Raw genomic sequence first — 57,671 nt, forward strand, 5'->3', positions numbered from 1 at the left:
CTCCCCGATCGAAAATGGTTTAGCAAAAGGCCCTCTTTTATGCTAGACACATAGTCATTTCCATCCGCGAATGGACTTTCCGGCCGATCCCGGCTTCAATCTTTTCATCCCCTTGTGCTGCACCTGGGCGGCGTCTCCGCGCAAACGCCCGGTTTCATCGACGCGGCGAAAACCGGGACCAGCCGTGAAGGGGGCGAAGAAACCGGGAATCGCCGCAAACCTTACCTGGTTTCCATCCGGAAACGAGGATTTTTCTTCACACCCTTCGGGTGCTCAGTCCCACCGCTTCGCGGCGGGTCCCGGTTTGGCCAATATCAAGGAAATCAAGCGTTTGCGCGGATGCGACCTGCAGGTCGCCCCACAAGCAAACGTGCAGATTGACGCCGAGATTGGCCAAAAAGACCCTTTCCGGATTGCAACTACCTATTGCAGGGGCAGAGCTCAGGAGAAAAACAATGGCTTCCGAAACAACCAACCTCGCATCCTTTTTCCACCCCCGCAACGTCGCCGTCATCGGCGCGTCGGCCGACCCGGCCAATCTCGGGCGGAACATCATCAAGAACCTGCTCAATTTCGGGTACCAGGGCGAGATCCTGCCGGTCAACATCCAGAAAGGAGTCCTTTTCGGCCAGCGCATCTACGGCTCGGTCGAGGAGGTGGACCACCCGGTCGACCTGGCGGTGATCCTCACACCGGCAAAGACCATCCCCGGCATCATGGAGGCCTGCGGGCGCAAGGGGGTCCGCCGGATCGTCATCGAATCGGGGGGATTCTCCGAGATGGGGGAGGAAGGACTGCCCCTGGAAGAGGCATGCCTCTCCGTCGCCCGCCGCTACGGCATCCGTTTCGTCGGCCCGAACGGGATCGGCGTCACCAATCTCCAGAACGGGCTGGTGCTCCCCTTCTGGCCGATGCGCGAGGATCTGAAGCTCGGCAAGGTCTCCATCCTGGCCCAGAGCGGCGGCGTCGGGTTGAGCTACCTCGGCTTCCTGGCGGAGGAAAACATCGGGCTGAACAAATTCGTCTCCATGGGAAACAAGCTGAATGTCGACGAGAACGACCTGCTCGAGGTCCTGATCGAGGACGAAGGGACCGAGATCATCCTGCTCTACCTGGAAGGGTTCAAAGACGGGCGCCGCTTCCTGGAGATCGCCTCCCGCTCCCCGAAGCCCATCCTCGTCCACAAATCCAACCGCTTTCAGGAAAGCGCCCGCATTGCCCACTCGCACACCGCCGCCCTCTTCGCGGATGACCTCCTGGTGGATCAGGCCCTGGAACAGGTCGGCTGCGTCCGAGTGAACACCATGGTGGACGCCGTCGATTACGTCAAGAGCCTGACCCTTCCGCCCCTCAGGGGAAACCGGCTGGCGGTCGTTTCCCGCTCCGGCGGGCACGCCGTCATCGCCGCCGATGCCTGCGCCCACTACGGCTTCGACCTGCCGCCTTTTCCGCGCGACTTCCTCGCCCGGATCGAAACGAGCTTCCGCGCCAAGGTCATCCGCCTCCAGAACCCGCTCGATCTGGGCGACCTGTTCGATCTGGCCGTCTATGAAAACATTGTCGAGGAGATGCTCAAACGGGGCGACGTGGACGGCCTCCTTCTCGTGCACGGCTACCGGCGCGGGCTGGACCACGAAGACAGCCGGAAGCTGGTCCGCCGGGTGGAGGAACTGATCGATACGTATCGGAAGCCCGTCGCAGTCGCCATCTTCACCGAGGCGGTGGAGGTGGATTTTCTGCGGCGGCACACCGGCGTCCCCATCTTCACCGCCCCCGAAAACGCCATGCGCGCCTTTTATCTTTCCCACCAGTGGGGCGTCCGCAAAAAGGCCGCCAAGGCGATCAGCCCCCTTGCGGAAATCCGCTCCAAGACGCCGCCTGCCTCCCTCCCCCCGACGTCAGGGCGCGCACACCTGCTCCTGAGCGAAGCCACAGCCTTTGTCAAGGCCTACGGCTTTCCGGTTCCGGAATACAGGCTGGCACGGTCCGCCGGCGAGGCCGCAACGGCCTGGCGGAGCATCGGCGGCCCGGTCGCCCTGAAGGTCAACCGCCCGCACATCTCGCACAAGACCGATGCGGGCGCGGTGATCCTGGGCATCGATTCGAGCGATGCCGCGGCAGAGGCCTTCGAGGACCTGGCCCGGAGGCTGGCCCCGGAGCCGCTGGAGGCCCTGATCCAGGCCATGGCGCCAGGCGGCCGCGAAGTGATTCTCGGAGGCAAGCAAGACGAGGTGTTCGGGCCTGTGGTCCTCTTCGGGCTGGGAGGCATCTTCGTCGAAGCGCTCGAGGACGTGGCCTGGCGCGCCGCACCCCTCGAACGAGCCGATGCCCGTGCCATGATGCAGCAAATCCGCGGCCGGAGGATCCTCGAGGGCATCCGCGGGGAGGAGCCGTGCGATTTCGAGGCGCTGGAAGACCTGCTCGTCCGGCTCTCGCGGATGCTCGTGGACCACCCCGGCATCTTCGAAATCGACATCAACCCCGTGCGGGTGGGGCGGAAGGGGCGCGGGGCGGCGGCACTCGATGCGCGGATTCTGCTTCGATCCGGCGGAGACCCCCGGGCGGACTGAGCCGAACCTGGGTCTCAGGGTTCGAAACGCTCCAGGACGATCGACGCGTTCTGTCCGCCGAAACCGAAGCTGTTGTTGAGGCATCGGGTGACGGCGCCTTGGACCGCCACAAGCGGCGTGTAGTTCAGATCGCACTCCGGATCCGGATGATCCAGGTTGATGGTGGGATGAATCCACCCCCGCTCGATCGTCAGCGCAATCGCGATGGCTTCAACCCCCCCGGCGGCGCCGATCATGTGGCCCGTGATCGATTTGGTGGAATTGATGGGGATTCGGTAGGCATGTTTTCCGAGGGCCTCTTTGATCGCGCGGGTCTCTGCGGGATCGTTCAGGGGCGTGGACGTCCCGTGGGCGTTGATGTAATCGATCTCCTCCGGCCTGCGTCCAGCCCTTTTCAATGCATCTTCCATCGCCTTGGCCTGCATGCGGGCGGTCGGTTCCGGCGCCGCGATGTGATAGGCATCCGAGGTCGCCCCGTACCCCGACATCTCGCAGTAGATGCGGGCGCCGCGCTCGAGCGCATGGCTTCGCTCCTCCAGGATGACGATCCCGGCCCCCTCTCCCATGACAAACCCGTCGCGATCCCTGTCAAAAGGTCTGGAGGCCTTCTCGGGTTCGTCGTTTCGGCGGCTCATGGCGTTCATGGCTGCAAACCCTCCGAAAACGAACGGCGTGATGCAGGCATCCACCCCTCCCGTCACCATCACGGTCTCCTCCCCAAGCAGGATCTGTTTGTAGGAGGCGATCATGGCGTGGTTCGAAGAGGCGCAGGCCGTCGAGACCGTCGAGGCGATGCCGTGGATCCCATACTTCATCGTAACCGTCACCGGCACGGAGCAGATCTGCACATGGGGTAGGCCGAAAGGGGAAATCCTTTTGGGGCCGTGGTATTTCAGAAAGCTCTTGTGCCACCGCTCGCACAGGTCCATGTTCTGCGCCCCGACTCCGAGGATGGCGCCGACCCGATGCGCTTCGACGCCTTTCAGCGTAAAATCGAACTCGCCCTTATCCCCCTCCCTGGGCAGGAGGGTGAAACCCGCGTCCTCGAGCGCCAGCCGCGCCCCGGCCAGGGCGAATTCGGAGGTGCGCCCCAGATAGCGGAAGCTCTTGGTACGTGGGATAAAATCCCCCAGATCGAAGGACGGGACGGGGCAGGCGATCTGTGAGTTGTACTGGTCCATCTCGCAGTCTTCGAAGACGATCCGGCGCGCCCCCGACTTTCCGGAGACCAACGCCTTCCAGAAGGCCTCCTTGCCGATGCCGACCGGCGTGATCGGCCCAAGGCCAGTGATGACGACTCGCTTGAAACCCATGTGTTTTCCTCGGAAAGAAACAAGGCAACCCGGCGCTACGCCCCGTCGGCCTGGCTCACCCGTTGGAAGGAAGAGCCGCCCGGGGTTCTCGCGGCAGGGAATCATTTCCCCGGGCAAGCCATGTTCCAGATCGATGCACGTTCCTCAGGTCTTTTTTCCCGCCAGACCGACGATCAAATCCACGGCTGCATCCATGGACACCCGACCCGTGTTGATGGTCAGGTCATACGAGAGCGGATCATCGTGCCGTTCCGGCTCCGCGTAGAAATTGAGGAAGCGGCTTCTGATATCGTCAGCCCTGCGCATGGCCTTTTCGGCATCTTCCTGCTTGAGACCATACTGGGTGACCAGAAAGTGGATGCGTGAAGGCACGTCCCCGACCAGGAGAATATGCACCGCTCCTGCGTGCTTCTCCAGAATGAACTGGCCGCCTCTTCCGACCAGCACCACGTCACCCTTCTCATAAAAATCGAGGATGGTCTCTTTGACCGCGTCGACATAACTCTTCTCGTCGACATAACCGTAGTTATCGGCGCAGAGTCTTTCAACATAGCTGGTCGAAACGATCTTGTCCAAAAACTTCATCAGTTTGTCAGTGCCACGCTTCTCGAAGGACTTGATCTGGTCGTGGGACACCTGCGCCTTGATCGCAATCTCCTTGATCATATCTTCGTGAACATACCGATATCCCAACTCCTTGGCCACCCGCTCCGCCAGGGTTCTTCCCCCTGCTCCGAACTGCCGCGAAATCGTCACAACCGCCATAGCCTCTCCCTCCTCATAAGTTTCCGTCCGGAAATGGTCTTTTCGGCCAATTTCGGCGTCAATCTGCACGTTTGCTTGTGCGGCGACCTGCAGGTCGCCTCCGCACAAACCCTTGCTTTTCTTATTACTGGCCAAACCGGGACCCGCTTCGAAGCGGTGGGATTGAGCATCCGAAGGGTGTGAGGAAAAATCCTCATTTCCGGCCTGGGAACTGTTTCGTTTTCAACGCGTAATTTCCGGATTGGAAACCCGGTTGTACCCAGGAAATCATTTCCGGATTGAAACCATCGGGTTTCAGGAGTGTAAACTGACCATCCAGCTTAGATCGTCTCCGAACAGACACCGCTCCAGCCAACGCCCCGACGGGCCGGCAAGCCGGATCTCAAGACATGCCAAACCTATTATCACATCCAAATGCCTTTTGTCAGATGAAAAAAGAAGCCGGGCAGACCCGCGGCCGCCTTTTGAAAGGGCGCCGGCATCAAGGCCCTTCATCGGCCGGGAAGATGTTTCCGGGCGCGAGGATCCCCTTCGGGTCGAAGCTGCGCTTGAGCGCCTTCATGGCGGTGATGACGGCAGGAGGATATTGGAGCGCGAGGTGCTCCCGTTTCATCTTTCCGACCCCATGCTCCCCGGTGATGGTCCCGCCCAGCGCGACCGCCCTGCGCGCCATCAGCAGGTCCACCTCCTCGGCCGTTCGCTTCTCCTCCGGATCGCGGGCGATGAAATTGAAGTGCGGATGGCCCTCGCCGATGTGTGCAAAGCGCACCACCGGCATCGATCCGAGGCGGGCCCGGACCTCTTCGAAACAGGCGAACAGCTCCGGGAGACGCCGATACGGAACGGCCCAATCCGTCGAAATCTTGCAGCCGCCTGTGCGGACCGCCTGGATGCTGAGCGCATTCATGCTCTCCGGCACGAAATGGCGCAATTTCATGACGTGGTCCTTCTGCGCATCCGTCAAGGCGATCCGGGTGTCGCCGGCCAGCGGCGTGTGCTGTTCGATCAGACGGGACCAGGCCTCCAGCCGGGCCTCGTAGCCCTCCTCCGCTCCGTATTCCTGTTCGAAGTAGACGATTGCACGGGCGGATGGCGGGATGCTGAGGCCCTCGGCCCTGCCCCGGATGATCTCCAGGCAGCCTTCGTCCAGGAACTCCAGGCTCCGTGGATCGCAGGCCGGATCCTCCCGTGCGCTGATGACGAAGTCGAGCGCGCGGCTCATGTCGGGGAAAAAGACCAGTACGAGCATGAAGGCCTCGGGCAGTTCGGTCAGGGCGACCTCGATCCGGGTCACGACCCCGAGCGTACCCTCCGATCCGACAAAGAGGCGCGCCGGATCGTAAAACGCGCCGTAACCGGCGCAGATCTTGCCGCCCTCGGCGGTGCGCGCCGTGATCACACGCCCCGATCCGTCCACAACCTGCAGCGCCCTGACCCATTCGATCGTGGCCCCGTATTTGAGGGAACGGGAGCCCGATGCGTTGGTGGCCACGTTTCCGCCCAGAGTGCACTCGGCCGCGCTGGTCGGATCCGGTGGATAGAAAAGACCTTCCGCGGCGGCCGCCGCCTTGAACTCGGCCAGGACCACCCCCGGTTCGACCAGGGCGCGCCGCCGGACTCGATCGATATCCAGGATCCGGTTGAACCGCTCGAGCGACAGGGCGACGCCCCCCGGCGCCATCGAGGCCCCGGTGAGCGAGGAGCGCAGACCCTGGCAGGTGACGGACCCTCCCCTGTCCGAGATCATCCGCAGGCATTCCTGGATGTCGGCGGTGTCTTCCGGCCTGAAAAGCGCCTCGAAACCGCCCTGCATCCCCAGGGCATCGTGGCGGTAACCCTCGACGATGTCGGGGTCGGTCACCCACTTGCCTGACTGTACGAAGGATTCCAACCGGAAGGACCGCCGCTCAGGAGAGATACGGCGCCCACTGGCGGGCCGTATCGGCGACATAACCGGGGGGGACCTTTTTCATGATCTGGTTGTGCCCGGGCAGCAGCACATCGACCTCGAGTTCCGCCAGCCGCAGCAGCGACTCCCTGAGCTGCGGCCCGCTCGCGCCGTGAAGATCGAAGCGGCCGATGGCATAATCGGCGTACACGACGTCTCCGGAGATCAGGATCCTGCCGGAGCGGTTGTAGAGTCCGATGGAGCCGGCCGAATGCCCCGGGATGTGCAGGATCTCCCAATCCATCCCCCCGAGTTCGACCACCTCCCCGTCCTCGAGTTTGCGGTCCACTGTGAAGGTGAGGGCCTTCGGCGTCAGACCGTATTGCATCTCGCACATGTTCCGGAACATATCCATCCCGTAGACGGTCCTGGGGTCCCCCTGCTCCAGGGGTTCGGCCTCCGCCCGGTGGATCCACAATTCGACCTCCCCCAGGGCGTCGAGCAGCTCGCGCAGACAACCGATGTGATCGAGATGGGTATGGGTCAGAATGATCCGCTTCACCTTGGCCGGATCCAAACCCAGCCGCCGGATCGCATCCAGCTTGTAGGCCCCTTTTCCGACCAGGCCGGCATCGACCAGCGTCAGGTCTTCGGCGTCCGGCCCGCCGATGACGTACATATGAGCGTCCGGGATCATCTCGTCCCGCCCCGGTATGAAATAGACTCCCTCGCACACTGCTTTCATCCTCTTCTCCTTGTCGTGGATTTCAACCCACCATACCCTATTGCCGGGCGCGGTTCAAGCAGGAGAACCTGCGGCGCCCCTCACCCCTCGATCGGCCGAATCATCAAATAGGCGTTCTGCCCCTCGGGGTAAAAGCTTTCCTTCAGCCCCAGCGGCACGAGGCCGAAGGATTTGAACAGCTTCAAGGCCGGCAAATTTCCTTCGGCGGTGTGCAGCACCACGCTCCGGGCGCCCCCTGTCCGCGCCTTCTTCAAGGCCTCGGACAAAAGCCTGCGTCCGACCCCCATGCCCTGGAACCGGGGCTCCACCGCGATCGCCAGGATCTCCACGGTGCAATGGAACCGGCCGTTCCCATCGACCGGACCCATCATGACAAAACCGGCCCGGGAGCGGCCCAGCACAGCCACGAGCGTCATGCCGAACCGATGTCTGAACCACTCTGAGAGGATCTCTCCGTAGGTCCCCCCATACCGCGTGAATACGCGGCGGCTCAAGGCCTCGATGAAGGAGGCGTCCGACTCCAGGGAGGAACGGACGAAGGGCGCGGCGGACTTCCGCCCGGCCCCGGGGCCCCGGCCCGGCGCAGACGGAAAAGCCCTTCCGCCGGCCCCGGCCATCCGCCTGGTCAGACGGCTGCGCCGCAGCCGCTCCAAGCGTTTCGTCTCGCCGTATTTTCCGAAGCGTCCCCTGCGACTCACCGCCCGCAACGCCCCTTCACCGCCCCCCGGTATCCTTCAGGCGGTCCGTTTCCAATCCGGAAATGGTCCTTTTGGCCAATCTCGGCGTCAATCTGCACGTTTGCTTGTGCGGCGACCTGCAGGTCGCCTCCGCGCAAACGCTTGATCTCCTTGATATTGGCCAAAAATCCTCATTTCCGGATTGGAAACCGGTTCTACCGGGAAATCATTTCCGGATGGGAACCAGCTCGATTTTCTGAATCTTTCACGAATCCGCTTTCATCCGGCGAAGGTCTTTCGCCGGCCGGCTGCGCCGCTCAGCCCCCTTCATGGCGGATCCGCCGCCCGGTCCCGACGTCAATCTGCACGTTTGCTTGTGCGGCGACCTGCAGGTCGCCACGGCGCGAGGGTGCCATTCCCCTGAAATCAGCAAAAAAATCATCCTGTCCGGATTGGAAACTTGCGCGCCATGCGCAAGCGTTATAGAATCAAACCATCCGACACACGATCAAGGCCGGGAGACCGTCTCATTCAGGCTGGAAGGCGGGTCTCCGCCGCCCCGTCAGCAGCAGGTAAGACTCCATTGGAAAACGAAATCGTCAATCTCACCGAACTCGGACGAAGGCTGGGCCACCGGTTCAAGAGGAAAGAACTCCTGTTCCAGGCCCTTTGCCACGCCTCTTACATCAACGAGCAGGCCTCTTCGGATCTGGCGGACAACGAGCGCCTCGAGTTCCTGGGCGACGCCGTTCTCGACCTCGCCATCAGCGACCTCCTGATGCAGCGTTTTCAGGAGGCGACAGAAGGGGACCTGTCCAAATACCGGGCCATGATCGTCGACGAGTCAGGGCTGTTTGAAATCGCTCAACGGCTCGGACTCGGCGACTATATCCTCCTCGGCAAAGGGGAGGCCCAGAGCGACGGGCGCGCCAAACCTTCCATCCTCGCCAACACCGTCGAGGCGATCGTGGGCGCCGTTTTTCTCGACGCGGGCTTCCAAAAGGCCAGAAAGGTGATCGACACTCTCTTCGCGCCCCTGATCGAAAAGGTTCAAAGCCGGGACCGGGTCCACGATTACAAAAGCCTTCTGCAGGAATACACCCAGAAGGCCTTCCGCTCGCTTCCCCAGTACAGTCTCATCGAGGAGACCGGCCCCCCGCACGACAAGACCTTCAAAATCGCTTTATGGCTGAGCGGCACCATGTTAGCCGAGGGGTGCGGCAAAAGCAAGAAAGAGGCGGAGCAGCAAGCCGCCAGGGAGGCCTTCCGGTGTCTCGATCCGGTCTGACGCCATTTATCGTCCCCGTTTTTCTGCCGCATCAAGGCTGTCCGCACCGCTGCATCTTCTGCGACCAGCACCGCATCACCGGCCATGACGAACACCCCCTGCGGGGCGCGGAGATCGGCCGGATCCTGGAACAGGCGCTTGGCTCGCGGCTCCCCGCCGGGGCGGAGGTCGCCTTTTACGGCGGGACTTTTACGCGGCTGCCGATCGAGCGTATGGAGGAACTCCTGTCGGCGGTCCAACCTTTCAGGGAAAAAGGCGCCGTCGTCCGCATCCGCGTCTCGACCCGCCCCGACGCCCTGGATCCCGTGCGGCTGGAAACACTGCGCCGCTTCGGGGTCACGACCGTCGAACTCGGCGCCCAGTCGATGGAGCCGGAGGTCCTCCGTCTCGCCGGCAGAGGACACGGCCCGGAAGCCACCCGCGACGCGGTCGCCGCTCTGCGCGGCATGGGGTTCAAGGTGGGGATCCAGCTGATGCCGGGCCTCCCCGGGGACACCGCAGATGCCTTCCAATCCACCGTCCAGGCCGTCATCGAGCTTCATCCCGACATGGCCCGGCTCTACCCTGCGATCGTGATCGAAGGCACCGCCATGGCGGAATGGTACAAGGCGGGGCGCTACCGCCCCCTGTCCGTGGAAGAGGCCGCAACCCGGTGCGCCGAGGCCTGCCGGCGCCTCGAAGAAAGCGGCATTCCCGTCATCCGGATCGGTCTGCTGCCCTCGCCGGCTCTCCGCGAATCGGGGCGTATCCTGGCCGGCCCCTGGCACCCTTCCTTCGGCTCCCTGGTGAGGGCCGCGGTCTATCGCGCAACCCTTCGAAACCAGCTCCCCCAGGTCCCTCGGGGCCGCACCATCCAGCTCATGGCCCCGCAAAAGGACATCCCGCTCCTTCGCGGACACCGGAATCAGGGCCTTGCCTGGTTCGAGGCGACGACCGGCAGCCGGGTCGCGGCCGTCCTCCCGGACGAAAGCCTTCCGCCAGGGCGCATCCGGGTGGTCGAGGCATGAGCTTCCTCTCGGGATTCGTCGCCATCGCCGGCCCGCCGAACGTCGGGAAGTCCACCCTCCTGAACCGCATCCTCGGCCGGAAGGTTTCCATCGTCTCCCCCAAACCCCAGACCACCCGGAACCGGATCACAGCCGTCTTGAACGGCGAGGATTTTCAGGTCGTTTTCATCGACACGCCCGGCATCCACAAAACGAAGACCGCCCTGCACCGCAGCATGGTGGAATCGTCCATGGCGGCCCTTCAGGAGGTCGACCTGGTGCTCCTCTTGATCGACGCGGGCCGGCCCAACGACCCCGAGATCCCGCCGATCATCCGCCGGCTGCATGCCTCCCGCAAACCGGCGATCCTCGTCATCAACAAGATGGACCTGGGGCCTCCGGAGCGCACCCTTCCCGTCATCGAACAGTTCCGTTCGGCCTACCCTTTCGAGGCCTTTCTCCCGGTCTCGGCCCTGCGGGGGGACGGGGTGGAAGCGCTCCTCGGGCAGATCAAGACCCATTTGGAGCCGGGGCCCCAGTTCTTTCCTCCGGACATCTCGACCGACCAGACCGAGGCCTTTTTCATCGCCGAGATCATCAGGGAAAAGATCTTTCTGCGCACGCGCGGAGACATCCCTTACGCCTGCGCGGTGACCGTCGACCGGATCGAGGAGAGGGCGAGCGGGGATCTTCTGGAGATCGACGCCCGGATTCATGTCGAAACCGAAAACCAGAAGGGCATCCTGATCGGCAGGCAGGGAAAAATGATTCAGTCGATCGGGCGCGCAGCGAGGCTGGAACTGGAGAAGCGCTTCGGGATCCGGGTCTTCCTCTCCCTCAGCGTACGGGTGGAGAAGAACTGGAACAAGGACACTCGGGCCCTCCGGCGGCTGGGGTACTGAGGATGCCCGCGTCCTCGAGGAGCTTGACGACGCTCAAGGCCGCCTCCTCCGAAGTCTGCCGGTCCGAACGAACCACCAGTTCGGGGGCCTCCGGCGCTTCGTAGGGCGACGAGATCCCGGTGAAATTCCGTATCTTCCCTTCCCTGGCCTTGACGTAGATCCCTTTCGGGTCGCGCGCGGCGCAGACCTCCAGCGGACAGTCGACGAAGACCTCGAAAAACCGGCCCGGCTCGACCAGCGCCCGCACCCGATCCCGATCCGACCGGAACGGTGAGATGAAGGCGGTTATGGCGATGATCCCCGCATCTACGAAGAGCCGCACCATTTCGCCGATGCGACGGATGTTCTCACTCCGATCGTCCCCGGAAAAACCGAGATCGGCGCACAGGCCGTGGCGGACGTTGTCCCCGTCGAAAACATAGGTCGAACACCCCATGCGGTGCAGGACATGTTCGAGGCGATGCGCAATCGTCGACTTGCCCGAGGCTGAAAGCCCCGTGAACCAGACCACCGCACCGCGGTGCCGATGCAGCCGCTCCCGATCTTCCCGGCTGACCAGTCCTTTGAACCAGGTGACATTGTTCTTCTCGGCGATCGTGCCTTCTCCCATGCTTTTTGCAAACCTCCACGAATCAAAATCGGAACGGCCTATTGATAAATGAATTCCCCTTTTCCAGCAAGGTGAAAAAGGGGCGGACCGGGTCTGATCCCGTCCTCGGATCGTTTTTTATCTTGACACCCAACCCATACATCCCGCATACTTTCACTAAAAAGTTCCCTTTATCAATGGTTTAAGTCAACATTTCTTTCGACTTCCTGAAATGCCCCCCGTATCCCGGCCCGCAGGGTGCGGCATCCGCTGGATCCCGGGCGGCTTCACCGATACCCGCCCTTTTTGCCAAGGGCTTTCCAAAGTCGCTGAGACCATCCGCCCCGGAAAGCCGCCGGGCCTATTTCGCAAGTTTTTGCAATCGAAGCAATCCATTCGGAACCACCATCCCGGTTGAAGGATGTTTTAGTCGCTGGTGTAAAAGGCCTTTCGATCAACCCCAACCGTTCTTGTTTTTTGTTTTCTTTTTTATTCTCTGGTGCAAAAGGCCGCGGGCCCCCATGAATCATTGCAGAGGCAGGTTCGTGTCCCATCCGGAAAGGGGCCTTTTGGCCAATCTCGGCGTCAATCTGCACGTTTGCTTGATATTGGCCAAAAATCCTCATTTCCGGTTGGCAAACCGGGTTCTACCGGGAAATCATTTCGTGATGTAAACTACTTGATTTCCTTGATATTGGCCAAACCGGGACCCGCCGCGAAGCGGTGGGACTGAGCACTTGAAGGGTGTGAAGAAAAATCCTCATTTCCGGATGGAAGCGAAATCTTTTTCAGGCCGCAGATCCGTGCGGAGACATGCCGGCAAAACCCTTGCCCGATCGAAAGGAGACAGGATTCTTATGGCCATCGTGGAAAAAAAGGTTGCCTGCCCATTCTGCCGCAAACCCTTTCGGGCGGCCCCCGGGATCAGTCCGCTCGGCTTTCAGAAATACGCCTGCCCGAATTGCGGTCGAACCATCCTTCACCCCCTTTTCCGGCGGCGTTATTATTGGATGGCGCTGGCCGTTCTGGGGGCGGCGGCCCTTTTCTCTCTCGCCGGCTACAGCGCGCAGCCCTGGGGCGACAAGCTCCTCGCTGCGGCGGTCCTCAGCACGATCTATGTCATGGAGCGCGTGTCCTATCTCCTCTTTCCGCTCGCCGCCTGGGCTGTCCTGCGTCTCTTCGGCATATCCTACCCATGGGCGCTTTCGGCGGCCCGGACCGTCCTGCGGTACACCGGCATGGCGGCGCTTGCAGGCATCTTCATCGCCATCCTGGGGGGGGTCGCCAGCCTCGTCTGGCGGGGAATCATCCTGGAACCGTTTCTCGCGTCGATCATTCTTTCCTTCGGCTTTCTGGCTGTCCTGATGCGGGATCGAGCGATCCGGACGCGCCTGCAGAAGACCTGAACCTAGAAACATCGAACCGGTACAGACGGGCCGAGGGCCTTCACTCTTGTGTAGACCGACCAGAAAGGGAGAGTCTCGATGTTGCGCCTGCGGATATTTCAGGCGGCGGAATGAACGTAGCCTTCGTGATCGAACGGTTTACGGCCGGTTCGACCGGCAGGGGTAAGACTGGCATCGCGGCCCGGCAACGCCGGCCTCGAGCGGATGGACGTGCACGTATTGAGGGGGAGAGATGAAGGATACCCAATCCGCCGGAATGATCTATGATTTTCTGAAAACCGTTCCACCGTTCCATCTCCTGCCCGACGCGGAGATTCGGGACCTCTCGCGCACCTTAACCCTGGAGCACTTTCATCCTGATCAAGTGATCCTCAGCCCCGGCTCCCCCCCGAACCAATTCCTGTACCTGATCCGCTCCGGCGAGGTCCGGCTCATCCCTTTCGGGGGTCGGAAGGAAAGCGCCGGGCCTGTGGTCGACATGCGCGGAGAAGGGGAGTTTTTCGGCTTTTTCAGCCTCCTCGGCAACCGGCCGAGTCCTTTCACCATCGTCGCCGAACGGGACACCATTTGCTTTCTCCTCGGCAAGGCCAGCTTCCTCCGGCTCCTCGACACCTATCCCGATGTCCTCCTGTACTTCACCATGGGCCCCAGCAAGGGCTTCAAGGCCCCCGTCCCGGGAAGGCCGGCGGAAGGGAGTGCCGCAGCGCCTTCCGGGCCGGAGCCGGACATCCTCTTTTTTTCCGCCCGCGTGCGGGACATCATGCATCCCCACGTGGCGGTCTGCCCGGACAACGAATCCGTCGTGGCGGCCGCCCGCCTCATGACCACGCGCGGGGTCGGGTCCCTGGTCGTCGTCGACCCGGCGCAGAAGCCCATCGGGATCCTGACGGACGGGGACCTCCGACGCAAGGTGATCGCCTCGGGGGAGCTGAAGGATGTCCCCGTCAAAGGGGTCATGAGCCATCCCCTCTCGGCGGTGCCGCCCGACGCCTTTCTCTTCGATGCCATCCTCCTCATGATCCGCAAACGCATCAAGTACCTGCCCGTCCTCCAGGGACAGGACCTGGCGGGAATCCTCTCCGAGCGGGACCTCATGATCTCGCAGGGCAACAACCCCGTCGCGATCATCCGCCGCATCCAGCAGGCGCCGGACCTCGAGGAGCTCGTTCTCATCCGCAAGGAAATCACCCACACCCTGAAGGTGATGCTCGAGCGCGGCGGGCAGGCGCGGGAGATCTGCCAGCTCATCACCCAACTGAACGACCACCTCACGGTCCGGATCATCGAACTGGCCGCGGGGGACCTCGACCGGGAGGGTCGGAAGGCCCCCCCGCTGCCTTTCGTCTGGGTGTCCCTCGGAAGCGAAGGGCGCCAGGAGCAGACCCTCTCGACCGACCAGGACAACGCCCTGATCTTCGGCGATTCCGACCCCGGCTCGGAGGCGGACGCAAAGGCCTATTTTCTGGTCCTGGCCGAGCGGGTGGTCTCCGGCCTCGAACGCTGCGGCTTCCCGCGCTGCAACGGAGACATGATGGCCTCGAACCCGCAGTGGTGCCAGCCGCTCAGGGTCTGGAAGGACTATTACCAGAAGTGGATCTTTCAGCGGGACCTCTCGGCCCAGGACATCCTGATCTCGTCCATCTTTTTCGATTTCCGGGCCATCTACGGACCGGAGAGCCTTCTGAACGATCTGATCGCCTCCATCAAGGCAGCCATCCCCGAGAGCAAGGTCTTCCTGCCTCACATGGCCCTGCGCTCCCTGGAGCTGCGGACGCCGTTGAGCTTCTTCAACCGGCTCGTGGTGGAACGGTCCGGACAGTACAAGAACCGCCTCAACATCAAACGCCACGGCCTGATGCCGCTGATCGACGCCGTCCGCATCCTGTCCCTCGAACAGGGGATCTTCCGGACCAACACGCTCGACCGCATTGCGGCCCTGATGGAAAGGGACATCTTCGCCCCGGGGGATGGGAACAACCTGCGGGAGGCCTTCAACCTCATGATGCTCCTGCGGCTGCAGCACAACCTCGAACAACTGAACCAGGGCGAGCAGCTCGACAACTACATCGAACCTTCGGAACTGAGCACAATCCAGCGGTCCAATCTGAAAATGGCCTTCAAGGCCATCGACCGCCTGCAGAGCCAGATCGAGATCCGCTACGGCCTGACGACCCTCAGGAAACGGTGAAAACCCCTTCAGGAGCCGACGCATCCAGGACTCGCGGCATGGAAACGCCTTACTGGGCCGATGACTACCGCAGCAAGCTCACCTCTCCCGAGGAGGCCCTTCGCGCCATCCGGCACGGTCAGAGGGTCTTCATCGGGTCCTCCTGCGGCGAGCCCCAGTGCCTGGTCCGCGAACTGGCCAGCAAGGCCCACCTCTTCGGGGACATCGAGATCGTGCGTCTCCTCAGCATGGAGAGTTCGCCGCTCACCCGGATCGCCGCCAGAAGCGGCGGCGACTGCTTCAACATGCGCTCCTTCTATCTCGGATCGGGGAAGACCCGGACCCTCGAGCGCAACCGCCGCTTCATCACCCCGATCAACCTCTCGGCGGTGCCGCGCCTCCTCCGAAGCCGGCAGATCCCGATCCATGCCGCCCTGATCCAGGTCTCTCCGCCGGATGACTTCGGCTGGATGAGCCTCGGCATCTCGGTCGACATCACACTAGCGGCGGCCGAGGCAGCCTCCCTGGTCATCGCCCAGGTCAACCCCAGGATGCCGCGTGTCCTGGGCCACAGCTTCATCCATGTCAACCGGGTCGACCGGATTGTCGAATGCGAGGAGGATCTCCTGACCATCGCCGACCCGCCGGGCCTCGAAGCCGCCAGACAGATCGCCGGGCACACGGTCAAGCTCATCGAAAACGGAGCCACCATCCACATCGGCCTCGGCGCCGCCCCCCAGGCGACCCTCGCGGCCCTTACCGACCGGAAGGACCTCGGGGTCCACAGCCGTTTCCTGACCGACGGCATGATGAAGCTGGTCGGCCTGGGGGTGATCACCAACCGGCGCAAGGGATACAACAACGGCAAACTCGTGGCGAGCGCCGCCATCGGCTCCAAAGACCTTTACGCCTTCATCAACGACAACCCGTGCATCGAGTTCCGCCCGTCCGACTACGTGAACCGGCCGTCGATCATCGCGCGGCACAACCGGATGGTGGCCCTCAACGTGGCCACCGCCATGGACCTCACCGGCCAGGTTGCGGTCGACGCCATGCCATACAACAATCTCTCCGGCGTGACCGATATCATGGATTTCATCCGGGGGGCGGCGGAGGCCCCCGAGGGGAAATCCATCCTGATGCTGCCGTCGACCACCCTCGACGGAAAGCAGAGTCGGATCGTCCCCACGCTGGACGACACGGCTGTCGTCGTGCCGCGCGGCGACGTCCAGTACGTGGTGACGGAATACGGGATCGTCAATCTGTTCGGAAAAAGCCTCCAGGAGCGGGCGGTGGCCGTCATCAGCATCGCGCACCCGGATTTCCGCGAGGACCTCTTCTATCAGGCCCGGCAAAAGGGCCTGCTCGCTCCCGAGCAGACCCTGAGCGCCTCCATCTTCGGGGTCTACCCTGTAAAGCTGGAAGAGGCCCACGACATCGCGGGCGAACGCGTCCTGATCCGGCCCACCAAGCCCTCCGATGAGCGGCTGATCCAGGAGCATTTCTACAACATGGACAAGGAGGACCTCGTCTTCCGCTTCATGCACGAAAAGCCGCTCTTTCCCCGGCGCGACGTGGCCGAGATGTACCACATCGACTACATCAAGAACCTGACCCTCCTGGCGGTGACGGGCGAAATGGGATTCGAGACCGTCATCGCCATCGGCGGCTCGTTCTTCCACCCGGCCCGCAATGAAGCCGAGGTCGCCTTTTCGGTCCTCAAGGACTGGCAGGGGAAGGGGATCGGCACCATCCTCATCCGAAAACTGGCCGAAGCCGCCCGCGAAAGCGGTATCGCCGGCCTAAGCGCGTACACGATGCCCCAGAACCAGAAGATGATCAAGCTGTTCCACTCACTGCCCTACAAGGTCCACACCTTTTTCGAGGAAGGAACGCTGTGCCTCACCTGCCGGTTCGACGAACCGGCGGAGGGATGAGATCGAAGGTCCGCCGAGGCGGACCCCGGATCCCGGGCCTGCGGAAGGGAGTACCGACATGCAGAACAAAGAGCTGTGGCCGTTCATCTTCTTCCTGGGCATCCTCGTTTTCAACTGGCCGCTGGCCGCGCTGGTCCGAGTGCCTCTGCCCTATTATCTCTACACGCTTTGGGCGCTCTTCATCCTGATCGTCGGGATCCTCGTCAACCGAACGAACGGCAGGGGGAAGGTCTGAGATGTTCAAGGGGTGGTTCATTTCCCTGATCGTGATGGGCAATCTGACGGCCCTTTTCCTCGTCGCCTATTACGCCGAACGGCGCGAGCGGAAAGGGAAGAGTCTGGTCGCGAACCCCTATGTCTATTCCCTCTCCCTGGCGGTCTACTGCACCTCCTGGACCTTTTACGGCAGCGTGGGCGAGGCGGCCACCTCGGGGCTGTCCTTTCTGCCGGTCTACCTCGGCCCCACCCTGATGTCGTGCCTCTGGGGGGTCCTCCTGATCAAGATCATCGTCATCGCGAAGCGCCACCGCATCACCACCATCTCGGATTTTCTGAGCTCCCGCTACGGGAACTCGCTCTTCATCTCCATCCTGGTCACCCTGGTCTCGCTGATCGGCATCACCCCCTATCTCGGGCTCCAGATGAAGGCCATCCTGAACGCCTTCACGATCCTTGCCGGCGAGTCGCGGGGCATCACCGCCACCGGATGGGTGATCACCCTGGTCCTCGGCGTCTTCGCGGTCATCTTCGGCGCGCGCCGCCTGGATTCGTCCGAACGGCACGGCGGACTGGTCCTCGCCATCGCCTTCGAATCCCTGGTCAAGCTGGTCGCCTTCCTGGGCGTCGGGATCTTCGTCACCTACGGGCTCTTCGACGGCTTCGGGGAGATCTTCAGCCGCATCCAGGCATCGGACCAGGGGCACCTGATGACGATCGGCGAGGGGTCCACCGTCAGCTATCTGGAGTGGTCCTCGCTCCTTTTCCTCTCCATGATGGCCGTCCTCTTCCTGCCCCGCCAGTTCCAGATGGCGGTGGTGGAAAACGCCGATCCCTCCCACGTCTACAAGGCCATGTGGCTCTTTCCGCTCTACCTCCTGCTGATGAATATCTTCGTCCTGCCGATCGCCTTCGGGGGGATCCTCCTCGGCAGGCACCAGGCGGAGGCCGACACCTTCGTCCTCACCATCCCCCTGACCCAGGGCAGCCCCGCCCTGGCCCTCCTGGTCCTGATCGGCGGCTTTTCGGCCGCCAGCGGCATGATCATCGTGGAATCCCTGGCCTTGAGCACCATGGTCATGAACAGCCTCGTCATGCCGGCCATCTTCCGCTTCCGGCAGATCAGGGGGTTTCCCGCGCTGATCCTGAACATCAAACGCTTCATCATCATCGGGTGCGTTTTCCTCGGCTATTTCTTCGCGGTCTTCATCGGCCGCTTCTACACACTGGTGCAGATCGGCCTCAAATCCTTCGAGGCCGTCACGATCTTCGCCCCGGCCTTCATCCTGGGCCTTTACTGGAAGAAGGGCAACAAGAAGGGGGCGATCGCCGGCATCCTGGCCGGCTTCGGTGTGTGGACCTACACCCTTCTGCTGCCGGCCCTCATCCGCGCGCACGTGCTCCCCGACGAATGGGGCGCCCAATCCCTGATGCAGAACGTGTTCCTGAGCCCCAGGGCCCTCTTCGGACTCGAAGGGCTCGACAAATGGAGCCACTCCCTCTTCTGGGGGCTGCTCTTCAACGTCGTCGCCTACATCGGGGTCTCGCTCGCCACCGCCAAGCGCGGGGAGGAAGAGCGGCAGGCCCTGCTGTTCGTGGAGGCCTACGACCCGGCGCTGGTCTCCCCGAAGAGCCTTTACAGCATCGAACAGATCGAAGCCATCCTCGAGCAGTACATCGGCAGGCAGGAGGCGTCCGATGTCATCGGCCGCTTCATGGCCCGACACGGGATCGAGCGCGGAGCGATCAGCCGGGACGATTTGATCCGCCTGCGGGACGAGGCCAAACGGATCCTGTCCGGGGCCCTCGGATCCTCCATGGCCGCCATCCTCTTCGAGGACAAATCGATCCTCACCGAAAAGGAGCGGGACGAGCTTTCGAGCTCCGTCAAGATGATGACCGACACGCTGCGCCTGTCCCGCCACGAGCTGTCCGAGGCCAACCGGAACCTGGCCTACCTCAAGGCCTTCAGCGAAAACATCATCGAAAGCGCCCCCTTCGGGATCGTGGCCGTGGACGCCCACCTCCACGTCACCTATTGGAACCGGGAGATGGAGACGCTGACGGTCATCCCCAAGGCGGCGGCCATCGGCCGGCCGGTCCAGCCCCTGATCCCCTGGATCCCCGAGGAGACCTGGACCCTTGGAAAGCAGCAGGAACGGACGGTGGAATCGCCCGCCCTGCAGCACATCAAGATCAACATCAGTCCGTTCAAAGACCCCTCCGGCGGGCTGGTCGCCATTTTCGAAAACATCACCCAGAAGAAGATCATGGAAAAGCAGCTGCTCCAGACCTCGAAGCTGGCGAGCCTCGGCAAACTGACGGCCGGCATCTCCCACGAGATCGGCAACCCGCTCGCCTCGATCAGTTCACTGGTGCAGGAGCTCCAGTCCCTCGAACTCCGCAGCGATCAGGATGTGGCCTTCACGCAGGAGTCCCTGAACAACATCAACGGACACCTGGCCCGCATCTCCAAGATCGTCCGGAGCCTCGGCGATTTCGCGCGCCTTTCCTCTTCCGAAAAGGTGCCCACCGACATCCCCGGGCTGGTCGAGCAGACCGTCAATCTCCTCAAATACGACAAACGGTCGCGGAAGGTGGAGTTCGTCACCCGGATGGGCAAGATCCCCCAGCTCCGCGTCAATCCCGACCAGATCCAGCAGGTCTTCCTGAATCTCATGCTCAATGCCGTCGACGCGATGCCGGAGGGCGGCAGGCTCGAGGTGTCGATCGAGGACAAGGACCGATGGATCGACATCCGCTTCCGGGACACCGGGAGCGGTATCGACGAATCGCTGATCGACCGCATCTTCGACCCCTTTTTCTCCACCAAACCCATGGGCAAAGGCACCGGCCTCGGGCTGAGCATCTGCTACGGCATCATCAAGGAGCACAACGGGAGCATCAGCGTCAGAAGCAGCAAAGGGAACGGGACCAGCTTTGAAATCAGGCTGCCAAAAGAGGAGGCATCACATGGCTGAAACCATACTCATCGTCGAAGACGAGGACACCCTCAGGGAATCTCTCACCCGGGTCTTTGAGCGGGAGGGCTACGAAGTCGTCCCCGTGAGCAGCGCGGAGCCGGCCATGGAGCTTTTCGAGGAGGGCTCCTTCGACCTGATCCTGACCGACATCATCCTTCCGGGGATGACGGGGATCGAATTGATCAAGCGCGTAAAGGAGGCCGCACCCGAGCAGGCCTGCATCGTCATGACCGCTTACGCCTCGCTCGAGACGGCGGTCGAAACTCTGCGAGCGGGGGCCTATGACTACATCGTCAAACCGATCATCCACGAAGAGATCAAGCAGACCGTTCGAAACGCCCTCAAACTGAGGGCCCTGCAGGAGGAGAACGCCCAACTGCGCGAACAGGTCGCCGGCTATTATGACACCCGGCACCTGATCGGCGCCCACCCCGCCATCGCGTCCGTCCGGGACCGCGTCCACAAGGTGGCGGAGGCCAGGAGCCCCGTCCTTTTAACCGGCGAGATCGGGACCGGCAAGAAGCTCGTCGCCCGGATGATCCATGAAGCGGGATCCAGGATGCGCCTGCCTTTTCTCGAGGTGCACTGCGAGGCCCTGTCGCCCGCCGGGCAGGAAGAGGCCCTGTTCGGCGGGCGAGGAGCCCAGGGTCCGCAGGGTCAGACGGGCGCCCGCGGCCTCCTCGAAAGGGCCCGGGGCGGGACGGTCTACCTGAACCGCGTCGACGCCCTCGCCCTTCCCGTCCAGCAGCTGCTGCTCTCCGTCCTGTCAGAGGGCCGCATCCGCCCGGCCGGCGGGGGGGCGGACACGCCCTTCGGGGCGCTCATCATCTCCGGAACGGAGAAGGGCCTCGGAGCGGCCGTTGCGGAAGGCCGGTTCCTCGGCGCCCTCCAGCAGCGGCTGCGGGTCGCTGAGCTGCAGCTGCCGCCGCTGCGCGAACGGGGGGAAGACATCCAGGAACTGGCCGCTTTCTTCGTGAGCCGTTACAACCGCGCCTTCGGCAAGGCCGTCGAGGGCCTCGCCCCGGAGGCCTGGGCCCGGTTGCAGGCCTACGCATGGCCCGGCAATGTGCTGGAACTCAGAAACCTTCTCGAGCGGGCCGTTCTGCTCACCCGGAACGGCCGGCTCCAGCCGGCGGACTTTCCGCCCCTTTCGTAATCATGCTGACAGAAGACGTTATCCGGTTTCTCTCGGGGGTTCCCCCTTTCCAGTTCCTGGACAGAGGGGAGATGGAGCGGGTGGCCAGGGATGCCTCTCTGGAATTCTATCCCGTCAACACACTGATTCTCAAACAGAACGGGCCCCCCAGCGACGCCCTGAGGGTTATCAAGAAGGGGGCGGTCAAGGTCGTCATCGAGGGGGATGAAGGGGAGGAAATCGTCACGGAGTACAAGGGCGAAGGGGACAATTTCGGGTTCCTGTCCATGATCGGAAAGGACCGCCAGCGCACCACGGTCAAGGCCATCGAAGACACCCTCTGCTACATCCTGAGCAGGGAGCGGGTCCAGCGGCTCCTCGAGTCCAGCCCGGCCTTCGCCGAGTATTTCCTGTCGTACCTGTCCCGTTACGTCGATCGGACCTCTCAGGAGATGCGACGGCGAAGCCAGCTCCAGAGCGCACACGACCGGCTCCTCTTCACCACGCCGGTGGGGAACATCGCCATGGACCTGATCACGGTGCCCGGGTCCATCTCCATCCAGGAAGCCGCCAGAACCATGGTCAGACACCGGATCAGCTCGCTCGTCATCCTGAACGAGCACAACCTGCCCACGGGCATCGTAACCGACCGCGATCTGCGCGAGAAGGTCGTGGCGACGGGGCGAAGCGTCTCGGAGCCGGTCCGGAACATCAGCCACCTCGCCCTGATCCGGGCCGACGGAAAGGGATCCTGCTTCGAGGCCCTCATGAAAATGATCCAGTACAACATCCACCATCTCCTCGTGGTGGAGGAAGGCGAAATCAAAGGGATCATCACCAACCATGACCTCATGCTGCTCCAGGGGACCTCCCCTGTCTCCTTCGCGAAGGACATCCTCCTCCAGGACAGCCTGGAGGGGCTGATCCCCCTGATGTCGAAGGTCTTCAACGTCATCGGGCTGCTGCTCAAGGAAGGCAGCCACTACGCCCAACTCGCGGGCATCATCTCCGAGATCTACGACCGGCTCATCCGAAGGGTCCTCGAGCTGACCGAAAAGGAGATGGGGCCGCCGCCGCTGCCCTATTGCTGGGTGGCCCTCGGAAGCGAAGGGCGCCGGGAACAGATCTTCAAGACGGACCAGGACAATGCCCTCATCTACTCCGACCCGGCCACCCCCGGCGAGGAGATCGACGCAGCGGGCTATTTCTCCGTCTTCAGCAACCGGGTCAAAGAGAACCTCGGCTCCCTCGGGATTCCGGCCTGCCCCCAGGGACTCATGGCGGCCAACCCCCGCTGGTGCCAGCCGATCCGGACCTGGAAGGCGGTCTTCACCCAATGGATTGCGGAGCCTTCCGAGGGGGACTTGGCGAATGCGCTCAATTTTTTCGACGCCCGGCCGCTTTTCGGCAAGTCCATGCTGTTTCAGGGGATCCGAAGCCACATCACGCCCTGGATCGTGGAGGAAGGCGGCGCGTTTCTGAGTGCGCTTGGGCGGCTGGCCGTCAGGACCCCTCCCCCGGCCGGCTTCGTCGGCAATGCGATCTTCGAAAAAAACGGAGAACAGAGGACGGAGATCGATCTGAAGCGGCGCGGAATCCTCCCGATCGTCGACCTCGTCCGGCTGTTCGCGCTCTCGATCGGTCTTCCGGAAACCGCCACCCTCGGAAGGATCAAGGCCCTGCGCATCAAGGACCCGGCTTTTGCACCGATGGAACGGGAGCTGCTTCACACCTTCGAGTACCTGATGCTGACCCTCACCCATCACCAGTATGAACAGATCCGGTTGGGGCTCGCCCCGGACTCCTTGCTGCAGCCCGCGGACATGAGCAGCCTCGAGAAGAAGACCTTGCGGGAGGCCTTCCGTCTGATCGAGTCCCTGCAGCAACTCGCGCGGGAGCGTTTCGATCCGGGGACGGCCTGATGTCCGAGCGTATTCTCATCGTCGAAGACGAGGCGGCTCTGTGCGAGTCGTTGCGGCGGGTGTTCGAGCGCGACGGGTACGACGTCTCGACCGCCGGCAACGCCGAGGCGGGCCTGCTTCTCTACGAGGCGGGGGGGCACGATCTGATCCTCTGCGACATCCTCCTGCCGGGCATGGACGGCATCGAGTTCCTCGAGGCGGTCAGGAAACGCTGCCCTGAGCAGATCGTGATCGTCATGACGGCCTACGCCTCGATCGAAACGGCGGTCGGCGCGTTGAGGGCTGGCGCCCACGACTATATCCTGAAGCCGGTGATCCACGAGGAGATCAAACGCCTGGTCCGGATGGCGCTCCATCAGCGGTCGCTCCAGTCAGAGAATGCGCTGCTCCGCAAACAACTCGAAGAACGGCACGATTTTCAGAACATCCTCGGCGCGAGCACCGCGATCCAGGGCTTGATCGAACAGGTCAAACGGGTCGCCGATTCACGCAGCAACATTCTGGTCCTGGGGGAAACCGGGACGGGCAAGGAGCTTTTCACCCGCGCCATCCATCACAACAGCCCGCGGCGGAGCAAACCCTTCATCCCCATCAACTGCAGCGCCATCCCCGATCATCTGCTGGAATCGGAGCTGTTCGGCTATGTGAAAGGGGCCTTTACGGGGGCGACCCAGACCAAGCGCGGGCTCTTCGAAGAGGCCGATGAGGGGACCGTCTTCCTGGACGAGATCGCCGACCTGAGCCCGCACCTCCAGGCGAAGCTCCTGCGCGTGATCGACGACCACGAGATCCGGCCGCTCGGCTCTACCCAGAGCCGCAAGGTCGATCTCCGGTTCATCGCCGCCACCAACCGGGATGTGATCCAGGCCGTGCGGGAAGGAACGCTGCGTGAGGATCTCTTTTACCGTCTGAACGTCGTCACCCTGCACCTTCCGCCCCTCAGGGAGCGGAAGGAGGACATCCCCATTCTGGCGGCTCAGTTCATCGCCAAATTCGCCCAGGAACTCGGGAAGCGGGTCCGCGACCTGGACCCGGCCGCCGCCCGCCTCCTGAGGGAGTACCCCTGGCCCGGGAACGTGCGCGAACTCCAGAACATCATCGAACGGGCCGTCTTGATCACCGACGGCACATTGATCCGCCCCGGACACCTCCCCGAAGGCCTGAAGACCGGAGGGACGTTCGCCGGCCAGTCTTTGGAGGAGGGCCTTTCCATCGAGGGCTATACCAAGGCCTTCATCCGCCGTTACCAGGCCACCCTGACCGAACAGCAGCTGGCCGACCGCCTGGGCATCACCCGCAAGGCCCTCTGGGAAAAGCGCAAGCGCTGGAATCTAACTCGCTAGTCCTTGTTCGGACCATCGCCCCAGAGGGGGTCTCCGAAGCGCTCGATGAGCCAGTCTTCGGGAGAGAGATTTTTCCTGATATCGTCTGCTTCGAAGGAATATTGATAATGGTTGCAGTAATCCATGATCTTCCGGTAGGCCTCGATGATCCGGCGGGTCATCTCATGACGGGCGTCGGCATCGTCCGCCGAGCGGTCGGGATGCCATTTTTCGAGGAGCATGCGGTAGTGGGTCTTGATCTGCTTCAGGGTCGCCCTTTCCGGCAGACCGAGGACCTCTTTCGCGGCAGTGATTTCACGGTATCTTTTCATGAGCGGCTCCCGCCTCCAGACGGCTTTCGGATGAATAGCCGGCTTTTACACCCCCATGCCGATCTTGTCAACCAGGCCCCGGTCACGACCCGTCCCCCTCCCCGCCGGTTACCTTTTTTCCTCATTCACCGTCTCATTTGCTACCAAAAGTAACGCGCTTTCAGGTATCGCCCGACCGGCCGCGATTTCTCCAGGAGGCAGGTCTTTTTCGCCGGCGGACCCATGCGCGGGAGCCGGTTCCACCCTCCGTCCCCGCATGTCGCCGGAGGTCGATGCCTGCCCGGATCTCCCGGTGGCGCCCCGCATCCAGGCATCCTGTTACCTTATGTAGCACGACAGGCCTCTTCCCCGGATCCGGAGAGGCCGCACCGCGGGTCCGAGCGCGCCCTCTTTCAATAAATTGATCAACGATATCGATTCATTACAATTCAAGGGCGCCAAACTCGCTCCCCCGGCACAGGAGTTGCTTAACCAATCCATCATGGACCGGGAAAACATCATCCGTTTTTTGACACGCTCACCGCTCTTTCAGGATCTGGAGCCCGGGGTCCTGCAGGATCTGGCCGACCGCCTGGAGGTGGAAACCCACCGCGGGGGCAGCGTCATCCATGAACCTGCCGGGCCGCCCGTCGACCGCCTCCGGATCATCAAAGAAGGGGCGGTCAAGATCACGCTCCCTTTCGGCCGCAACGACGACGCCCTGATCGACTACCGGGGCACCGGTGAGATCCTCGGCTTTCTCTCCCTGCTGACCGGCGGACGGCCCCGCGGAGAGGCCGTCACCCTTGAAGACACGACCTTTTTCGTGCTCGATCGGGCGACCACCCTGAATCTTCTCAAGAGCCAGCCGGCCTTCGCCCAGCAGTTCTTCTCGGATTTCTACAACCGTTATGTCCACAAACCCCACCGGGAGATCGGGAAGAAGAAACTCCTCTACGGGGGAGGCGAAAGGCTCCTTTTCACGACGCCGGTCGGAGAACTGGTCAAACGCGACCTGGTCACCGCCTCCGAGGAAATCTCCATCCGCGAGGCCGCCGAGATCATGATGGCCCGCCGGATCGGCTCCCTCGTCCTTTTGAACGCGCTCGGTCTGCCGGCGGGGATCGTCACCAACAAAGACTTCCGGGACCGCGTGGTCTCCCGGAACCGGGATGTATCCCAACCCGCCCGGCGCATCCAGAGCGTCTCCCTGGTCAAGGCCGAGGCGGCCGAACACTGCATCGAGGCCCTCTTCAAGATGCTGCACTACAACATCCGCCACCTCCTGGTGGTCGAGGGCGGCCGGCTCAAAGGCATCGTGACCGCCCAGGACCTCCTGCGGCTTCAGGGGACATCGCCGATCGCCATCGTGCAGGAACTCGAAAGCCAGCCTTCCATCGACGGCCTGGTGGACCCCGCCGCAAGGATCCAGTCCATGGTCGGCGCCTTCCTCCAGGAGGGGGTCAAGACCAATCACATCCTCAGGATCCTGAACGAGGTGTACGACCGGCTGATCCGGCAGGTGGTGAGCCTGGAGGAACGCCGGCTGGGACGCGCCCCTCTGCCCTATTGCTTCCTGTCCTTCGGCTGCGCAGGCCGTAAGGAGCAGATCTTTATGCTCCCCCAGCGCAATGCCCTCCTCTTCGCAGACCCTCCCTCCCCGGAGACCGCGGAGCCCGCGGCCCGCTATTTCGGCGAGCTTTCGGACGCCATTGTACGCGCCCTGGAACGGCTGGGCTTCCCCGCCGGGGGGGGCGGCGCATCCGGCCATGAGGCCTGCCCCTTCCATTCTTCCACCGCCTGGAAAAACCGCTTTTTCGAATGGATCAAGCGGGCGGACCGCGGATCCATCGAGGCATCCCTGCCGGTCCTCGACTTCCGCGCGCGCTTCGGCGACGAAACCCTGGCCGAAGACCTGAGAAGCGCGGTTTTCGACCGCATCGCCCGACACGGCGTCTTTCTGAACGTCATGGGCCTCACGATCGTCAAGACCTCCCCTCCCGTCAGCGCCTTCAAGCGGTTCATTCTCGAAAAGGAAGGCGAACACAAGGGATGTTTCGATTTGAAGCAGAAGGGGTTGAAACCGCTCGTCGACATGGTCCGCCTGTACGCCCTGGAGGAGGGGATCCGGGAGACCTCGACCTGCGAAAGGCTCGGCGCCCTCAGGGAGCGCTCTCAGCACCTGCGGCCGCACTGCCAGGAACTGGAGTATGCCTTCGAGATCATGAGCGGCCTCTGGCTTCGGACCCAGCACGAACAATATTCTGCGGGCGCGGGCACGGCGTCCTCCTTTCTCGATCCGGACCGTCTCAACCGGCTCGAGAAGCAGGCCCTGCGCGCCATCTTCACCTTCATCGCCAAACTCCAGTTTCTCGTCCAGGAAAGGCACGAACCGATAAAGATCTGAAGAGCGGAAGGGGTTTGTTTTGATCAACCTTTTCAGGAGAAAGACCCGCAGCGAGCCCGCAACCGGCGCAGGGGACAGATCGGATCTTCCGGCCCCGGAGGCCTCCTATGTCATCCTGGACACGGAGTTGACGGGCCTCGACCGGAAGCGGGATTCCATCCTGTCCATCGGCGCCCTCAAGATGGCCGAAGGACGGATCGAGATGGGGCGGACCTTCTATCGTCTGGTCAGACCGGGCAGCGAGATGAAGCACGATGCGATCGTCATCCACGAGATCACGCCGTCCGAAGTGGTCGAAAAACCGCTCATCGACGACATCATCTCCGAATTTCTGGCATTCTGCGAAGACGCCGTCCTGGTGGGCCATTACATCAGCATCGACCTCCACTTCATCAACCGTGAACTCAAACGCATTTCGGGCGCATCGCTGACCAACCCGGTGCTCGACACGCTGACCCTCGTGGACTGGATCCGCTGGAACACCCCGAACCAGGGGGACGAGAGCTTCACCCCGAAAAACTATCAGCTCTATGAGATCGCCAAGGACCTGGGCATCCCCGTGCAGGGTGCCCACAACGCCCTGATGGATGCCTTCATGACCGCCCAGGTGTTTCAGCGGCTGCTGCCGCGGCTGGCACGCCAGGGCATCCGGACGCTCGCGGATCTCCTGCGGGTCGGTAACCCTTCACGGAAACTCAACCAGCCCGGGATGGTGATCTGAGCGTCCTGAAAGGGCCGGTGCGAGGAATTGGTTCCTGCTTTGGCAGGCGATGACATGAGGATGACAAAGGAGGTGATCAAACAAGAGAAGGAGCGGAAGGACGCCTGAGGCCCGCGGCTGCGCCGGGTTCGTAAACGTCCGAACAACCCACAGGAAAAGAGGAGGAGTTATGGAAACGAAGCAGAATTTTGCGGCGTACTGGCGGATGAACCTGACTTATGTCGTCATCCTGCTGTCCATCTGGTTTCTGGTTTCCTATGTCTGCGGCATCCTGCTCGCCGATGCGCTCAGCCACATTTATTTCGGCGGGTTCAGGCTGGGTTTCTGGTTTGCCAACCAGGGATCCGAGGTGGTTTTCGTCATCCTGATCTTCGTCTACGTGAAGCTGATGAACAACCTCGACAAGCGGTTCGACGTCGAAGAAAAGTAGCCGTCCCATCCCGTCGGCTCCCGCCAACCCCAAAGATGAAAGGATAGAGCTATGGGTATCTTAGCATGGACCTGGATCATTGTCGGGTTGTCCTTTTCCTTGTACATCAGCATCGCCATATGGGCCAAAGCCAAAACGACCGGAGACTTTTACGTGGCCGAGCGGCGTGTACCGCCGGTCCTCAACGGCATGGCGACCGGGGCGGACTGGATGTCCGCGGCCTCGTTCATCTCCATGGCCGGTCTGATCTCCTTCATGGGGCGCGACGGCGCCATGTACCTGATGGGCTGGACGGGCGGCTACGTGCTCCTGGCCATGCTCCTCGCCCCCTACCTCCGCAAGTACGGGAAGTTCACCGTCCCCATGTTCGTGGGCGAGCGCTACTATTCCAACGCCGCCCGCGTGGTGGCGGTCCTCTGCGCGATCTTCGTCTCGTTCACTTACGTGGCGGGCCAGATGCGCGGCGTCGGCATCGTCTTTTCGCGCTTCCTGGAGGTCAGCATCAACACGGGGGTCATCATCGGCATGGCGATCGTCTTCTTCTACGCCGTCCTCGGCGGGATGAAGGGCATCACCTACACCCAGGTCGCCCAGTACTGCGTGCTGATTGTCGCCTACATGCTGCCGGCGATCTTCATCTCCATCATGCTGACCGGCAACCCGATCCCGCAGCTCGGCTTCGGAAGCTCGCTCAGTGAAGGAGGGCAGCAACTGCTGGGAACGACCGGCGGCTACCTGCTGGACAAGCTCGATCTGCTGCAGCAGGACCTCGGCTTCAAGGCCTACACCGGCGCCGGCGCCAAGAGCACGATCGACGTCTTCATGATCACCTTCGCCCTGATGGTGGGCACCGCGGGGCTTCCCCACATCATCATCCGCTTCTTCACCACGCCGACCATCCGCGGCGCGCGGGCCTCGGCCGGCTGGGCCCTCTTTTTCATCGCCCTCCTGTACACCACCGCTCCGGCAGTCGCCTCCTTCGCCCGCTTCAACCTGCTTCTGAGCGTCAACAACAAAGCCTATGAGCAGGCCCCCCAATGGATCAAGAACTGGTCCAAGACCGGGCTGATCGCTTGGAAGGACAAGAACGGCGACGGCAAGATCCAGTACGCCCCGGGGAATGCGTTTGCCGGGAAGATCGCCTTTGCCAAGACCCCCGACGGGCAGATGGAGATCGGCCCATACGGTGAGCAGGTGGTCTCGACCCCGCAAACGCCCATCGAGACAAGCCGCAATGAACTCTACGTGGACCAGGACATCATGGTCCTCGCCAACCCGGAGATCGCCAGGCTCCCGAACTGGGTGGTGGCCCTGGTCGCCGCCGGAGGCCTGGCGGCGGCCCTCTCGACCGCCGCCGGACTCCTGCTCGTCATCGCCGCAGCCCTTTCGCACGACCTGATCAAGAGCATCCTCGCCCCCTCGACCTCCGAAAAAATGGAGCTGGTCTACGCCCGGATCGGCGCGGGGCTGGCGGTCCTCGTCGCAGGCTACTTCGGCATCCACCCGCCGGGGTTCGTGGCGCAGGTGGTCGCCTTCGCCTTCGGCCTGGCGGCCTCCTCCTTCTTCCCCCTCATCATCATGGGGATCTTCTGGAAGCGGGCCACCAAAGAAGGCGCCATCGCCGGCATGATCTGCGGAATCCTCTTCACGGCGATCTACATCATCTATTTCAAATTCATCAACCCTGAACTCAACAACGCCGCCCACTGGCTCTGGGGCATCTCCCCCGAAGGGATCGGCACCATCGGCATGCTCATCAACTTCATCGTCATGTTCGTGGTCTCCAAGATCACAAAAGAGCCCCCGCAGGAGGTGCAGCGGATGGTGGAGAGTCTGCGCTACCCGAGAACCATCTGAGTTTGAGTTTCCGGCCGGAAATGGTCTTTTCACCCGATCTCGGCGTCAATCTGCACATTCGCTTGTGCGGCGGCCTTGAAGGTCGCCTCCGCGCGAACGCTCGATTTCCTTGATCTCGGCTGAAAATCGTCATTTCCGGCTCGAAAACTCCCTCGGGATATCAACCTTTGTTGTCCGTAAACTCAGGCGCGAATGCTCCCTCGAGCGGAGGGCTTCGAGGCGGCCTCACCGCTCGCAGGCAAGATCATTGCATGTGCCTCATCAAAAGAACATCCGGGCGCAGACCCAAGGCTCGATCGAACCTTTTGGCACAGATCTTGACTCACATGCGAGTTCTCCCTATTTCATCCTTATTCGGTGCACCCGGACCAGCCTTAGGCACCGGAAGACCGTGAAGGGCTGTCCGGGCCCTCGACACCCCCATTACGAACAGGAGGCTAACCCGATGGTCGATGAAAGCATCAAGGTGTTGATGTCGGAAGAGCGGACCTTCCCGCCGCCGGAGGCATTCAGCAGGACGGCGCATATCCGCAGCATGGCGGAATACGAGGCGCTGTACAAGCGCTCGGCCGAAGACCCGGAGGGGTTCTGGGGCGAAATGGCCGAAACGCATCTGAACTGGTACCGGAAGTGGGACAAGGTCTGGGATTGGGATTTTCACAAACCCTCTATCAAATTCTTCGTGAACGGCAAATTGAACGCCTCCTACAACTGCCTCGACCGCCACCTCGGAGGGGCCACCCGCAACAAGGCGGCCATCATCTGGGAGGCGGACGACGGCAGCTACCGGACCTACACCTACCAGCAGCTCGCCTACGAAGTGAACCGCTTCGCGAACGTGCTCAAAAAGAACGGGATCAAGAAGGGTGATCGCGTCACGATCTATCTCCCCATGATCCCGGAGCTCGTCATCGCCATGCTGGGATGCGCGCGGATCGGGGCGATCCACAGCATCGTCTTCGGCGGGTTCAGCCCGCAGTCCCTCCAGGACCGGATCCTGGACTGCCAGTCGAGCATGGTGGTCACCGCCGACAACGGCGTCCGCGGCGGCCGGCTCGTCCCGCTCAAGGCCAACGCCGACGAAGCCGTCAAGGCGTGCCCGTTCGTCAATCGGATGATCGTCGTCCACCGGGCCGGGGATGCGGCCATGGACCCCAAGCGGGATGTCTGGTGGCACGACGAGATGGCCTCCCCCGAGGTGGGCAACGTCTGCGAACCCGAGGTGATGGATGCGGAAGACCCCCTATTCATCCTTTACACCTCGGGCTCGACCGGCAAACCGAAGGGCGTTCTCCACACCACCGGCGGCTATCTCCTCTACACCACGTTGACCTTCAAGTGGATCTTCGACTACCATGACGAACATATCCACTTTTGCACGGCGGACATCGGCTGGGTGACCGGGCACAGCTACATCGTCTACGGGCCGCTCGCGGCGGGCGCGACCAGCCTGATGTTCGAAGGGATCCCGACCTACCCGAACGCCGGCCGGTTCTGGGAGATCGTCGACAAACACCAGGCCAACATCATCTACACCGCCCCCACCGCCATCCGGGCCCTCATGCGCGAAGGGACCTCCTGGGTCACCCGCCACGATCTCTCGTCCTTGCGTCTGCTGGGAACCGTCGGGGAACCCATCAACCCCGAGGCCTGGATGTGGTATTATGAGCACGTAGGGAAAGGCCGGCTTCCGATCGTCGACACCTGGTGGCAGACGGAGACGGGAGGCATCCTGATCACGCCCCTTCCCGGTGCCATGACCCTCAAGCCCGGCTCGGCCTGCCGCCCCTTCCCGGGTGTATTTCCAAAGGTTGTGAAGGAGGACGGAACCCCGGCCGGGAAGAATGAAGGCGGCTATTTGATCATCGAAAAGCCCTGGCCCGGGATGCTCCGAGGGACCTACGGCGACCCGGAAAACAAGCGGATCAAGGAGGTCTACTTTTCGCGGCTCCCGGGCGTCTATCTGACCGGCGACGGCGCGCGGGTGGACGAGGACGGGGATTACTGGCTCATGGGGCGGATCGATGACGTCATCAACATCTCAGGACACCGCCTTGGAACCGCGGAGGTGGAGTCGGCCCTCGTCAGCCACGAAGCGGTGGCCGAATCCGCCGTGGTGGGCTTTCCCCACGACGTCAAGGGCGAGGGGATCTACGTCTTCGTGACCTTGAAGGAGGGCTTCCAGCCGAGCGACGAACTCAAGAAGACCCTCATCCAGCATGTCCGCAAGGTGATCGGCCCCATCGCATCCCCGGACAAGCTGCAATTCGCACCCGGGCTCCCCAAGACGCGCAGCGGCAAGATCATGCGCCGCATCCTGCGCAAGATCGCCCAGGGGCAGCTGGATGAACTCGGAGACACCTCCACCCTGGCCGACCCGTCGGTCGTCGACAACCTGGTGAAGGAGCGGCTCTAACCGGCTCTCCCCCATGACCGTGTCTCGCAACTGAAGCGGCGGGTGGTGGAGCTATCGCCTCCAGACCCGCCGCGCTTGAACATCCACCGTTTTCAATCCGTTGGGAGGCCTTATGGGTGACAGATTCCTTCTTGGAAAAGAACAGGTCCTGCTTGTCCTGATCGACCTCCAGGAGAGACTCGCCGCCGCCATGGAGGAGAAGGTGAAAGAGATGGTCATCGGCAACTGCCTGCACCTGCTGGAGGCCGCCCGAGTGCTCCACCTCCCCGTCCTCGTGACCGAGCAGTATCCCAGAGGCCTGGGCCCCACCCTGAAGGAGATCCGGAGCGCTCTGACCGTTTATGAACCGTTCGAAAAAACCGCCTTCGACTGCTGCCGGGAGATCGGGTTCATCGAAAAGGTGGCGGCGGCGGGCAGGCCTGCGCTTCTTCTGGCGGGCATGGAAACGCACATCTGCATCCTCCAGACCGCCCTCGGCCTGATGCGTGCCGGATACATCGTCCAGGTCGTGCAGGACGCCGTCTGCTCCCGCACCAAGGGAAATTTCAGGATGGGGATTGCGGAGATGCGCGATGCCGGGGCCGTCATCACCGCCACCGAAACCGTTCTCTTCAAACTCCTCGTCAAGGCGGGCACCGAACCTTTCAAGGTCATCTCGAAGCGGCTGAAATAGCGTCCATTGAAACACCCTTCGGACCCGGCAACGATGGTCCGGCACACGCAAACCCTCCATCGGGAAATGCGGTTTTTTTGGCGCATACCCAGAAAATCAGACGGCCGGGTGGAGACGATCTGCAGGCCCGGACACAAGCCAGTGTGCCAATGGACGATGCAACGGGCCGGACCGGGACCCGCCCCGAAGGAACGGCGCTGAGCCGTTGAAGGACAGAAAGGAAAGGAAAGGAAAGGATTAACTGCAGATGGAGAACGCGTTTCTTGCCCCCCGGATAGAACGCATGCGCAACCAAACGATTTCAAACGGAGGGATTATGAATTATCGGGAAGCGTACACGGAATCGATCGAAAGGCCTGCGTCCTTCTGGGGAAAGGCCGCCGAAGCGATCATCTGGGACCGGAGATGGGACACGGTCCTGGACGACTCGCGGCTGCCGTTCTGTCAATGGTTCAAGGGAGGGCGCCTCAACACCTGCTTCAACGCCGTCGACCGGCACGTCCAGGAAGGAAGGGGGAGCCAGCCGGCGATCATTTATGACAGCCCGGTGACCGGCACCACTTCGGTGGCGACCTACCAGGAACTCCTCGACAGGGTCGCCCGCATCGCCGGGTTCCTGAAGGGCCTCGGGGTGGAAAAGGGGGATACGGTCATCGTCTACATGCCCATGATCCCCGAAGCGGTCCTCTCCATGCTGGCCTGCGCGCGGCTGGGCGCCATCCATTCGGTCGTCTTCGGCGGGTTCGCCGCACGGGAACTGGCTGTCCGCATCGACGACGCCCGGCCCAAGGCGATCCTTTCCGCCTCCTGTGGCATCGAGGTGAAGCGGGTGATCCCGTACAAGCCCCTCCTCGACGAGGCGATCCGGATCGCGGTCCACAAGCCCGAACACTGCGTCATCCTCCAGCGCCCGATGGTCGAGGCCCCCCTCGTCCCCGGCCGCGACCACGACTGGGAGGACCTGGAGGCGCACGCCGCCCCCGCCGGGTGCGTCTCCGTCGAAGCGACGGACCCCCTGTATATCCTTTACACCTCCGGGACCACCGGACGTCCGAAGGGGGTCGTCCGTGACAACGGCGGGCATGCCGTCGCGCTCGCCTGGAGCATGAAGCACATCTACAACATCGGCCCCGGCGATGTCTACTGGGCCGCCTCCGACGTCGGGTGGGTCGTCGGCCACTCCTACATCGTCTATGCGCCTCTTTTCATGGGGGCCACCACCATCGTCTACGAAGGGAAACCGGTCGGGACGCCGGACCCCGGCGCCTTCTGGCGCGTGATCTCCGAACATGGGGTCAAGGCGCTTTTTACGGCCCCCACCGCCATCCGCGCCATCAAGCGCGAAGACGCCCAGGGGGCCTTCCTCAAACCCTACAACCTCAGCCGGTTCGAGGCCCTTTTCCTGGCCGGGGAGCGGACCGACCCCGACACCTACCATTGGGCGAGCCGGCTGCTGCAGCGGCCCGTCATCGACCACTGGTGGCAGACCGAGACCGGCTGGGCGATCGCAGGCAACTTCCTGGGGCTCGAGACCTTTCCCATCAAGCCCGGGTCGGCGACCATGCCGATGCCCGGCTACAACCTGAAGATCCTGGACCCCGCGACGGCCAAGGAACTCGGACCCAACGAAAACGGGATGATCGTCGTGAAACTGCCTCTTCCCCCGAGCAACCTGCCGACCCTCTGGAAGGATGACGAACGCTTCCTGAACTCCTACATGAAGCCCTACCCGGGCTACTATCTGACCGGCGACGGAGGCTACATGGACGAGGACGGGTATGTCTTCGTCATGGGGCGGGTGGACGATGTGCTGAACGTGGCGGGGCACCGGCTTTCCACCGGCGGCATGGAGGAGGTCCTCTCGAGGCACCCGGATGTGGCGGAGTGCGCCGTGGTGGGCGCCGCCGACGACCTGAAGGGGCAGGTTCCGGTCGGCATGATCGTCCTGAAGAGCGGGGTCGACCGCCCGCACGAGGAGATCATCGCCGAGGTCGTCCGGATGGTCCGCGAAGAGATCGGCGCAGTAGCCTCGTTCAAGAAGGCGGTGGTGGTCAAACGCCTTCCGAAGACCCGGTCCGGAAAGATCCTGCGGGGCACGATGCGCAAGCTCGCCGACGGGGGGGCGGTCGCGGTGCCCTCGACCATCGACGACCCCGTCATCCTGGACGAGATCCGGGACTCCCTCGTGGCCATCGGGTACGGGCCTCACCCCAAAAATCCCGGCTGAGGGCGGGGAGGCCCGGCTGAAACAAACCATCGGAAACCGGGGAGCCACCCCCCGACAGGCTATGAAAAAAACGGGTTTCCTCTATGACGAGCGCTTTCTGCTCCACCGCACGGGCCCTTTCCACCCGGAGGCACCGGAGCGTCTGGAGGTGATCCACAGGGCGGCGAGGCAAAACGGACTGCTCGGGCGGCTCGTGCCGATCGCCGCCGTCGCCGCCGATCCGCAGCGGGTGGAGGCCGTCCACAGCATCGCCCACATCCGCCGCTTCGAGGAAATCTGCCTGATGGGGCGCTCAGAGATGGACCACCCCGACAACCAGATCTGCGAGGAGACCTTCGCCACCGCCATGCTTGCCGTCGGCGGGGTGCTCGAGGCCGTGCGGATGGTCATGGAAAGGGAGGTCGACAACGCCTTCTGCGCGATCCGGCCACCGGGCCATCACGCCGAGGAAGACCGGGCGATGGGCTTCTGCTTCCTGAACAATATCGCCATCGCCGCCCGATATCTCCAGACGGCGTGGGGCCTCCAGCGGATCGGCATCGTCGATTTCGACGTCCACCACGGCAACGGGACGCAGCACATCTTCGAGAAGGACCCCGGCGTCTTCTTCTACTCCATCCACGAACACCCGACCTTCGCTTATCCCGGCACGGGCCGCGAGTTCGAGAGGGGGACCGGACCGGGCCTGGGCTTCACCCTGAACTCGCCGATCCTCCCCGGAGAAGGGGATGCCGCCTACCGGCACGCCTTCGAAAAGGATCTCATCCCGGCCTTCGACCAGTTCGAGCCGGAGTTCATCCTGGTGTCCACCGGCTTCGACGCCCATGCGGAGGACGACATGTCCAACATCCAGCTGTCGACCGCAGGATTTTCATGGGTGATGGAAAAAATCACGGACCTGGCCGAACGGCACGCCGGCGGGAGGCTGGTCTCGGTCCTCGAGGGCGGGTATTGCCTGGAGCGTCTGCCGGAGCTGACCCGCAATCACCTCGGGATCCTCCTCGGGCTTGACCGGCCAGGCGGCTGAGGCGCCTCCGGAAACGTGCAGGCGCCAAAGGCAGGAATGCATCGAATTTGAATCAGCCGTTTCTTCACGGGACCAGAAGTGTTTCCAGTGTTTTCAGGGATTCCAAACGCAGAGGCGAGCCCCAGGTCAGATTCGGCGGTCCCCTGAATGATTGAATGTTCGGGACGGCATCCCCGAAGCGGAACGACGGACTTGGGCTTGACGGACGCCCCGTCGCGGCAGCGGCGTCCCTTTCGGGGGGCCGGGAGGGATCCACGGGGATATGGCCGGGGCGTCCAACCCCGCGAGGAGAAGGGAGAACGCATGTTCATCGAACGGTCCATGACCCGCAAGGTCGTTACCATCGGCCCGGAGGCCGGCCTGCTCGAGGCCCGGGAAGCCATGAAGACGCACGGGATCCCCTCGCTTCCCGTGGTGGGGGAGGACGGGGTCCTGCTCGGCATCGTGACCGACCGCGACCTTCGGAGCGCCCTCCCGTCGGGGCTCCTGACGCCGGAGGAGGCCCGGAGGGAACACGAGCGGATGGCAGCGGTCCAGGTGAAGGATCTGATGACCAGGGACCCTGTGACCGTCGCCCCCGTGCACACTCTCCAGGACGCGCTGATCCTGATCCTGAGGGCCCATGTGGGCACCCTGCCGGTCGTCGACGAACACCGCAGGGTCATCGGGATCATCTCCCTCAGAGACATGCTGCGGGCCTTCGAGGAGGTCCTGGGGCTCAACGAGCCCGGGACGCTCCTGTGCGTTCTGGCCGACGAACACCCCGGTCAGATGAAGCGGATCGTGGACGCCGTCACCGAAGAGGGCATCCGCCTCGGCAGCGTCCTGGTGGCGCGGGATTGGGAGCGCGACAAACGAGCCTTTTTCCCCTATCTCTTCACCAACAACACCATCCGCATCAAGCGGCGGCTAGAGGCCCTGGGCTTCACGCTCCTCAACCCGCTCGACTGGTATCTGAAGCCGTTCCGCGCCGGACCATGAAGATGGGGCTCAACACCCGCACCGCTTCAAGTAGGCCATGATCCCCTCTGCGGCCCTCCGGCCGTCGGCGATCGCCCGCACCACCAGGGACTGCCCCTGGCGCATGTCCCCCGCCACGAACAGGCCGTCGACCGAGGTCATGTGGTGCGCATCCGCGCAGACATTTCCCCGGGCATCGCGCGCAACGCCCAGTTCCTCCAGCATGCGGTTCTCCCTGGGGCCGAGAAACCCCATGGCCAGAAAGACGAGGTCCGCCTCGACCTCGAAGGCCGTACCGGGAACCTCCCGGGGAACGGGCGGGCGGCCCTCCTCCACGCTCTCCCAGACGACCTCCGCGCACTGCAGGCCGGTCAGCACCCCGTCCCGCCCCGTGAAGGCCCGGGTCGTCACCGACCAGCGCCGCTCGCAGCCCTCCTTGTGGGCATGGCTCTCGCGCAGAATATTGGGCCACAGGGGCCAGGGGGTGGATGCCGGGCGCTCCCGCGGGGGTTTGGGCAGGATCTCGAACTGCAGCACGCTCCGGGCCCCCTGGCGGAGGGCGGTGCCGACGCAATCCGAGCCCGTGTCCCCCCCACCGATCACCACCACGCGCTTCCCCTCGGCGCGGATGCCGGCCGAGGACGGCGAAAGCTCGCCCGAGACGCGCCGGTTCTGCTCCGTCAGATAGTCCATCGCGAAATGGATCCCCTTCAAATCGCGCCCGGGCACCTTCAGATCCCTGGGGGCGCGGGCCCCGCAGGCGAGGCAGACGGCGTCGTACCGGTCCCGCAGGTAGTGGTAGGACAGATCCTCGCCGACCCGGACGCCGGGCTCGAAGACGACCCCTTCCTTTTCCATCAGCGCGATGCGCCGGTCGACGACCCACTTCTCGAGCTTGAAATCCGGGATGCCATAGCGCAGAAGACCGCCCGGCCGCCGGGCGCTGTCGAACACCGTAACCGGGTAGCCGCTCTGGTTGAGGGTGTCGGCGACCGCCAGACCCGCCGGCCCGGCGCCGATGACCGCCACGCGCTCCCGGCGGCGGACGGGGGGATGCAGCGGATGGATCCAGTCGGCCTCGAAGCCCTTTTCGATCACCGTGAGTTCGATGTGACGGATGGCGACCGGATCCCCGCCGATCCCGGCCACGCAGGCGGCCTCGCAGGGCGCCGGACACACGCGGCCCGTGAACTCCGGGAAATTGTTCGTCGCGAGAAGGATCTCGAGCGCCTCGTGGTACAGCCCCCGGTAGACCCAATCGTTCCACTCGGGGACGATGTTGCCGAGCGGGCACCCGAAGGCATGGCAGAAGGGGGTGCCGCAGTCCATGCAGCGCGCGGCCTGGCGCTGCACCTCTACGTGAGAGAGCTGCTGCTCGACCGCCCGGTAGTCCCTCAACCGCTCCGCCACCGGCCGATAGCCCGGCTCCCGGCGCGGATATTCCAGAAAACCCGTTGTCTTACCCATGTTGCACCTCCTCGCGCTCGGTCGCCTCGTCCTCTTTGGTCATCTTCCCGAGCACCCGGCGGTACTCCATGGGGAAGACCTTGACGAAGAAGGGCAGGCACGCCTCCCAATCCTCCAGGATGGCGGCCGCCCTGGCGCTCCCGGTGGCCTCGGCGTGCCTTTCGATCAGCCGCTTCAGCTCCCGGACGTCCTCCGGTTCGACCACCAGTTCAAGGTCCACCATGTCGAGATTGCAGCGGTGGTCGAAGCGGCGCTCCGGATCGTAGACATAAGCGATCCCGCCGCTCATGCCCGCCGCGAAGTTGATGCCGGTCTCCCCCAGGACCACCACGCGGCCGCCGGTCATGTATTCGCAGCCATGGTCCCCCACCCCCTCGACCACCGCCAGGGCGCCGCTGTTGCGGATGGCGAAGCGCTCCCCGGCCCGGCCGTGTATGAAGACCTCGCCCCCGGTGGCCCCGTAGAGGATGACGTTCCCGGCGACGATGTTGCGCGAGGGGTCGAAGCCCGCACCCGGATAGGGTTTGACGATGATCCGCCCCCCGGAGAGCCCCTTGCCCAGATAGTCGTTCGCCTCCCCCTCGAGGATCAGGGTCAGGCCCCGCGCCCCGAAGGCGCCGAAGCTCTGACCGGCCGCGCCCGTGAAGCGGCAGCGGATGGTGTCCTCCGGAAGGCCCGCATTCCCGTACCGCCGCGCGATCTCGCCCGAGAGCATCGCCCCCGCGCTCCGATCGACGTTCCGGATGGGGAGGTTCAGCGCCACCGGTCGGCCGTGCTCCAGGGCCGGCGCGCACTCCGCAATCAGCCTGCGGTCGAGGACGTCCTCGATCGGGTGCTTCTGGGTCTCGACGCACCGGTAGGCGGTCGTGCCGTCATCGGGCGGGCGGTAGAAGATCCGTGAAAAATCGAGGCCGCGCGCCTTCCAGAATCCCATGGCGCGGTTCATGTCGAGGAGATCGGACCGCCCGATCATCTCGTCCATCGTGCGGAACCCGAGCCGGGCCATGTACTCCCGGACCTCTTCGGCCAGGAACGTGAAGTAGCGGGTCAGATGCTCGGGGCGGCCTGCGAAGCGCCGGCGCAGGTCCGGGTCCTGGGTGGCGATCCCCACCGGGCAGGTGTTGTTGTGGCACTTGCGCATCATCACGCAGCCCATCACCACCAGGGCGATGGTCGCAAACCCATACTCCTCCGCCCCCAGGAGGGCGGCGATCACGACGTCCCGGCCAGTCTTCATCTGGCCGTCCGTCTGGACGCGGATCCGACCGCGCAGGCCGTTCAGGACGAGGGTCTGTTGAGTGTCCGCAAGTCCGAGCTCCCAGGGCGCGCCGGCATGCCGGATGGAGGAAAGGGGCGAAGCCCCCGTCCCGCCGTCGTAGCCGCTGATGAGCACCATGTCGGCGTGGGCCTTGGCTACGCCCGCGGCGACGGTCCCCACCCCGATCTCGCTCACGAGTTTGACGGAGATCCGGGCCCGCGGGTTCACGTTCTTGAGGTCGAAGATGAGCTGGGAGAGGTCCTCGATCGAGTAGATGTCGTGATGGGGCGGCGGCGAGATCAGCGTGACGCCGGGCGTCGAATACCGCACCCGCGCGATCTCCGCGTTCACCTTGTGCCCCGGCAGCTGCCCGCCTTCGCCGGGTTTGGCGCCCTGGGCCACCTTGATCTGGATCTCCCGCGCATTCACGAGATACTCGGCGGTGACCCCGAACCGCCCGCTCGCCACCTGTTTGACCGCGCTCGAGCGGCTGTCGCCGTTCGGCAGCGGTTGATAGCGAGCCGGGTCTTCCCCGCCCTCGCCGCTGTTGCTCATGGCCCCGAGCCGGTTCATGGCGACGGCGATCGCCTCGTGGGCCTCGCGGCTGATCGACCCAAACGACATCGCCCCGGTGACGAAGCGCCTGATGATCGCCTCCACCGGCTCCACTTCGGACACAGACACAGGCTCCGGCATCTCCCGGAAGCGGAACATCCCCCGCAGCGTGCAGACCTGCTCGTTCTGCTCGTTGATGAGGGCGGCGTACTCGCGGTAAAGGACCGGGTCGTCTTCCCGGACGGCCCGCTGCAGCGCGGTGATGGCCCCCGGCGCGAGAAGATGCCGCTCCCCGTCGAGCCTCAGTTTGTAGAAGCCGCCCGACGGCAGGATCGGGACGATCCGGTCCGCCTCATGCGCCGCGCGGTGGCGCGCGTTCGCCTCCTCGGCGATCTCGTCCAGGCCGATGCCGCCGACGCGCGAGGCCGTGCCGGTGAAATACCGGTCCACCACCGCCGCATCGATCCCGACCGCCTCGAAGACCTGGGCGCTCCGGTAGCTCCGCAGGACTGCGATCCCCATCTTGGACATGATCTTGAGCAGTCCCTTGCAAAGCGCCTTGATGTAATTATCGAGGGCCACGGAGACCCCGACGGGGGCCTCCAGCTGCCCCCTCAGCGAGAGGTCCGCCACGGTCTCGAAGGCCAGATATGGATTGACTGCCGTGGCCCCGTAGCCGAGGAGCAGCGCCATGTGCATGACCTCGCGCGCCTCGCCCGTTTCGAGGATCAGGCCCGCGCCGGTCCGCAGCCCCTTTTCGACCAGGCAGCGGTTGACCGCCGAGGCCGCGAGAAGGGCCGGGATGGGGGCCTCCTCCCCGCAAAGCCCCCGGTCGCTCAGGATCAGCAGGGAGGTGCCGTGCCGGATCGCCTCCGCACACCGGTCGCAGAGCGCCTCCAGGGCCATCTCGAGGACTTTTCCGGTCCCCCCGGCGGGAAAGCCGATGGGGATGGTAGCGGCCTGGAAGCGGCCCACCTGGAGGTCCCGGATGCGCTGGAGGTCCTCGTTCGCCAGGATCGGGTGCTGCAGCTTGATCAAATGGGCGTTCTGCGGGACCTCCTGCAGGATGTTCCCCGGGTTGCCGATAAAGGTCATGAGCGACATGACCAGCTCCTCCCGGACCGGGTCGATGGCCGGGTTGGTCACCTGGGCGAAAAGCTGTTTGAAGTAGTTGTACAGGAGCTGGGGCTTTTCCGAAAAGACCGCCAGCGGGGAATCGGCCCCCATGGACCCGACCGGCTCCTGCCCCTTGGCGGCCATGAAGGCCATCAGGGTGTGGATGTCCTCCCGGGTGTAGCCGAAGCGCTTCTGCCGGTAGAGGAGGGTTTCCCGGTCCGGCTTCACCGGCGAAACCGTCCCGTAGAACCCCCGGACCGCGATCCGGTTCTCTTCTACCCACCGCCGGTAGGGCTGGGCGCGCGCCGCCAGGGTCTTGATCTCGCCGTTCTTGAGGACCCGCTTCTTCGCGAAATCCGCCAGGATCATCTGCCCCGGCCTGAGGGCGCCCTTCTCGGCGATCTCCCCTGGCTCGAAGTCGAGGACCCCCGCCTCCGAGGCGAAGGCCATGAACCCGTCCCGGGTGATGGTGTAGCGCGCCGGTCTCAAGCCGTTGCGGTCGAGCATGGCCCCCACCTGCGACCCGTCGCTGAACGCGACCGCCGCCGGGCCGTCCCAGGGCTCCATGAGGCCGGCGTGGTACTCGAAAAAGCCCTTCTGGTCCGGCCCCAGGGGGTATTTCGTCCCCCAGGCCTCGGGGATCAGCATCAGCATGGCGTGCGGCAGGGAGCGGCCGCACTTGTAGAGGAATTCCAGAGCGTTGTCTAGGCAGGCCGAATCGCTGCCCCGCGGGTCGATCACGGGCAGGAGCCGCTTGATGTCGTTTGCGAAGAGAGGTGAGCGGAACGAGGATTCGCGCGAGCGCCAGAGATTCAGGTTCCCCCTGAGGGTGTTGATCTCGCCGTTGTGCGCCAGGTGGCGGAAGGGCTGCGCCAGCTCCCAGGAAGGGAAGGTGTTGGTACTGTAGCGCTGATGGATCACCGCGAGGGCGCTCACCAGGTCTTCTTCGAGAAGATCCGGGTAGAAAAGGGGCAGCTGCGGACCGGTCAGGAGCCCCTTGTAAACAATCGTCCGGCAGGAAAAGCTCGGCACATAGAAGACGGACTCGTCCCCGGGCCACTCCGAGGCCGCCTGCTCCATCTCCCTGCGGACGAGATACAGGCGGCGGTCGAGGGCCGCCGGGTCCGAGTCCTCCCCCGCGGCGAAGCACTGCAGGATGCAGGGCTGCTGCGCCCTCGCCTGACCGGCGATGGCCCCGCTTTGGACCGGGACTGCACGCCAGCCCAGAAAACGCAGGCCTTCGTGCACGATCTTACGCTCCGCCATCTCCATGAGCCGTTCGCGGATATCCGCTTCCTGCGGCAGGAAAAACATTCCGACCCCGTAGCTCCCGCACTGGGGCAGCGCGATGCCGAGGTCGCCGCACCGCTGCCGGAAAAAGCCGTCAGGCAGCTGGAACAGGATCCCCGCACCGTCCCCCGTGGTCAGATCCCCCCCGATCGCCCCGCGATGCTCCAGGTTCTTCAGGACCCGTATCCCCTTTTCGACGATCCTGTGGTCGGGGCGACCGTCGATGTTCACGACAAAACCCACGCCGCAGCTGTCATGTTCGCAGGCGGGGTCGTACAATCCCTGCGGCGCTGGAAAACCGCTGAATGTCCGTCCGTTCGACACCTTTTATGATCCTCTCGTCTTCGCTGGAAGGCCCCTCCGGTCTTCTTCGAGACCGGCACGGGCCACGATGATGCCCTATCCTGCCCGGTGCCGCACCACGCAGGGGGCTCCCCGCCCTCGAGGCCGGCGGTGAAGCCTTTCACCGGGATTCCAATTCAATCCCATCCGGAAATGATTTCCCGGCAAAACCCGGTTTCCAATCCAGGTTGATTCCGGAACTAAGGGTTAGCAACAATGGTGCCAGTCCGTCGCAGGAAATGATTCCCGTATTATCATAACCGCTTAAAACAAGCTCACTCAAAACGCTTGCCAAAAAGAAAACATTTTTGTATTACGTTTCCGCCGGCCTCTACAAAAATGTCCCATGACACCGGCGCTTCGAAAGCAGGGCTTCCCGAATGAAAAGCTTGATCGGCAGAGTCTGTGATAATATACTATGAAATTTCGATCCGTCCAGAACGGATTGGGCAGGAATCCGGGAAAACGGAAAAAACGATGGGTGCGTTCGATGCAATGGAAAAACAGAACCTACTGCGGTGACGTCAGCGGAAAGCAGGCCGGCGCCGCCGTCGTCCTCATGGGCTGGGTGGACGCCATTCGCGACCACGGGAACCTTCTCTTCATCCATCTGAGAGACATCCGCGGGATCGTACAGGTCGTCTTCAACCCGCAGACCGGGGCGGACCTCTACCTCGAGGCCACACGCCTCAAAGAGGAGTACGTCGTCGAGATCGAAGGCGTGGTGCACCTACGTGAGCCCGGCACCGAGAATCCGAACCTCGCGACCGGCCGGGTCGAGGTGTTCGCTTCCCGGCTCAGGCTCTTTGCGCGGTCCAGAACGCTGCCCTTTCAGATCTCCGAAAAGGCCATGGTCTTCGGGGAGGAGCTCAAGTCATCCCCTGAAAGCGTCGACGAGGAACTGCGGCTGCAGTACCGCTACCTCGACCTGCGCCGCCCGACGGTCCAGGCCCGCTTCGTCAAGCGTTATCAGATCATCCGGTCCATCCGGGATTTCCTGGACGAGCGCGGCTTCGTCGAGATCGAAACGCCCTTCCTCACCCGCAGCACACCGGAAGGCGCCCGGGATTTTCTGGTCCCGAGCCGCACCCACCAGGGGAAGTTCTACGCCCTGCCCCAGTCTCCGCAGCTCTTCAAGCAGCTCTTGATGGTCGGCGGGATGGACCGCTACTTTCAGATCGCGCGCTGCTTCCGGGACGAGGACCTCCGCCCGAACCGTCAGCCTGAATTCACCCAGCTCGACCTCGAGGCCTCCTTCATCGATGAGGAGTTCATCTACGAGATGCTCGAGGAGCTGACCTGCCGGATCTTCGCCGTCGGCGGGATCGACCTCCCGAGGCCCTTTCCCCGCATGACCTACGCGGAGGCCATGTCGCGCTACGGGAGCGACCGTCCGGACCTCCGCTTCGACATGGCCTTCGAAGACCTGACCGATCTCTTCGAAGGGACGGGCTACGCCATATTCCGGCGCATCCGGGATGAAGGGGGGCTGATCAAGGGCTTCTGCGTAAAAGGCGCCGCCGATCTCCTGAGCAAGAACATCCTGCAGAACGAATACGCCCTGAAGCTCGTCCCCGCCTTCGGGGGCAAGGGGATGACCTGGATGAAGGTCGCCGGCGGCCGTCTCGAATCGAACATCGTCCAGTTCTTCAGCCCGGAGGAGCAGGCCGGGCTGGTCGCCCGCTTCCAGGCAGGCGAGGGCGACGTCCTGATGCTCATCGCCGACACGGATCGGGACCTGGCCCACAAGGTCCTCGCCTCGCTGAGGCTCCACGTCGCCCAGCGGCTCGACCGGATCCCCCAGGACCGCTTCCGACCCCTGTGGGTGACTGACTTCCCACTCTTCGAATGGAAGGAGGGGCGGCTCAGTTCGCAGCACCACCCGTTCACCATGCCTGACCGGACCGAGTTCGACCCCCGCGACGTCGAGGGCTGCCTGCAGCTCAACTCGCGGGCCTATGACCTTGTCATGAACGGCGAGGAACTGGGGGGCGGCAGCATCCGCATCCACGACATGGCGGTGCAGCGGAAGATCTTCGAGGCCCTCGAGCTGAGCCCCGAAGAGGCGGAAGGGAAGTTCGGCTTCTTCCTGAACGCGCTCGAGTTCGGCGCGCCGCCCCACGCGGGGCTCGCGCTCGGCCTCGACCGGGTGATCGCCATGATCCTCAAGGAGCCCAACATCCGGGAGATCATCGCCTTCCCCAAGAACCGCAGCGCCTTCTGCCCGTTGACGCGCGCACCGGCCGGCGTCGATCCCCTGCAGCTGGAGGAGCTCGGCATCGGCCTCACAGGCGCCGGCGGCGACACCAAGGATTCCACCGCCGCCCGGCCGTCGAAGGCGGCCGTCCGCAGCGAGCGGATCAGCGCGGCGGAGGTCCGGCACGTGGCCCGTCTGGCGCGCCTCAGGATCGACGACACGGAGGTCCGGGCCTTCCAGAAAGACCTGAACGCGGTCCTCGAGCACTTCGAGGCCCTTCAGGAGCTCGATACCCGGGACGTCGAGCCGATGAGCCACGTCCTCGATCTCAAAAACGTCTGGAGGGAAGACGTCCCGCGGGAAGGCAAAGAGATCGAACCGCTCCTCCAAAACGCGCCCATGCGCGAGGCGGACTACTTCAAGGTCCCGAAGATCCTGGAAGGCTGACCGATGGAACTATGCGATCACAGTGCGGTTGAACTGGCCCGCATGTTGAGGGCGGGCGAAACGACCTCCGTCGAGGTCACCCGCTCCGTGCTTCAGAGAATCGACGAGCGGGAAGCGGAGATCAACGCCTATATCACCGTCGACCGTGAAGGCGCGCTTCGGCAGGCGCAGGCGGCGGACGAGCGCTTCCGGGGCGGGGGGCGGATCCCGGCGTTGAACGGGATCCCTCTGGCGGTCAAGGACATCCTCTGCACCCGCGGCATACGCACCACCTGCGCTTCCAGGATCCTGCAGGCCTTCAAGGCCACCTATGACGCGACCGCCTTCCGCAGGATCATGGACGAGGGCGCCGTCCTCATCGGCAAGACCAACCTGGACGAGTTCGGGATGGGGTCGTCGACCGAAAACAGCGTCTTCGGACCGACGCGCAACCCGGTCGACACGGGTCTCGTAGCCGGCGGGTCGAGCGGCGGATCGGCGGCGGCAGTGGCCGCCGGCGAGGCCGTCATCGCCCTCGGCACCGACACGGGGGGCTCCATCCGCCTGCCCGGGGCCTTCTGCGGCTGCGTCGGAATCAAGCCCACCTACGGCCGCGTCTCCCGCTTCGGCCTCATCGCCTATGCCTCGTCCCTCGATCAGGTGGGGGCGCTCGCACGGACCGTCGAAGACACGGCCTTCTTCTTGAATGCGATCGCCGGGCACGACCCCCTGGACACCACGAGCGCCGCCCTCCCCGTACCCGATTTCACGGCAGGGCTGGGAACGGGTGTAGACGGACTGCGCATCGGCCTCCCGCGCGAATACTTCGTCGAGGGGCTCGATCCACGTATCCGGGAGTGCGTCCTCGGGGCCGCCTCCCTGCTCGAGCGAAACGGCGCCCGCATCGTGGAGGTCAGCCTCCCCCACGCCCGCTACGCCATCAGCGCCTATTACCTCATCGCCACGGCGGAGGCGAGCAGCAACCTCGCCCGCTACGACGGGGTCAAGTACGGCTTCCGCTCCGAGGAGGAAACGGACCTTCTCGGGATGTACGCGGCCACCCGCAGCCAGGGGTTCGGGAGCGAGGTCAAGCGGCGGATCATGCTCGGCACCTATGTCCTTTCGGCCGGCTACTACGATGCCTATTACCGTAAGGCGCAGGAGGCGCGCACCCTTATCAAGCAGGATTTCGACGCGGCCTTCGAAGGGGTCGACTGCATGCTGGCACCGGTCTCCCCTTGCCTGCCCTTCAAACTGGGGGAAAAGCTCGACGATCCCCTCCAGATGTACCTGGTGGATATCTACACGGTGTCGCTCAACCTCTCGGGCCTGCCCGGGATGAGCATCCCCTGTGGGAGGGTGAACGGACTCCCCGTCGGGCTGCAGATCATCGGCAGGGCCTTCGACGAGGCGACCATCCTCCGCCTCGGGCATGCCTGCGAAACGCTCTTGGGACGGATCTGATCATGGAATTCGAGACCATCATCTGTTTTGAAACGCACGTCGAACTGAAGACCGAGACGAAGCTCTTCTGCGACTGCCCGGTCCGGTACGACGCCGCCCCGAACCACTGCAGCTGCCCGGTCTGCACCGGCCAACCAGGTGCGCTCCCGGTCCTGAACCGGCGGGCCGTGGAATTCGCAATCCGGGCCGGCGTCGCCCTGGGGTGCGCCATCAACCGGCGCTCGCGCTTCGCCCGCAAGAACTACTTCTACCCGGACCTGCCCAAAGGCTACCAGATCTCCCAATACGAAAGGCCCTTCTGTGAAGACGGGACCCTCGAGATCATCGGGGACGACGGTGAACCCTATCCCGTGGGGATCAAACGCATCCACCTCGAAGAGGACGCCGGGAAGCTGGTTCACTCGTCGGATTCATTCGAGGCGGCGGATTTCAGCCTCGTGGACTACAACCGCTCGAGCGTGCCGCTCCTCGAGATCGTCGGGGACCACGAGCGCAACCCCCTGCGCTCGATCCCGGAGGCGCGGCAGTACCTCGAGAAGCTGCGCCAGGTCCTGCGCTATATCGGCATCAGCGACTGCAGCATGGAAAAGGGCCAGCTGCGCTGCGACGTGAACGTCTCCCTGCGGAGGAAAGGCCAGCCGCACTTCGGCAACCGCACGGAGGTCAAGAACATGTCCTCCTTCCGCTTCATCGCCGACGCCCTCCAGTACGAGATCCGGCGGCAGGCGGAGATCCTGCGCTCGGGCGGCGCGGTCGACCAGGAGACCCGTCTCTTCGACGAGCAGAAAGGGATCACCCTCCCCATGCGCAGCAAGGAAGACGCGCCAGACTACCGCTACTTCCCGGACCCGGACCTCGTCGAGGTGGAGATCGATGACGCGTTCCTCGAAGGTGTCCGCCGTGCCTTGCCGGAGCTCCCCGACCGGAAGATCGAACGGGTGATCGCGGAATACGGGATCGCCCGCAAGGATGCGCTGATCCTCACCCGGGAGCGTGCCGTCTGCGACTACTTCGAGCGTTCCGCCGCCCGCTGCGCGGACGCCAGGCGCCTCGGGGCCTGGCTGATCAAGGAGCTCTTCAGGCTGCTGAACGACGCCTCTGTGCCCATCGAGGCCTGCCCGGTGCCGGACGCGGCCTTTGCCGAGCTCATCGACCTGATCGCGGAGGGTACGATCACGGACGCGATCGGCCGCACGGTCCTCGAGGAGATGTTCGCCACCTCCCGAAGACCCGGCGAGATCATCGCCGCCCGGAACCTCCAGCCGATCCAGGACGAAGACGCCCTCTCGGACATTTTGAACGAGGTCCTGAAGGAGAACCCGGACATCGTGGATCAGATCCTGCGCGGCAACCGCAAGCCCATGGATTTCCTCATCGGACAGGTCATGCGCAAGACCCGCGGAAAAGCGGATGCCCGAAAGGTCAAAGGCCTCCTGGAGGAGAAATTCGCGCCCTGAAAACCCGCCCGGTTTTCGCGTATTGCACCAGACCTGGATAAATCCAAGACATCGAGCAGCGCCACGCAAACCGCTCGGCCCATCCGGCAGCCGCCCCTTTGCAGGGGCGCCAACCCCCGAAACATGAAACCGAACTGCCCGCAGAGGACCCACTTGTCCAGGGACAAGTCCGCAACGACCCCGAAAAAAAGCCTCCCTGGTCGAAACGACCGGAGAGGCCTTTTTCAGCATGAGGACCCGTGCCCCAGGGGGTGGAGGGCAGGCTTCGGGCTGGTGGTCTACAGTTTGGCGAGGTAGCGTTCCAATTCGAAGGCGCTCACGTGCGTCCGGTACATATCCCACTCGATCTTCTTGTTCTCGATGAACTTATTGAAAACGTGCTCCCCAAGGACCTTCTTGACGAGAGAGCTCTTTTCAGCCTCGAGCGTCGCGGCGTAAAGGTTTCCAGGCAGATCGGTGATCCCGTGGGCCTTGCGCTCCGCCGGGTTCATCTCGAAGATGTCCTCTTCGATCGGGTCGGGCATCTCGTACTTGTTCTCGATCCCCTCGAGCCCCGCGCCCAGCATGACCGCGAATGCCAGGTAAGGATTGCACGACGGGTCCGGAGACCGGAACTCGATACGGGTGGCCGCCTCTTTGCCCGGCTTGTACATGGGGACCCGGATCATGGCCGAGCGGTTCCGACGCGCCCAGGCGACGTAGACCGGCGCCTCGTAGCCCGGGACCAGCCGCTTGTAGGAGTTGACCCACTGGTTGGTGACGACCGTGATCTCCGGGGCGTGGCGCATGATCCCGGCGATGTAGTGCTTGGCCACATCCGAGAGGTTGTAGCGGTCGCTCGGGTCGTAAAAGGCATTCCGCTCACCCTTGAAAAGGGACTGATGAACATGCATGCCGCTCCCGTTCTGCCCGAAGATGGGCTTGGGCATGAAGGTCGCGTAGAACCCGTTCTTCCTCGCAACCTCCTTAACGACCAGACGATAGGTCATGGTCTTGTCCGCCATGCGCAGCCCTTCATCGTAGCGCAGATCGATCTCGTGCTGGCTCGGCGCCACCTCGTGGTGGCTGTACTCGACCTGGATCCCCATGTCCTGCAGCGCGAAGATCGTCTCGCGCCGGAGGTCACTCCCCATATCGATCGGTCGTGAATCGAAATACCCCCCTGTATCCAGACATTCCGTGCCGCAGTTGTTCCGGAAGTAGAAATACTCGAGTTCGGGGCCCACATAAAAGGTATACCCCTTTTCGGCCACCTTCTTGAGAAGGCGTTTCAGGACGTAGCGCGGGTCCCCCTCGTAAGGGGTTCCATCCGGGTTCATGACGTCACAGAACATGCGGGCCACCGGGCGGTCGCCGCTCCGCCAGGGCACCAGCTGGAAGGTGGTCACATCCGGCTTCGCGATCATGTCGCTTTCCTGGATGCGGGCAAACCCCTCGATAGACGACCCGTCGAACCCCATGCCCTCGCTCAGACCTTCCTCCAACTCCGAAGGGGTGACGGCGAAACTCTTGAGGACCCCCAGGACATCCGTGAACCAGAACTGGATAAAGCTGATGTTCTTCTCTTTGACGATCCTTTTGACATCTTCTTCCGTCTGACAAATCATGTGTTTTCCTCCTCTTGCTTTTCAATATGGATTCGAAAGTTTCTCAAGCCTGCATCGAACAGGTCAACGTCCTCGGGTGCCCTCTACTGTAGCAAGCACAATGCCAAAAGGAGCGAAAGGCAAAAACAGCTGTTATCTCAATAAACTATAGGTGGAGACGTCTGAACCGCGTTTTCTCTTGCCTGCATTATTGTAGGAAACATCGGGATAATATAACATTTTTGTTGTATCGCGAGGTGATGGGTCAGGAAACGGAGGCTTCCAGGAAAGGGCAGAACCGGACCAGTTCGGCCAAAAAGGTCCTCCGGTCCCGATAGAGGATGGTCTCGAGCCCCCGGCTCCGGGCCCGCTCGATGTTTCCCGGGTTGTCGTCCATGAAGAGGACCTCCGAAGGAGCTGTGCCGAGACGGCCCACAACCTGATCGAAAAAGGCCGGATCCCGCTTGCTGCGGCCCTCGACGAAGCTGTTGAAGACGGCCTCGAAGTACTGGAAGAATCGATCACGGCGGTCGAGCTGAATCAGCCAGTCGGTCTGGTCGCTCAGGATCGCCAACCGTACACCGGCCTCTTTCAAGACCCTGACGAGTCTCACCATCCAGTCCCGCAGCACGAAACGATCCAGGATCTCCCGACGCAGATCGGCATCCGAGCCCCGGATGCCCGTCTCAGAGCGGAGGTGCCGCCAGTAGGTTTGCTCCGACGCCTTCCCCGTAACGTACCCGCTCGCGTGCACCCACTCGGACGCCGTCTGGAAAAAGGCATCGGGATCCAGCCCGTCTTTCAGCGCAATCGCCTTGAGTCCTTCCCGGAATCCCTCTTCGGCCAGAACGCCGCCATAGTCGAAGAGGAGGACATCCACCCGGCATTTTCCCTGCATCTCAAAAACCCTCGACTCCCCGCGCCCGACGAGAGGCGCCTCCACAATCTTGCCACCGTTTTTGGGAGGATAGCCGATCGACCGGAGAAAGGAAAGCCTCAAAACCGCATTTCCGGATTGGAAACCGGCGCGCAGTGGACTATTATAGTGATTTTGACCGTGCGGTGGATTGTATCCAACCGGAAAAGCCCTTTTGATCGTCCGTTTTCGCCACCCGGTCCCACCTCGGCGAGTCGGACGCCCGTTTGGCCGGGAGCGGCTCCAACACCACGTGCAGCCGTGAAGTCATCCGAGGAGAAGAAGGCCTTCGAGACCGCGACCAAAGGCGGCTCGGACACCACGTGCAGCCGTGAGGTCATCCCGTGTCGTGACGGGGCACACCGGGCCTGCCCGGAGACGAACTCGGCCTCATCGCCTGTGATCCCGTGCCCGGGTGGCACATAACCCGAGAAATCTCGAGCTGACATCATTGGAATCTCTGATTACCGCCATCCGTGCCGTCCGCCATCCAGGCCTCATCGAAGCAAGCGCCGCCATCCCGGGGCTGGCGGAGGACCTTGGGCGCCAAATGGCGGTGATCGCCTACAAATCCAACTCACCGGTGACGTGGGTGATGTTTCTCGGCGGCACCGGCACCGGGAAGTCGACCCTCTTCAATCTCTTCTGCGGCAGGGCGCTCAGTGCGACCGGCGTCGAAAGGCCCAAAACCTTCGGTCCGATCGCCTATGCCCATGCCTATGCGAACATCGGGACAGGCTTCCCTTTCCCCGAGGTGAAACCCGATGAGCCCTCCCCCGAAGAGGACCTGGGCCAGCCCATGGCCGGGGCCCCAGGCCGCCTGTCGATCATCAGCCACCGCCGCAAAACGCTCTCCCATCTCGCCATAGTCGACACGCCCGACGTCGACAGCGTGGAGGAGGGCAACCGGGTGATCACCCGGAATCTTTATCTCCTGGCCGACGCGATCATCTTCGTCGCCAGCCCGGAAAAATATGCGGACGAAGTGCCCCTCGATGCCCTGTTCGAGGCCTTCCAGGATGGGAAGGTGGTCGCCTTCCTCTTGAACAAGGTCCGCAGCGGCCTCGGTGCGGAGGACGTTCTGAAGGTCCTCGAAAGCCGTGGGATCGCATGCGAACGGGGGCTGATCCGGATTCTGCCGGCTGCACCCGGGGGTTCGGCCGCGGAGTTGAGCGCCCTGGAAGCCGTGAGCCGCACCATGCAGTCCCTTCACGCCGAGCTCGACCCGGCCTCATCCGGCGAGCGGCTGCGCCGCCAGCAGGACCGCCGCCTGGAGCACAGCCGCCGGAGCGCGCAGCGGCTGCTCGGCCTGCTGCAAGCGGAGGCGTCCGCCGCCGCCCAATGGCAGGAGAGGCTCGAGCAGTGCGCACGGGAGACGGCGGACCTTCTGCTGGAGGGAGAAGCAAAACGCTTCAAGGCACAGAGCGATGAATACATCCGGATCGAAATCCGCAAGCTCTTCAACCGCTACGACCCCCTCGCAAAACCCCGGCGGGTGATCCAGGAAACGATCCTCTTTCCCCTGCGACTGCTCGGCTTCCGCAAGGACAGGGGCGAGGCGCGCCACAAGCAGGCCCTCGCGAAGCTGCGCAAATACTCCGACAGCTCCCCTCTGGCCGCCGCCCTGGCGCAGATGAACCGCCGCGTACTGGAAGAACTCGCCCCGGCCGGTCAAGACGCCCCCCTTGGCGCCGCCCTGCGGAGTCCAGACCTGCCTTTGACCGAGCCGGAGATCGAAGCCCGCATCCTGCAAGGCCAGGAAACGCTGCTTGCCTGGATAGACGAGCGGTTCCGCGACCTGGCCGAACACCTGTCGACGCGCAAGAAGTGGGGCATCTACAGCGCTTCGATCGTCTGGGGGGCGCTCCTCCTTGCGGTCGAAATCGTCATCGGCGGGGGCTTCACCATGATCGACGCCGTCCTCGACTCCGCGCTCGCACCCTTCCTGACCAAGGGCACGACAGAGCTTTTCGCCTACCAGGAGATCCAGAAGATCGCCCGCGAATTGGCAGACCGATACCGAAGCGAGCTCCTCGCCGTGATCGACGAGCAGCGGATGCGCTACGAGCAATGCCTCGCGGCGACCCTGACGCCCCCCGAAACGGTGCAACGCCTCGATCAATGGCTGAAACAGCGGCCCCGCGCCGGCGCGAAGGGCCGCACAGAACGTCCGTGAGGAACTGACATGCGAGACCCCGGCTTCCAAGTGCGGAAAGAACTCGACCGCATCGACCGCCTCCTCGAAAAAGACACCCTTTTCTCGATTGCACCCGGGGAGCGCCGGTCCCTCGCGGCCCGTTCAAAGGCCCTGCGCGCGAAGCTCGAGCGGATCGAAGGGCGTTTTCTGACCGTCGGCCTCATCGGCGGCACCGGTGTCGGCAAGTCCTCCCTCCTCAACGCCCTCGCCGGATCCGAGATCGCGTCAAGCAGCCACCGGAGGCCCCACACGGACCGGGTGCTGATCTACCGCCACATCCACGCGGACCCGCCGCCCGCCGCGGAGCTCCGCCGTATCCCCTGGAAGGAGATCACCCACGAGGCCGGCGCGATGCAGGCGCTTCTCCTGTGCGACCTGCCCGACTTCGACAGCCTGGGCGGTGAAAACCGCCGTTACGTCGTCGATTTCCTGGAGCACCTCGACCTCCTCGTGTGGGTCGCATCGCCCGAAAAATACGCCGACGGCCGGTTTTACGCCTTCCTGGATGAGGTCCCCAAGGCCAGGGAATACTTCGCCTTCGTCCTGAACAAGGTGGATCAGCTCGTGGAGCCCGGCGACGGTGCGGCCGCCGACCGCCTTGCCCCGGTTCTGAGCGGCTTCAAGGAACTGCTCGCCAAACACGGGGTCCCGGACCCCCTCGTCTTCGCCGTCTCGGCAGAGCACGCCCGGCGCAGCGGCGGGGCGGCCGTCTGGAACCAGTTCGATTTCTTCCGCCGGCACCTGATCGATCAGCAGCGCGTCAAGACCATCACCGCCATCAAGGCCGCCAATCTGAGCGCAGAGATTCAACAGCTCCTGACCCCTTTCGAAACCGAACGGCTGCATCTCGAAGAGGCCTCGGGGGTGATCGCGAACGCCCTCCAGTGGGTGGAGGAAAAACGGTCCCATTGGACCGCGGCGGGGCGCGAGGCCCTGTCTGCCTGGCTCATCAGCGAAACAGCCCCGGTGGGCGAAGAGCCGATCGAAGACCTTTCGGGCCTCGTCGGTCCGAGCTACGGGATCGGCCTCCTCCTGCAAACGCTGCGGCGGGGGGGCGGCAACCCCGCCGGCGGCGATGCTCGGCCAAACTTTCTGCTCCCGCCCGAAGGCACGGCGGCCATTCTGAGAAGGCCCTTTCAGTGGCTCGAAGAAAACCTTCACAGCCGCTTCCTGCGTGCCAATCTCCCGCAGAGCCTTTGGGAGGAGGTCCAGTCCAAACTCGACCTCGAAGGCGCATTCGAACAGCTGGGAACGGACCTCGCCACCGTCGGTGAACAAGCCGCGGCACAGGCCGGAAGGCCATCCTTCCGGATCTTTCGGGCCGGGCAGATGCTGACCTTCGCAGCCCTCACCCTGTGCCTCCTCATCGCCCTGACGGGGGCCGGCGCCTGGCGGGCCTTTTTCGAGCACCCCGGCCTCGGCGGCGCGGCCGGACTCCTCGCGGCCGCGATCGAGGCCGTCTTCAGCCCCAAGGGCCTCGCCGCCCTCCTGAGCTACGCCTTGATCAACCTTTTCCTTTCCATCCGATTCTATCGCCGTTACAATAAGAAGCGGCGTGACGAGCGCCTCAAGCGGCGAGTCCGGCTGGCGGAGACCCTCGCAGCCGTCTGGTCCGAGCACCTGGGGCACCTCGCCGGCCGGTTGCAACGTTTGGAAAAGGACACCCGCGAACAGATCGGCGCGCTCGAAAGCGTCCTGGCGGGCCGTCGCGCAGAGAAGGGTTCCTGAGCGACCGGACGCCCCCGCAGCGGTTCGACAAGAACTTTTCCGGATGGCAGCCATTCTGATAAAAACCGGCAGCGTATAAGGAGGAACGGCATGGATCCAATCCCGGTCAAATTCGGCGAATGGTTCGAGAAAGGCTTCGCCCTCTACAAGCAGAACATCGTACCGCTCATCCTCGCCTCCCTGATCGCCCTGGTTTTGGGGATTGCGACGCTGGGCATCCTGGCCGGCCCGATGCTGGCAGGGCTTTTTCTGATGGTGCTCGCCTTTCACGACGGGAGGGAACCCCGCCCCGACGTGGGCGAGATCTTCCGGGGTTTCAATTTCTTCTTGAATTCGCTCCTTTTCGTCGGGGTGTGGGGCATCGCCATGCTGATGCTCGCCGTCATCGTCGGGCTGATCCCGTGCGTCGGACAACTTGCCGCCCTGTTCGGCGTCTACGCGATGCAGACCTTCCTCATGTTCGGGCTGCTCCTCATCGTCGACCGGGGGATGGATTTCTGGCAGGCTTCCCAGGAGAGCTATCAGGCGGTCAAGACCAACTTCTGGCAGTTTCTAGGGCTCATGATCGTGACCGGCATCATCGGCAGCCTCGGGGCCATCGCCTGCGGCCTGGGCCTGGCGGTCACGGTCCCTATCCAGATCTGCATCCTGAGCGTAGCCTATCGGGACATCTTCAAAGATGGCGAGGCGGAGACCGCCGAGGTGATCGAGATCATCGAGACAGGTCCGGCGCCGGAGCCCCATCCGGAAAATCCCGCTTGACGGGCGATTGGAGAGCACCGCTCTGCTGCGCTCCGGCCATCCTCCGCCCCCGCGGCGCAAAGGCATCCACCCTGGGCCCCCGGGATTCCACCGGGCTCGGATAGAGGGGGCTTTTTCCCCGGCCTGCAAACCGGGGATGAGGTGATCCACGGCCGACGCGCCCGCAGCGGAAAGCCGCTCGGCCAGAGGCGGTGTCTGCAGGGCGCCCTGGCAGCCTGGAAGATGAAGATGTCATTGAACCCGTTGCATCTCGGAAAGCCGCTATCCCACTGGAGGCGTCTGTTCGGGCCTTCGGGCCGTCTGGTGGAGGTCCATCGGCCTCCATCCTGGTGGGATGTCGCCGGAAAGCATCTGCCCCTGGCGCTTATCGGGGCGGTGCCCCTCGCCTTGGCGCACTTCGTGCCGATTTCACGCCTTCCCGGGGTCCCCTGCCTGTTCCTGAAATGGACGGGGGTTCCCTGCCCCTTCTGCGGCTACACCCGCTCCTTCTGGGCCATGGCGCAGGGGGACTGGGCGTTCGCCCTCCGCAACGCACCGCTCGCATGCCTGCTTTATGGAGCGGCGATCCTCCTTCTACTCTGGAACGGGGGGGCGCTTTTTTCCAGGCACCGCTTCAGCCGGGGACGCCTTCTGCGGATCCCCGGACGACTCGCCGGCCCCCTGATCCTGATCGGCGCCCTGCTGCTCCTCTCCCAATGGGTGTACCGGGTCGCCGAATCCCTCACGTGAAGGCCGCCTCTCCCCGGCATCTGTCTCCACAGGCCCGTTTTCAATCTCCGCCTCACCGGCTGAAACCCCGATCCGCACCAGACGCTCCCGCTCCCATCTCGGACGGCCCGTCGCCGCACGGCTTCGAAGTTCGCAGAGGTGCTTCACACAGACCGGGCAGTCCTCGTCGATGCAAGGGTCCATGTGGATCAGGATGCTCGCACGCCCCGAAAAGTGCTCCTGAAGGAGGGCCTCCAGGTCCTTGGCCTCGCGGTGCGCCTCTTCCAGCGAAAGATGTCTCGGCAGGATCAGGTGAAGATCGATATGGATCAGACTCCCGGAACGCCAGGCCCGCAGTTGG

Annotated in this window: 40 protein-coding genes and 1 pseudogene (1 of these 41 running past the window's edge); 28 read left to right on the forward strand and 13 right to left on the reverse strand. The window is 63.5% G+C overall.

What is annotated here, in order from left to right; genetic code table 11:
- Positions 1-455: 455 nt before the first annotated feature.
- Positions 456-2,570, forward strand: coding sequence for an acetate--CoA ligase family protein (locus H567_RS0111380; protein WP_028321497.1), 2,115 nt, complete (start codon positions 456-458; stop codon positions 2,568-2,570).
- A 14-nt stretch (positions 2,571-2,584) separates the two neighbouring features.
- Here H567_RS0111380 and H567_RS0111385 read toward each other — a convergent pair whose 3' ends face one another.
- The 6 genes from H567_RS0111385 to H567_RS28540 all read right to left on the reverse strand — a co-directional run bounded on the left by H567_RS0111385 (position 2,585) and on the right by H567_RS28540 (position 8,143).
- A complete protein-coding gene (locus tag H567_RS0111385) occupies positions 2,585-3,883 on the reverse strand; it encodes a beta-ketoacyl-[acyl-carrier-protein] synthase family protein (RefSeq protein WP_028321498.1) in 1,299 nt (432 codons plus the stop codon).
- A 144-nt stretch (positions 3,884-4,027) separates the two neighbouring features.
- Positions 4,028-4,648: a cytidylate kinase-like family protein gene (locus H567_RS0111390; protein ID WP_028321499.1), complete on the reverse strand. Its 621-nt coding sequence runs from the start codon at positions 4,646-4,648 to the stop codon at positions 4,028-4,030.
- A 481-nt stretch (positions 4,649-5,129) separates the two neighbouring features.
- Complete coding sequence (locus H567_RS0111400; protein WP_028321500.1) at positions 5,130-6,539, reverse strand: FAD-binding oxidoreductase; 1,410 nt, start codon at positions 6,537-6,539, stop codon at positions 5,130-5,132.
- A 16-nt stretch (positions 6,540-6,555) separates the two neighbouring features.
- A complete protein-coding gene (locus H567_RS0111405) occupies positions 6,556-7,281 on the reverse strand; it encodes an MBL fold metallo-hydrolase (RefSeq protein ID WP_028321501.1) in 726 nt (241 codons plus the stop codon).
- 80 nt (positions 7,282-7,361) lie between these two features.
- Positions 7,362-7,979 carry a GNAT family N-acetyltransferase gene (locus H567_RS27190; protein ID WP_153306152.1) on the reverse strand — a complete coding sequence of 206 codons (618 nt, stop codon included), beginning with the start codon at positions 7,977-7,979 and terminating at the stop codon, positions 7,362-7,364.
- Complete coding sequence (locus H567_RS28540) at positions 7,976-8,143, reverse strand: hypothetical protein (RefSeq protein WP_153306153.1); 168 nt, start codon at positions 8,141-8,143, stop codon at positions 7,976-7,978. The genes H567_RS27190 and H567_RS28540 overlap by 4 nt, the downstream gene beginning before the upstream one ends.
- 398 nt (positions 8,144-8,541) lie before the next feature.
- Here H567_RS28540 and rnc point away from each other — a divergent pair, with 398 nt between their 5' ends.
- Genes rnc through era form a run of 3 tightly spaced genes read left to right on the forward strand, consistent with a single transcriptional unit; the run spans position 8,542 to position 11,134 of the window.
- Entirely contained in the window at positions 8,542-9,246 is a 705-nt protein-coding gene (rnc, locus tag H567_RS0111420) for a ribonuclease III (RefSeq protein ID WP_028321502.1), read from the forward strand.
- A complete protein-coding gene (locus H567_RS24500) occupies positions 9,228-10,253 on the forward strand; it encodes an elongator complex protein 3 (protein WP_051184756.1) in 1,026 nt (341 codons plus the stop codon). The genes rnc and H567_RS24500 overlap by 19 nt, the downstream gene beginning before the upstream one ends.
- A complete protein-coding gene (era, locus tag H567_RS0111430; protein ID WP_028321503.1) occupies positions 10,250-11,134 on the forward strand; it encodes a GTPase Era in 885 nt (294 codons plus the stop codon). Before H567_RS24500 ends, era begins: the two co-directional genes overlap by 4 nt.
- On the opposite strand, the gene cysC is transcribed toward era, so the two are convergent.
- On the reverse strand, positions 11,070-11,744 hold the full coding sequence (cysC, locus tag H567_RS24505; RefSeq protein WP_051184757.1) for an adenylyl-sulfate kinase: 675 nt from the start codon (positions 11,742-11,744) through the stop codon (positions 11,070-11,072). The genes era and cysC overlap by 65 nt on opposite strands.
- An 836-nt stretch (positions 11,745-12,580) precedes the next feature.
- On the opposite strand from cysC, the gene H567_RS0111445 reads away from it, so the two are divergent.
- The 8 genes from H567_RS0111445 (at position 12,581) to H567_RS0111480 (ending at position 24,833) form a co-directional block, all read left to right on the forward strand.
- Positions 12,581-13,129, forward strand: coding sequence for a hypothetical protein (locus tag H567_RS0111445; protein ID WP_153306154.1), 549 nt, complete (start codon positions 12,581-12,583; stop codon positions 13,127-13,129).
- Positions 13,130-13,361: 232 nt separating this feature from the next.
- Positions 13,362-15,317, forward strand: a complete 1,956-nt coding sequence (locus H567_RS0111450; RefSeq protein WP_028321506.1) for a DUF294 nucleotidyltransferase-like domain-containing protein — start codon at positions 13,362-13,364, stop codon at positions 15,315-15,317.
- A 38-nt stretch (positions 15,318-15,355) separates the two neighbouring features.
- Complete coding sequence (locus tag H567_RS0111455) at positions 15,356-17,233, forward strand: bifunctional acetyl-CoA hydrolase/transferase family protein/GNAT family N-acetyltransferase (protein ID WP_028321507.1); 1,878 nt, start codon at positions 15,356-15,358, stop codon at positions 17,231-17,233.
- Between the two features lie 58 nt (positions 17,234-17,291).
- On the forward strand, positions 17,292-17,468 hold the full coding sequence (locus H567_RS28545) for a hypothetical protein (RefSeq protein WP_153306155.1): 177 nt from the start codon (positions 17,292-17,294) through the stop codon (positions 17,466-17,468).
- Position 17,469: 1 nt separating this feature from the next.
- Positions 17,470-20,430, forward strand: coding sequence for a sensor histidine kinase (locus H567_RS27195; RefSeq protein ID WP_051184758.1), 2,961 nt, complete (start codon positions 17,470-17,472; stop codon positions 20,428-20,430).
- Positions 20,423-21,589: a sigma-54-dependent transcriptional regulator gene (locus tag H567_RS24515; RefSeq protein ID WP_051184759.1), complete on the forward strand. Its 1,167-nt coding sequence runs from the start codon at positions 20,423-20,425 to the stop codon at positions 21,587-21,589. Before H567_RS27195 ends, H567_RS24515 begins: the two co-directional genes overlap by 8 nt.
- A 2-nt stretch (positions 21,590-21,591) precedes the next feature.
- On the forward strand, positions 21,592-23,490 hold the full coding sequence (locus tag H567_RS0111475) for a DUF294 nucleotidyltransferase-like domain-containing protein (RefSeq protein WP_028321508.1): 1,899 nt from the start codon (positions 21,592-21,594) through the stop codon (positions 23,488-23,490).
- Positions 23,490-24,833: a sigma-54-dependent transcriptional regulator gene (locus H567_RS0111480; RefSeq protein ID WP_028321509.1), complete on the forward strand. Its 1,344-nt coding sequence runs from the start codon at positions 23,490-23,492 to the stop codon at positions 24,831-24,833. The genes H567_RS0111475 and H567_RS0111480 overlap by 1 nt, the downstream gene beginning before the upstream one ends.
- Here the strand turns inward: H567_RS0111480 and H567_RS0111485 are convergent.
- Positions 24,830-25,144 (reverse strand): J domain-containing protein, encoded by a 315-nt coding sequence (locus H567_RS0111485; RefSeq protein ID WP_028321510.1) that lies wholly within the window; start codon positions 25,142-25,144, stop codon positions 24,830-24,832. The two genes, H567_RS0111480 and H567_RS0111485, sit on opposite strands and share 4 nt — an antisense overlap.
- A 400-nt stretch (positions 25,145-25,544) precedes the next feature.
- Here H567_RS0111485 and H567_RS0111495 point away from each other — a divergent pair, with 400 nt between their 5' ends.
- The 9 genes from H567_RS0111495 (at position 25,545) to H567_RS0111540 (ending at position 37,862) form a co-directional block, all read left to right on the forward strand.
- Positions 25,545-27,530, forward strand: a complete 1,986-nt coding sequence (locus H567_RS0111495) for a putative nucleotidyltransferase substrate binding domain-containing protein (RefSeq protein ID WP_153306156.1) — start codon at positions 25,545-25,547, stop codon at positions 27,528-27,530.
- A 19-nt stretch (positions 27,531-27,549) separates the two neighbouring features.
- Positions 27,550-28,251, forward strand: coding sequence for a 3'-5' exonuclease (locus H567_RS0111500; RefSeq protein ID WP_028321512.1), 702 nt, complete (start codon positions 27,550-27,552; stop codon positions 28,249-28,251).
- Positions 28,252-28,420: 169 nt separating this feature from the next.
- On the forward strand, positions 28,421-28,681 hold the full coding sequence (locus tag H567_RS0111510) for a DUF4212 domain-containing protein (RefSeq protein ID WP_028321513.1): 261 nt from the start codon (positions 28,421-28,423) through the stop codon (positions 28,679-28,681).
- 51 nt (positions 28,682-28,732) lie between these two features.
- Complete coding sequence (locus H567_RS0111515) at positions 28,733-30,538, forward strand: sodium:solute symporter family protein (protein WP_028321514.1); 1,806 nt, start codon at positions 28,733-28,735, stop codon at positions 30,536-30,538.
- 445 nt (positions 30,539-30,983) lie between these two features.
- Positions 30,984-32,954 (forward strand): acetate--CoA ligase, encoded by a 1,971-nt coding sequence (acs, locus tag H567_RS0111520; protein WP_028321515.1) that lies wholly within the window; start codon positions 30,984-30,986, stop codon positions 32,952-32,954.
- Positions 32,955-33,066: 112 nt separating this feature from the next.
- Entirely contained in the window at positions 33,067-33,627 is a 561-nt protein-coding gene (locus H567_RS0111525; RefSeq protein ID WP_028321516.1) for an isochorismatase family protein, read from the forward strand.
- Between the two features lie 316 nt (positions 33,628-33,943).
- The gene (locus H567_RS0111530; protein WP_028321517.1) at positions 33,944-35,854 is read left to right on the forward strand and encodes a propionyl-CoA synthetase; all 1,911 of its coding nucleotides are present in this window, start codon (positions 33,944-33,946) and stop codon (positions 35,852-35,854) included.
- 61 nt (positions 35,855-35,915) lie between these two features.
- On the forward strand, positions 35,916-36,881 hold the full coding sequence (locus H567_RS0111535; RefSeq protein ID WP_028321518.1) for a histone deacetylase family protein: 966 nt from the start codon (positions 35,916-35,918) through the stop codon (positions 36,879-36,881).
- 303 nt (positions 36,882-37,184) lie between these two features.
- The gene (locus H567_RS0111540) at positions 37,185-37,862 is read left to right on the forward strand and encodes a CBS and ACT domain-containing protein (RefSeq protein WP_028321519.1); all 678 of its coding nucleotides are present in this window, start codon (positions 37,185-37,187) and stop codon (positions 37,860-37,862) included.
- A 9-nt stretch (positions 37,863-37,871) separates the two neighbouring features.
- On the opposite strand, the gene H567_RS0111545 is transcribed toward H567_RS0111540, so the two are convergent.
- Both H567_RS0111545 and gltB read right to left on the reverse strand, forming a co-directional pair.
- Positions 37,872-39,308 carry a glutamate synthase subunit beta gene (locus H567_RS0111545; protein ID WP_028321520.1) on the reverse strand — a complete coding sequence of 479 codons (1,437 nt, stop codon included), beginning with the start codon at positions 39,306-39,308 and terminating at the stop codon, positions 37,872-37,874.
- Positions 39,301-43,851, reverse strand: coding sequence for a glutamate synthase large subunit (gene gltB, locus H567_RS0111550; RefSeq protein ID WP_028321521.1), 4,551 nt, complete (start codon positions 43,849-43,851; stop codon positions 39,301-39,303). The genes H567_RS0111545 and gltB overlap by 8 nt, the downstream gene beginning before the upstream one ends.
- 508 nt (positions 43,852-44,359) lie before the next feature.
- Between gltB and aspS the strand changes: the two genes are divergently transcribed.
- From aspS to gatB, 3 genes are read left to right on the forward strand one after another with little or no spacing between them, the layout of a single operon-like run.
- On the forward strand, positions 44,360-46,513 hold the full coding sequence (gene aspS, locus H567_RS0111555; protein WP_035254200.1) for an aspartate--tRNA ligase: 2,154 nt from the start codon (positions 44,360-44,362) through the stop codon (positions 46,511-46,513).
- Positions 46,514-46,516: 3 nt separating this feature from the next.
- Positions 46,517-47,956 (forward strand): Asp-tRNA(Asn)/Glu-tRNA(Gln) amidotransferase subunit GatA, encoded by a 1,440-nt coding sequence (gene gatA, locus H567_RS0111560; protein WP_028321523.1) that lies wholly within the window; start codon positions 46,517-46,519, stop codon positions 47,954-47,956.
- 2 nt (positions 47,957-47,958) lie between these two features.
- Positions 47,959-49,413: an Asp-tRNA(Asn)/Glu-tRNA(Gln) amidotransferase subunit GatB gene (gene gatB, locus H567_RS0111565; RefSeq protein ID WP_035254174.1), complete on the forward strand. Its 1,455-nt coding sequence runs from the start codon at positions 47,959-47,961 to the stop codon at positions 49,411-49,413.
- A gap of 278 nt (positions 49,414-49,691) precedes the next feature.
- Here the strand turns inward: gatB and H567_RS0111570 are convergent, their stop codons facing one another.
- Together H567_RS0111570 and H567_RS0111575 are read right to left on the reverse strand one after the other, a co-directional pair.
- Positions 49,692-51,020, reverse strand: a complete 1,329-nt coding sequence (locus tag H567_RS0111570) for a glutamine synthetase family protein (RefSeq protein ID WP_028321524.1) — start codon at positions 51,018-51,020, stop codon at positions 49,692-49,694.
- A 244-nt stretch (positions 51,021-51,264) separates the two neighbouring features.
- Positions 51,265-51,999 (reverse strand): HAD family hydrolase, encoded by a 735-nt coding sequence (locus tag H567_RS0111575; protein WP_051184760.1) that lies wholly within the window; start codon positions 51,997-51,999, stop codon positions 51,265-51,267.
- A 367-nt stretch (positions 52,000-52,366) separates the two neighbouring features.
- Here H567_RS0111575 and H567_RS0111585 point away from each other — a divergent pair, with 367 nt between their 5' ends.
- The 4 genes and pseudogenes from H567_RS0111585 to H567_RS30090 all read left to right on the forward strand — a co-directional run.
- Complete coding sequence (locus H567_RS0111585; protein WP_028321527.1) at positions 52,367-54,091, forward strand: GTPase domain-containing protein; 1,725 nt, start codon at positions 52,367-52,369, stop codon at positions 54,089-54,091.
- A gap of 9 nt (positions 54,092-54,100) precedes the next feature.
- Entirely contained in the window at positions 54,101-55,840 is a 1,740-nt protein-coding gene (locus tag H567_RS0111590) for a GTPase (protein WP_028321528.1), read from the forward strand.
- A gap of 90 nt (positions 55,841-55,930) precedes the next feature.
- Entirely contained in the window at positions 55,931-56,602 is a 672-nt protein-coding gene (locus H567_RS0111595; protein WP_028321529.1) for a DUF2189 domain-containing protein, read from the forward strand.
- 228 nt (positions 56,603-56,830) lie between these two features.
- Positions 56,831-57,163, forward strand: a pseudogene (locus H567_RS30090) (DUF2752 domain-containing protein); the annotation flags it as partial.
- Between the two features lie 12 nt (positions 57,164-57,175).
- On the opposite strand, the gene H567_RS24530 reads toward H567_RS30090, so the two are convergent.
- Positions 57,176-57,671: the 3' portion of a cation diffusion facilitator family transporter gene (locus tag H567_RS24530; RefSeq protein WP_084517187.1), read on the reverse strand. Its footprint extends 722 nt past the window's final position; only the last 496 of its 1,218 coding nucleotides appear in the window; its start codon lies off the right edge, out of view; the stop codon is at positions 57,176-57,178.

Source organism: Desulfatiglans anilini DSM 4660, from assembly GCF_000422285.1.
Lineage (GTDB): Bacteria > Desulfobacterota > DSM-4660 > Desulfatiglandales > Desulfatiglandaceae > Desulfatiglans > Desulfatiglans anilini.

Coding starts and splice junctions, on each gene's coding strand:
- H567_RS0111595 (WP_028321529.1), top strand. CDS start 55,931: ATGGATCCAATCCCGGTCAAATTCGGCGAATGGTTCGAGAAAGGCTTC.
- gatB (WP_035254174.1), top strand. CDS start 47,959: ATGGAATTCGAGACCATCATCTGTTTTGAAACGCACGTCGAACTGAAG.
- H567_RS0111455 (WP_028321507.1), top strand. CDS start 15,356: ATGGAAACGCCTTACTGGGCCGATGACTACCGCAGCAAGCTCACCTCT.
- H567_RS0111480 (WP_028321509.1), top strand. CDS start 23,490: ATGTCCGAGCGTATTCTCATCGTCGAAGACGAGGCGGCTCTGTGCGAG.
- H567_RS28545 (WP_153306155.1), top strand. CDS start 17,292: ATGCAGAACAAAGAGCTGTGGCCGTTCATCTTCTTCCTGGGCATCCTC.
- H567_RS0111535 (WP_028321518.1), top strand. CDS start 35,916: ATGAAAAAAACGGGTTTCCTCTATGACGAGCGCTTTCTGCTCCACCGC.
- H567_RS0111485 (WP_028321510.1), bottom strand. CDS start 25,144: ATGAAAAGATACCGTGAAATCACTGCCGCGAAAGAGGTCCTCGGTCTG.
- H567_RS0111525 (WP_028321516.1), top strand. CDS start 33,067: ATGGGTGACAGATTCCTTCTTGGAAAAGAACAGGTCCTGCTTGTCCTG.
- H567_RS27195 (WP_051184758.1), top strand. CDS start 17,470: ATGTTCAAGGGGTGGTTCATTTCCCTGATCGTGATGGGCAATCTGACG.
- era (WP_028321503.1), top strand. CDS start 10,250: ATGAGCTTCCTCTCGGGATTCGTCGCCATCGCCGGCCCGCCGAACGTC.
- H567_RS0111475 (WP_028321508.1), top strand. CDS start 21,592: ATGCTGACAGAAGACGTTATCCGGTTTCTCTCGGGGGTTCCCCCTTTC.
- H567_RS0111380 (WP_028321497.1), top strand. CDS start 456: ATGGCTTCCGAAACAACCAACCTCGCATCCTTTTTCCACCCCCGCAAC.
- H567_RS24515 (WP_051184759.1), top strand. CDS start 20,423: ATGGCTGAAACCATACTCATCGTCGAAGACGAGGACACCCTCAGGGAA.
- H567_RS0111570 (WP_028321524.1), bottom strand. CDS start 51,020: ATGATTTGTCAGACGGAAGAAGATGTCAAAAGGATCGTCAAAGAGAAG.
- H567_RS0111385 (WP_028321498.1), bottom strand. CDS start 3,883: ATGGGTTTCAAGCGAGTCGTCATCACTGGCCTTGGGCCGATCACGCCG.
- H567_RS0111590 (WP_028321528.1), top strand. CDS start 54,101: ATGCGAGACCCCGGCTTCCAAGTGCGGAAAGAACTCGACCGCATCGAC.
- H567_RS0111545 (WP_028321520.1), bottom strand. CDS start 39,308: ATGGGTAAGACAACGGGTTTTCTGGAATATCCGCGCCGGGAGCCGGGC.
- H567_RS0111390 (WP_028321499.1), bottom strand. CDS start 4,648: ATGGCGGTTGTGACGATTTCGCGGCAGTTCGGAGCAGGGGGAAGAACC.
- aspS (WP_035254200.1), top strand. CDS start 44,360: ATGCAATGGAAAAACAGAACCTACTGCGGTGACGTCAGCGGAAAGCAG.
- H567_RS0111540 (WP_028321519.1), top strand. CDS start 37,185: ATGTTCATCGAACGGTCCATGACCCGCAAGGTCGTTACCATCGGCCCG.
- H567_RS0111530 (WP_028321517.1), top strand. CDS start 33,944: ATGAATTATCGGGAAGCGTACACGGAATCGATCGAAAGGCCTGCGTCC.
- gatA (WP_028321523.1), top strand. CDS start 46,517: ATGGAACTATGCGATCACAGTGCGGTTGAACTGGCCCGCATGTTGAGG.
- H567_RS0111445 (WP_153306154.1), top strand. CDS start 12,581: ATGGCCATCGTGGAAAAAAAGGTTGCCTGCCCATTCTGCCGCAAACCC.
- cysC (WP_051184757.1), bottom strand. CDS start 11,744: ATGGGAGAAGGCACGATCGCCGAGAAGAACAATGTCACCTGGTTCAAA.
- H567_RS0111510 (WP_028321513.1), top strand. CDS start 28,421: ATGGAAACGAAGCAGAATTTTGCGGCGTACTGGCGGATGAACCTGACT.
- H567_RS0111450 (WP_028321506.1), top strand. CDS start 13,362: ATGAAGGATACCCAATCCGCCGGAATGATCTATGATTTTCTGAAAACC.
- acs (WP_028321515.1), top strand. CDS start 30,984: ATGGTCGATGAAAGCATCAAGGTGTTGATGTCGGAAGAGCGGACCTTC.
- H567_RS0111405 (WP_028321501.1), bottom strand. CDS start 7,281: ATGAAAGCAGTGTGCGAGGGAGTCTATTTCATACCGGGGCGGGACGAG.
- H567_RS0111515 (WP_028321514.1), top strand. CDS start 28,733: ATGGGTATCTTAGCATGGACCTGGATCATTGTCGGGTTGTCCTTTTCC.